This is a genomic window from Arthrobacter sp. 01T428, from assembly GCF_056398685.1.
Map to the genome: position 1 here is coordinate 1 of NZ_JBFTPW010000027.1, position 57047 is coordinate 57047.

General features: G+C 63.6%; 49 protein-coding genes, 5 tRNA genes, 1 pseudogene and 1 riboswitch. Of the genes and pseudogenes, 36 read left to right on the forward strand and 19 right to left on the reverse strand.

Features of this window, described 5'->3' with window-relative positions:
* Positions 1–146: 146 nt before the first annotated feature.
* A pseudogene (locus AC1DJB_RS20960) lies at positions 147–605 on the forward strand (HNH endonuclease family protein); the annotation flags it as partial.
* Positions 606–631: 26 nt separating this feature from the next.
* On the opposite strand, the gene AC1DJB_RS20965 reads toward AC1DJB_RS20960, so the two are convergent.
* From AC1DJB_RS20965 to orn, 4 genes are all read right to left on the reverse strand, one after another.
* Complete coding sequence (locus AC1DJB_RS20965; RefSeq protein ID WP_306959376.1) at positions 632–1483, reverse strand: acyltransferase domain-containing protein; 852 nt, start codon at positions 1481–1483, stop codon at positions 632–634.
* A 3-nt stretch (positions 1484–1486) separates the two neighbouring features.
* Entirely contained in the window at positions 1487–2059 is a 573-nt protein-coding gene (def, locus tag AC1DJB_RS20970; protein ID WP_059387769.1) for a peptide deformylase, read from the reverse strand.
* A gap of 124 nt (positions 2060–2183) precedes the next feature.
* Positions 2184–2256: transfer RNA gene (locus AC1DJB_RS20975), tRNA-His, on the reverse strand.
* A 130-nt stretch (positions 2257–2386) separates the two neighbouring features.
* Positions 2387–3013 carry an oligoribonuclease gene (gene orn, locus AC1DJB_RS20980; RefSeq protein WP_084784354.1) on the reverse strand — a complete coding sequence of 209 codons (627 nt, stop codon included), beginning with the start codon at positions 3011–3013 and terminating at the stop codon, positions 2387–2389.
* A 151-nt stretch (positions 3014–3164) separates the two neighbouring features.
* Between orn and mptB (AC1DJB_RS20985) the strand changes: the two genes are divergently transcribed.
* A complete protein-coding gene (mptB, locus tag AC1DJB_RS20985) occupies positions 3165–4790 on the forward strand; it encodes a polyprenol phosphomannose-dependent alpha 1,6 mannosyltransferase MptB (RefSeq protein ID WP_307055101.1) in 1626 nt (541 codons plus the stop codon).
* Here mptB (AC1DJB_RS20985) and AC1DJB_RS20990 read toward each other — a convergent pair.
* Positions 4774–6027 (reverse strand): glycosyltransferase 87 family protein, encoded by a 1254-nt coding sequence (locus AC1DJB_RS20990; RefSeq protein ID WP_476910790.1) that lies wholly within the window; start codon positions 6025–6027, stop codon positions 4774–4776. The genes mptB (AC1DJB_RS20985) and AC1DJB_RS20990 overlap by 17 nt on opposite strands.
* 34 nt (positions 6028–6061) lie before the next feature.
* Positions 6062–7375, reverse strand: coding sequence for a glycosyltransferase family 87 protein (locus tag AC1DJB_RS20995; RefSeq protein WP_332603596.1), 1314 nt, complete (start codon positions 7373–7375; stop codon positions 6062–6064).
* 228 nt (positions 7376–7603) lie between these two features.
* On the opposite strand from AC1DJB_RS20995, the gene mptB (AC1DJB_RS21000) reads away from it, so the two are divergent.
* The gene (gene mptB, locus AC1DJB_RS21000) at positions 7604–9217 is read left to right on the forward strand and encodes a polyprenol phosphomannose-dependent alpha 1,6 mannosyltransferase MptB (protein WP_476910791.1); all 1614 of its coding nucleotides are present in this window, start codon (positions 7604–7606) and stop codon (positions 9215–9217) included.
* A 7-nt stretch (positions 9218–9224) separates the two neighbouring features.
* Here the strand turns inward: mptB (AC1DJB_RS21000) and AC1DJB_RS21005 are convergent, their stop codons facing one another.
* Positions 9225–9902, reverse strand: a complete 678-nt coding sequence (locus AC1DJB_RS21005) for a DNA alkylation repair protein (protein WP_476910792.1) — start codon at positions 9900–9902, stop codon at positions 9225–9227.
* 137 nt (positions 9903–10039) lie between these two features.
* Between AC1DJB_RS21005 and map the strand changes: the two genes are divergently transcribed.
* Positions 10040–10807: a type I methionyl aminopeptidase gene (gene map / locus AC1DJB_RS21010; protein ID WP_306959387.1), complete on the forward strand. Its 768-nt coding sequence runs from the start codon at positions 10040–10042 to the stop codon at positions 10805–10807.
* A 31-nt stretch (positions 10808–10838) separates the two neighbouring features.
* Here the strand turns inward: map and AC1DJB_RS21015 are convergent, their stop codons facing one another.
* The 3 genes from AC1DJB_RS21015 to AC1DJB_RS21025 form a co-directional block, all read right to left on the reverse strand.
* Positions 10839–11423 carry a GNAT family N-acetyltransferase gene (locus AC1DJB_RS21015; protein ID WP_284991189.1) on the reverse strand — a complete coding sequence of 195 codons (585 nt, stop codon included), beginning with the start codon at positions 11421–11423 and terminating at the stop codon, positions 10839–10841.
* Positions 11424–11557: 134 nt separating this feature from the next.
* Positions 11558–11630, reverse strand: a tRNA-Arg gene (locus tag AC1DJB_RS21020).
* 45 nt (positions 11631–11675) lie between these two features.
* The gene (locus tag AC1DJB_RS21025; RefSeq protein ID WP_306959390.1) at positions 11676–12977 is read right to left on the reverse strand and encodes a hypothetical protein; all 1302 of its coding nucleotides are present in this window, start codon (positions 12975–12977) and stop codon (positions 11676–11678) included.
* A 245-nt stretch (positions 12978–13222) separates the two neighbouring features.
* Here AC1DJB_RS21025 and AC1DJB_RS21030 point away from each other — a divergent pair, with 245 nt between their 5' ends.
* From AC1DJB_RS21030 to ettA, 3 genes are all read left to right on the forward strand, one after another.
* Positions 13223–13789 (forward strand): single-stranded DNA-binding protein, encoded by a 567-nt coding sequence (locus AC1DJB_RS21030; protein ID WP_284991191.1) that lies wholly within the window; start codon positions 13223–13225, stop codon positions 13787–13789.
* A gap of 320 nt (positions 13790–14109) precedes the next feature.
* A complete protein-coding gene (locus AC1DJB_RS21035) occupies positions 14110–14421 on the forward strand; it encodes a DUF6993 domain-containing protein (RefSeq protein ID WP_476910793.1) in 312 nt (103 codons plus the stop codon).
* 47 nt (positions 14422–14468) lie between these two features.
* Entirely contained in the window at positions 14469–16151 is a 1683-nt protein-coding gene (ettA, locus tag AC1DJB_RS21040; protein ID WP_306959392.1) for an energy-dependent translational throttle protein EttA, read from the forward strand.
* 108 nt (positions 16152–16259) lie between these two features.
* Here ettA and tesB read toward each other — a convergent pair whose 3' ends face one another.
* Positions 16260–17165, reverse strand: a complete 906-nt coding sequence (gene tesB / locus AC1DJB_RS21045) for an acyl-CoA thioesterase II (RefSeq protein ID WP_059387778.1) — start codon at positions 17163–17165, stop codon at positions 16260–16262.
* Positions 17166–17228: 63 nt separating this feature from the next.
* On the opposite strand from tesB, the gene AC1DJB_RS21050 reads away from it, so the two are divergent.
* A complete protein-coding gene (locus AC1DJB_RS21050) occupies positions 17229–17903 on the forward strand; it encodes a DUF8185 domain-containing protein (RefSeq protein WP_059387779.1) in 675 nt (224 codons plus the stop codon).
* 45 nt (positions 17904–17948) lie between these two features.
* On the opposite strand, the gene AC1DJB_RS21055 is transcribed toward AC1DJB_RS21050, so the two are convergent.
* The 4 genes from AC1DJB_RS21055 to pepN all read right to left on the reverse strand — a co-directional run bounded on the left by AC1DJB_RS21055 (position 17949) and on the right by pepN (position 22440).
* Entirely contained in the window at positions 17949–18422 is a 474-nt protein-coding gene (locus AC1DJB_RS21055) for a globin (RefSeq protein ID WP_284991194.1), read from the reverse strand.
* 1 nt (position 18423) lies between these two features.
* The gene (locus AC1DJB_RS21060) at positions 18424–19152 is read right to left on the reverse strand and encodes a mechanosensitive ion channel family protein (RefSeq protein ID WP_059387781.1); all 729 of its coding nucleotides are present in this window, start codon (positions 19150–19152) and stop codon (positions 18424–18426) included.
* 147 nt (positions 19153–19299) lie between these two features.
* Positions 19300–19779, reverse strand: coding sequence for an OsmC family protein (locus AC1DJB_RS21065; RefSeq protein WP_059387782.1), 480 nt, complete (start codon positions 19777–19779; stop codon positions 19300–19302).
* A gap of 99 nt (positions 19780–19878) precedes the next feature.
* On the reverse strand, positions 19879–22440 hold the full coding sequence (gene pepN, locus AC1DJB_RS21070; RefSeq protein ID WP_441438305.1) for an aminopeptidase N: 2562 nt from the start codon (positions 22438–22440) through the stop codon (positions 19879–19881).
* Positions 22441–22577: 137 nt separating this feature from the next.
* On the opposite strand from pepN, the gene AC1DJB_RS21075 reads away from it, so the two are divergent.
* The 3 genes from AC1DJB_RS21075 (at position 22578) to AC1DJB_RS21085 (ending at position 25110) form a co-directional block, all read left to right on the forward strand.
* The gene (locus AC1DJB_RS21075) at positions 22578–23579 is read left to right on the forward strand and encodes a hypothetical protein (RefSeq protein ID WP_284991196.1); all 1002 of its coding nucleotides are present in this window, start codon (positions 22578–22580) and stop codon (positions 23577–23579) included.
* Between the two features lie 137 nt (positions 23580–23716).
* Entirely contained in the window at positions 23717–24199 is a 483-nt protein-coding gene (locus tag AC1DJB_RS21080; RefSeq protein WP_332603592.1) for a ribose-5-phosphate isomerase, read from the forward strand.
* Positions 24199–25110, forward strand: coding sequence for an Fpg/Nei family DNA glycosylase (locus tag AC1DJB_RS21085; RefSeq protein WP_332603593.1), 912 nt, complete (start codon positions 24199–24201; stop codon positions 25108–25110). The genes AC1DJB_RS21080 and AC1DJB_RS21085 overlap by 1 nt, the downstream gene beginning before the upstream one ends.
* Positions 25111–25179: 69 nt before the next feature.
* On the opposite strand, the gene AC1DJB_RS21090 is transcribed toward AC1DJB_RS21085, so the two are convergent.
* Positions 25180–25253: transfer RNA gene (locus tag AC1DJB_RS21090), tRNA-Gly, on the reverse strand.
* 154 nt (positions 25254–25407) lie between these two features.
* On the opposite strand from AC1DJB_RS21090, the gene AC1DJB_RS21095 reads away from it, so the two are divergent.
* The 6 genes from AC1DJB_RS21095 to AC1DJB_RS21120 all read left to right on the forward strand — a co-directional run bounded on the left by AC1DJB_RS21095 (position 25408) and on the right by AC1DJB_RS21120 (position 30635).
* A tRNA-Pro gene (locus tag AC1DJB_RS21095) sits at positions 25408–25482 on the forward strand.
* A gap of 68 nt (positions 25483–25550) precedes the next feature.
* Positions 25551–26918 carry a trigger factor gene (gene tig, locus AC1DJB_RS21100; RefSeq protein WP_441438304.1) on the forward strand — a complete coding sequence of 456 codons (1368 nt, stop codon included), beginning with the start codon at positions 25551–25553 and terminating at the stop codon, positions 26916–26918.
* Positions 26919–27160: 242 nt separating this feature from the next.
* Positions 27161–27772 (forward strand): ATP-dependent Clp protease proteolytic subunit, encoded by a 612-nt coding sequence (locus tag AC1DJB_RS21105; RefSeq protein WP_441438311.1) that lies wholly within the window; start codon positions 27161–27163, stop codon positions 27770–27772.
* Between the two features lie 37 nt (positions 27773–27809).
* Entirely contained in the window at positions 27810–28469 is a 660-nt protein-coding gene (locus AC1DJB_RS21110; RefSeq protein WP_476910794.1) for an ATP-dependent Clp protease proteolytic subunit, read from the forward strand.
* A 184-nt stretch (positions 28470–28653) separates the two neighbouring features.
* On the forward strand, positions 28654–29940 hold the full coding sequence (gene clpX / locus AC1DJB_RS21115; RefSeq protein ID WP_441438303.1) for an ATP-dependent Clp protease ATP-binding subunit ClpX: 1287 nt from the start codon (positions 28654–28656) through the stop codon (positions 29938–29940).
* An 80-nt stretch (positions 29941–30020) separates the two neighbouring features.
* Positions 30021–30635 carry a mycothiol-dependent nitroreductase Rv2466c family protein gene (locus AC1DJB_RS21120; RefSeq protein ID WP_059389364.1) on the forward strand — a complete coding sequence of 205 codons (615 nt, stop codon included), beginning with the start codon at positions 30021–30023 and terminating at the stop codon, positions 30633–30635.
* Positions 30636–30669: 34 nt separating this feature from the next.
* Here the strand turns inward: AC1DJB_RS21120 and AC1DJB_RS21125 are convergent, their stop codons facing one another.
* On the reverse strand, positions 30670–31545 hold the full coding sequence (locus tag AC1DJB_RS21125) for an Fpg/Nei family DNA glycosylase (protein ID WP_284991202.1): 876 nt from the start codon (positions 31543–31545) through the stop codon (positions 30670–30672).
* Positions 31546–31945: 400 nt separating this feature from the next.
* Positions 31946–34567 (reverse strand): valine--tRNA ligase, encoded by a 2622-nt coding sequence (valS, locus tag AC1DJB_RS21130; protein ID WP_476910795.1) that lies wholly within the window; start codon positions 34565–34567, stop codon positions 31946–31948.
* A 63-nt stretch (positions 34568–34630) separates the two neighbouring features.
* Here valS and AC1DJB_RS21135 point away from each other — a divergent pair, with 63 nt between their 5' ends.
* The 7 genes from AC1DJB_RS21135 to ndk all read left to right on the forward strand — a co-directional run bounded on the left by AC1DJB_RS21135 (position 34631) and on the right by ndk (position 42375).
* On the forward strand, positions 34631–35008 hold the full coding sequence (locus tag AC1DJB_RS21135; RefSeq protein ID WP_284991204.1) for a DUF488 domain-containing protein: 378 nt from the start codon (positions 34631–34633) through the stop codon (positions 35006–35008).
* A complete protein-coding gene (locus AC1DJB_RS21140; RefSeq protein ID WP_476910796.1) occupies positions 35005–35646 on the forward strand; it encodes a class I SAM-dependent methyltransferase in 642 nt (213 codons plus the stop codon). Before AC1DJB_RS21135 ends, AC1DJB_RS21140 begins: the two co-directional genes overlap by 4 nt.
* A 9-nt stretch (positions 35647–35655) precedes the next feature.
* Positions 35656–36414: an SDR family oxidoreductase gene (locus AC1DJB_RS21145; RefSeq protein ID WP_284991206.1), complete on the forward strand. Its 759-nt coding sequence runs from the start codon at positions 35656–35658 to the stop codon at positions 36412–36414.
* A 335-nt stretch (positions 36415–36749) separates the two neighbouring features.
* Entirely contained in the window at positions 36750–40079 is a 3330-nt protein-coding gene (gene ileS / locus AC1DJB_RS21150; protein WP_476910797.1) for an isoleucine--tRNA ligase, read from the forward strand.
* A 3-nt stretch (positions 40080–40082) separates the two neighbouring features.
* On the forward strand, positions 40083–41444 hold the full coding sequence (locus AC1DJB_RS21155) for a bifunctional folylpolyglutamate synthase/dihydrofolate synthase (RefSeq protein WP_306959420.1): 1362 nt from the start codon (positions 40083–40085) through the stop codon (positions 41442–41444).
* Between the two features lie 2 nt (positions 41445–41446).
* A complete protein-coding gene (locus AC1DJB_RS21160) occupies positions 41447–41902 on the forward strand; it encodes a DUF4233 domain-containing protein (RefSeq protein ID WP_307055087.1) in 456 nt (151 codons plus the stop codon).
* A 53-nt stretch (positions 41903–41955) separates the two neighbouring features.
* On the forward strand, positions 41956–42375 hold the full coding sequence (ndk, locus tag AC1DJB_RS21165; RefSeq protein WP_284991209.1) for a nucleoside-diphosphate kinase: 420 nt from the start codon (positions 41956–41958) through the stop codon (positions 42373–42375).
* A gap of 77 nt (positions 42376–42452) precedes the next feature.
* Here the strand turns inward: ndk and AC1DJB_RS21170 are convergent, their stop codons facing one another.
* Positions 42453–43136: a vitamin K epoxide reductase family protein gene (locus tag AC1DJB_RS21170; protein WP_307055089.1), complete on the reverse strand. Its 684-nt coding sequence runs from the start codon at positions 43134–43136 to the stop codon at positions 42453–42455.
* A gap of 469 nt (positions 43137–43605) precedes the next feature.
* Here AC1DJB_RS21170 and AC1DJB_RS21175 point away from each other — a divergent pair, with 469 nt between their 5' ends.
* From AC1DJB_RS21175 to AC1DJB_RS21230, 12 genes are all read left to right on the forward strand, one after another.
* On the forward strand, positions 43606–46749 hold the full coding sequence (locus AC1DJB_RS21175; RefSeq protein WP_476910798.1) for an Rne/Rng family ribonuclease: 3144 nt from the start codon (positions 43606–43608) through the stop codon (positions 46747–46749).
* Between the two features lie 144 nt (positions 46750–46893).
* A riboswitch (TPP riboswitch) is annotated at positions 46894–46990 on the forward strand.
* Positions 46982–48502, forward strand: coding sequence for a bifunctional hydroxymethylpyrimidine kinase/phosphomethylpyrimidine kinase (locus AC1DJB_RS21180; RefSeq protein WP_476910799.1), 1521 nt, complete (start codon positions 46982–46984; stop codon positions 48500–48502). Its footprint overlaps the riboswitch before it by 9 nt.
* Positions 48503–48922: 420 nt before the next feature.
* Positions 48923–49231, forward strand: coding sequence for a 50S ribosomal protein L21 (rplU, locus tag AC1DJB_RS21185; RefSeq protein ID WP_028267456.1), 309 nt, complete (start codon positions 48923–48925; stop codon positions 49229–49231).
* Between the two features lie 60 nt (positions 49232–49291).
* A complete protein-coding gene (rpmA, locus tag AC1DJB_RS21190) occupies positions 49292–49555 on the forward strand; it encodes a 50S ribosomal protein L27 (RefSeq protein ID WP_003803426.1) in 264 nt (87 codons plus the stop codon).
* Positions 49556–49700: 145 nt separating this feature from the next.
* Positions 49701–51290 (forward strand): GTPase ObgE, encoded by a 1590-nt coding sequence (obgE, locus tag AC1DJB_RS21195; protein WP_284991215.1) that lies wholly within the window; start codon positions 49701–49703, stop codon positions 51288–51290.
* Entirely contained in the window at positions 51280–52470 is a 1191-nt protein-coding gene (gene proB, locus AC1DJB_RS21200) for a glutamate 5-kinase (RefSeq protein ID WP_284991216.1), read from the forward strand. The genes obgE and proB overlap by 11 nt, the downstream gene beginning before the upstream one ends.
* On the forward strand, positions 52467–53837 hold the full coding sequence (locus AC1DJB_RS21205) for a glutamate-5-semialdehyde dehydrogenase (RefSeq protein WP_441438296.1): 1371 nt from the start codon (positions 52467–52469) through the stop codon (positions 53835–53837). Before proB ends, AC1DJB_RS21205 begins: the two co-directional genes overlap by 4 nt.
* A 79-nt stretch (positions 53838–53916) precedes the next feature.
* Positions 53917–54156 carry a hypothetical protein gene (locus AC1DJB_RS21210; RefSeq protein WP_059389357.1) on the forward strand — a complete coding sequence of 80 codons (240 nt, stop codon included), beginning with the start codon at positions 53917–53919 and terminating at the stop codon, positions 54154–54156.
* 55 nt (positions 54157–54211) lie between these two features.
* On the forward strand, positions 54212–54832 hold the full coding sequence (nadD, locus tag AC1DJB_RS21215) for a nicotinate-nucleotide adenylyltransferase (RefSeq protein WP_059389356.1): 621 nt from the start codon (positions 54212–54214) through the stop codon (positions 54830–54832).
* A gap of 7 nt (positions 54833–54839) precedes the next feature.
* A complete protein-coding gene (locus AC1DJB_RS21220) occupies positions 54840–56084 on the forward strand; it encodes a hypothetical protein (RefSeq protein ID WP_441438295.1) in 1245 nt (414 codons plus the stop codon).
* A 63-nt stretch (positions 56085–56147) separates the two neighbouring features.
* Positions 56148–56546 (forward strand): ribosome silencing factor, encoded by a 399-nt coding sequence (rsfS, locus tag AC1DJB_RS21225; RefSeq protein WP_059389355.1) that lies wholly within the window; start codon positions 56148–56150, stop codon positions 56544–56546.
* Positions 56547–56689: 143 nt separating this feature from the next.
* Positions 56690–56765, forward strand: a tRNA-Ala gene (locus tag AC1DJB_RS21230).
* Positions 56766–57047: the final 282 nt, after the last annotated feature.

Sequence of the window (57047 nt, forward strand, 5' to 3'; positions counted from 1 at the left end):
CCATCCTGAAGCAACGCCACCTCTACAATCCATGCCATGAAAGGGATCGTTGCTTACCGTCCCTTAGGAGTGTGGGATAACGAAGAGCTACGGCGTGTCGTCCTTTCGTCCCAACAGTGCCTCCTCACCTTCCAGGAGTGTAGATAACCAGGAACGACATCCTGAGGCGGGATCTTACGGCAGCGGAGTTCACGGCAGGCTCGAAATGCAGGATCGCGTCCGGGGAACTGCGTGAGCCGTACATCGGCGAAGACATCCATTTCCGCAGGGGCTCCGAAACCAGCTCAGCCGTACAGATCGACCATGTGGTGGCTCTCGGGGACGCCTGGCAGAAGGGGGCCCAGCAGCTCCCCGCCAAACAGCGCCAAAGCCTCGCCAATGACCCCCTCAACCTGATTGCCGTCGACGGGCCCGCCAACGTCAAGAAAGGCGCGAGCGACGCCGCAAGCTGGCTCCCTGCCAACAAGGGCTTTCGCTGCCATTACGTAGCCCGGCAGGTTTCCGTCAAAGCCGCCTACCGGCTCTGGGTCACCCAGGCGGAGAAGGACGCCATGAAGCGCGTCCTGGACTCGTGCCCCGGCCAGCGGACCATCAGGGCGACGTAGCCAACTGAGGCCGCGAGGTGGCCGCTTCAGGCCGGGGTGCTCCGTGCTGCGGGAAGCACCAGGTGGCCGTGTCCAAGTTGCCAGACCCCGCCGTCGTCGATCCTCTCCAGCACCACCCGCTGAAGCGAGGTCTCGCGGGGGAGCCGATCGAGGTTTTCCATGCCGCGCTGCCGGAAAGTGAAATAGACAGCGTCGCCCGGAGCGTCTGAGCAGCGGTCCAGGGTGAATCGGCGGGCAAAAGCGGCGATGTTGCTGTGCGGTAGTTTCCGGGCCAGGTAGGGGTCCAGCATCCAGGAGTCGCAGCTCGCCACGGAGACCGCTTTGTCCGGGAAGTAACGGTCGAAGAACTCCCTGGCCTGGCTGAAGCTCGTGTCCACGAGGGCAGGGGACAGGCCGCCATCCTCGGGGATGTGCACACCCAGCACCCAGGAGTCACTTGCGGCGGCGGAGCCCTCCTCGTCGCTGCGGACAAGGTGGAATTGCAGGCGGCCGATACGGAAGATGTTTCCGGCCATGTGGAGGGTCAGCCATGCCCACGTGTCCAAGCCGAAGCGACCATGGACCCTTCGGTTGATTCGAAGGTTCAGTCCCACATCGGCCAGGATCGCGGCGGACGATTCCGGCGGAATGCCAAGGGAAAGATGATGGCCGTGGACTACAGGCGCAAAGCGCAGGAACGCCTCGATCCAGTCCGTTTCCGTGCAGCCATCGGCGGAGGCGGACGTGCTCGGAAAGACGCCCAGACGGGCGTCAAGGCTGGCAAGGGCCCGTCGGGTGCCGTCTCCAGGAGGTGACGCCAGCAGCGAGGCACACTCAAGAGCGTCCTCGCCCTGGATGTCGAGAAGCGTGAACAATTCGTCCTGCGCGACGCCCGTCATCGCTCAGTGACCGAAGGGGTCCGGGTCGACACCTGGCATCCAGCTCAGCCCGGGCACTCCCCAGCCGTTCTTCTTGGCCTGCTTCATCGCCTTCTTGGCGTATCGGTCAACCAGGCGGTTCACATAGAGCTTGCCGTCGAGGTGGTCGAATTCGTGCTGCATGACCCTCGCGAACCAACCGGTCGCGACGAAATCCACCGGTTGGCCGTGGCCGTCGAAGCCCTGGACGCGGGCCCAATCGGCCCTCTGCAGGGGGTAGTGCTCCCCTGGGAAGGACAAACAGCCTTCGACGTCTTCCTCGGGATCGGGAAGGGCGCCAGGGATCTTGGAGAGGGTGAGGACCGGGTTCACCAGGACGCCTTCGTCCGGAGCGTCGTCGTCGTTTGCGTATTTGAAGATGAAGATGCGCTTGCCCACCCCCACCTGGGGTGCCGCCAGACCGACGCCGTTGGCCGCCTCGTTCGTTTCGAACATGTCGGCAATCAAGGTGCGCAGCTCGTCGTCGAACACTTCCACCTCGCTCGCCCGGCGGTGAAGCACGGGTTCGCCCCAGATGGTGACTGGCAGGACGGTCATGTCAGGTGTTCCTCTGGTTCTCGGGTCTGGAATGGCCGGAATCGGCCGGAACAAAGCAAAGGCCGCACTGGATAACCAGTACGGCCTTTGGCTGCGATCGATAAACTGCTACCGACCTCATGAGGGTGAGCGACGGGGGTTGAACCCGCGACCTCCTGGACCACAACCAGGCGCTCTGCCAACTGAGCTACGCCCACCATGAGCCTTTTGCGCTTTCGGAATGACCCGTTAGCTGCGAAGGCAACGACAAAAACTATACCCCGTCTTGAGGGGTGGTTTTGCCACTTTTGACCGTTTGGCTGAAATTTCCCGAAAAGGTGCCTCAGATCACGTGTCCTCCGGAGTCTCCGGGCCGGCTGCGATCTGCTTGGAAATCTTCTGCGCTGTGGCCGTATCGGGACCCGGAGCCGGGACGAACACTGCCTCCCGGTAATAGCGCAGTTCGTCGATGGAGTCCCTGATGTCGCCAAGCGCGCGGTGGCCGCCGTGTTTAGCGGGGGACTGGAAATAGGCGCGGGGGAACCATCGGCGCGAGAGTTCCTTGATGGTGCTCACATCGATGACCCGGTAGTGGAGGTGTTCAACGATGTTGGGCATGTCCCGTGCGAGGAACATCCGGTCGGTTCCGACTGAGTTGCCACCCAGCGGGGCCTTCTTCGGATCCGGTACCCACTTCTCGATGTACTCCAGGACGATCGCTTCGGCTTCGGCCATGGTCTTGCCGTGCGGGAGTTCATCCAGGAGTTTCGAGCGGGTGTGCATGTCGCGGACGAAGTCGTTCATCTGTTCAAGTGCGGCGTCTTCGGGTTTGATGACGACGTCGACGCCGTCACCCAGGATGTTCAGCTCCGAATCGGTGACCAAGGCCGCAACCTCGATCAGGGCGTCGTTCACCAGGTCGAGCCCGGTCATCTCACAGTCGATCCAGACGATGCGTTCATTAGTAATAGGCACCCGACCAGCCTACAGTTCAGGCGCATGGGAAGGGTGGCGGGGCGCTCCATTCCGCCCCTGCGGCGTACCGCGGCTGGTAAACTGGGCCGTTGTCGAGCGGTTGTTGCCTGCATCGATGAGCTGGACCAATGTACGTAGGGACTGGAATATCATGACGGCAGGCGGAACGGGCGTGGGCACCTCAAATAGCCGGGATGAGGCAAAGGAACCTGCGGTGCCGTCAGAGAAGGCCGCCGCCGGGCTCTACTCCCCGGATGCCGCGCACATCGGAGCCGGCACCCCCGGACAGATCAAGGCCTACGTGGCTGTCTGGCAAGGTTTTTTTGGATCCCTGATGATCTTCGTCGGCTCAATCGGAGCCGGCTGGATCGCCAACGGCTCGCCCATGTTCAGGCACCCCCTTGTCATCGCCCTGCGCACCGAAGGTTGGGGCGTGACGACCTCCACGATCCTGCTGACGGCGGGGGCCATGCTTTTGGTCAGGTCATGGTTGAGGCTCGGGCAAAGGCTCAAGGACTGGGGGCCGGGCTCGCTCAGGTCCGTGGTTGTCGCCGTTGCGGCGTGGGCGGCTCCCCTCATGTTTGCCGTGCCCATCTATTCGCGCGACGTATACGCCTACACCGGCCAGGGCAGGCTGGTGCTGGAAGGCCAGAACCCTTACACGGCCGGCATTTCCACGCTCAGCAACTGGTTTTCCCTGGGCGCCGATCCTGCCTGGGCTGAAGCCAAGACGCCGTACGGACCCTACTTCCTGTGGCTTGCCAGATGGGTTGTGGGCATCACCGACGCCCAGCCCGACTTTTCCGTTCTCCTCTTTCGGGTGCTTGCGACCGTGGGGGTGGTGCTCTGTGTGGTGTATGTTCCCAGGCTCGCCGAACTCCACGGGATCAACCCCGGCCGTGCGCTGTGGATCGCCGTGGCCAACCCGCTCTTTCTCATCAGCTTCGTCGCCAGTGCCCACAACGATGCCCTCATGGTGGGCCTGGCCGTGGCCGGAATGTACTTTGCAGCCACCGGTCGCCATATCACCGGGCTTCTGCTGGTGACCGCATCCATCGGCATCAAGCCGATCACCGTTCTCCTCTTGCCTTTCATAGGCCTCATGTGGGCTGGTCCTGCCGCGAGTTGGGCCCGCAAGTTCCTGTTCTGGGGCGCGACGGCGGGTATCAGCTTCGCCGTCCTCGCAGTGAGCGGAATTCCTTACAACCTTGGCTTTGGATGGGTCTGGGCCATCCTCGATCCCACACCGGGCTATACGGGATATTCGCCTTCGGGCTTCCTCGGCCAGCAGGTCGAGGTGATCGCCAATCTCCTGGGCCTGCCGGGCTCCACCGTGGCCACCGGGCTCCGGACCCTCATGAAGTGGGCCGGAATCGGGTTGGTGGTTGTCCTGATGTTCCGCGGCGACTATTCACGGCTGGTGCGGCGCGCCGCCCTCGCGTTTGCCGCCGTCGTCATGCTTTCGCCGATTATCCAGCCGTGGTACATCCTGTGGTTCATCCCGCTGCTCGCGGTCACGGGCATCAGGGACGACTGGCAGATCAAGTCCCTCTATGTCGCCGTCACGTTTTTCGTTGCCTTTGGCGCGCAGGACCAGATTTCGGTGTTGTCTTTCGTGGAATTGAACGTCAAAGTGTCCTCCCTGGCCTTCCTGGTGGCCGTGGGATTCACCGTCTACCTGATGGTGTTGGACGTTCACACACGCCGACTCTTGATCCGCTCCAGCCCAACGCAACTGCTTCGCAGGCTTGAACGGCGGCTCAGGCGCTCCGAATAGCGCTTCGTGCGCCGGACTTGCGGCCCAGCTCCACGGTCCGCTGCACGGACCACCAGAGCAGGACCACCAAAAGCACATTCCGTGTGGTGAGCACTGCCGCCATCACGGGGTTGGCATGGATCAGCGGCGTGTAGAACAGCGGGTAGATGACGAAAGTCGTCATGGCGATCCCCATCAGGAGGGCGGCAGGAACCCTCCAACGGTTCCAATCGTGGGTAAGCCCTGCGATAACCACCGGCGCAAGCCAGATGATGAATTGCGGCGAACCCACCTTGTTGAACACGATGAACGCGGTGGTCATCATGAGGGCGCCCTCGAGAAACAACTCTTCCGGCTCGGCACCCCGCCGAAGCGCCCAAAGCAAAAGGGCAGAGCCCGCGACGGCGGCAAGCACCAAGAGCGGCTGCATCAGGAACGCTGCCACGTTGGCTCCCGGCCCATACACCTCCGTGGAATTGATGGCGACGTTGTCGGCGATTTTGGAACCGCCGATATTGAGCACGCTCAACCAGACCCAGGGGGTTGAGAACGTGGCTTCCAGTTGCATGCCGCGTTCGCCCTGGTTGGTCAAGAAGTCGAGGATATGCGGCAGGCCGCCCGAAAGGTAGGTGCCCAGTGCGACGGCGGCAGTGACGCCGGCGCCGCAGGCGATGATCCGCAGTCTGCGGTGGCTTGCGATGACGATGGGTACCAGAACGGCGGCTGGCCAGACTTTGATCCATGTGGCGATGCTGAGGAGGATACCGGCTGCCACAGGTCGCGTGGCCGCATACAGCAGGGCGACCAACACGATGGGTGCCGTGATGCCCTCCACCCGGGCGAAGCTGAGATAGCCCATGAAGGCGGTGAAGAACAGCCACCACCAAGCAGGGGCAATTCCCGTTGTCCTGCGCGGGCCGCGGGTCAGGACGAACAAGCCGGCGGCGTTGAGCGCAGTGATGATCAACGTCCACACCAGCAGGTAAGGACCCGGGCCCGCGATGTTGGCCAGGAAGATCGGAATCTGGGCAAGCACCGGGTAAACCCAAGGGCTGATGGCTCCGTGGAGATCCGCGGGGTTGTAGCCGGCCATCGCCCATTGACGGTACTGCTCAGTATCGCTGAACGTGTTTCCGGCCAGGAAGAAGCTTGCCATCCAGCCGAGGAAATACACGTGGATCGCGGCGAAACCCCACCATACGCTGGATGGACGGCCGAACCAGGCGACGGCGGCAGGCGGCAGGGCGGCGTCGCGCACGCGGGCCAGCCCATCAAAGAATCGAACGGAAATCTCAGGACTCCTTGGCAGCGGCGGCCGGTTCGTTGGCCGGGATCTTCTTGCCCAAAAGGTACAGGCGGCGAACGGACCAGCAGAACAGGACCACCAGCAGGACATTTCGCACCGTCAAAACCAGCGCCATGAAGGGGTTGTTGTGGCTGAGCGCGTCGTAGAAGAGGGGATAGATGAAGTATGTGGCCACCCCGATGGCGATGAGCATCGCCGCAGGCACCCGCCATTCTTTCCAGCTGTGGGCAAGCCCGACGGCGACTGCAGGCGCGAGCCACACCATGAACTGGGGTGACCCGACCTTATTGAACACGACGAAAGCCGTGGCCATCGTCAGGGATCCAGCCAACAACAGTTCGGTGCGGTCCGCCCCGCCGGTTCGCTTGCCGTTGTGGAGTGCCCAGAAGGTCAGGGCCGCCACCAGGATCGCGGCCAGGGCGAGAAGCGGCTGCATGAGGAAGGACATGAAGGCGGTGCCGGGGCCATCCACTTGCATCGAGTTGATGTCCGTGTTCATGTACATCCTCGAGTCACCCACGTGGAGGACCGAGAGCCACAACCAAGGAGTGGTGAAGGTGGCTTCCAATTGCATGCCACGATCGCCTTGCTGGGTCAGGAAGTTGAGGAGCCGCGGCAGTTGACCCACTGCCGCCGTGAGGGCGATGACCAAAACGCTGGTCAGAATTCCGGCAGCGACCACTTTGGTTCGCTGCTTGACCACGGTGAACAACGAAAGCATGACGGCGGCCGGCCAAACCTTCATCCACGTGGCAATGCTCAGGAGGGTCGAGGCAATGAAAGGGTGTGATACGCCGTATGCCAAGGCGATCAGCACGATCGGGGCAGTCAATCCGTCCACCCGGGCGAATCCCAGCCAACCCATGATGAAGACGAAGACCAGCCACCACCATCCCGCCGGGATGGCCTCGTGACGGCGGCCCCGTCCGGTGAGCTTGGCTAGAGCGACGCCGTTGAGCACGGTGATCATGAGCACCCAGAGAAAGAAGAACGGACCGGGTCCGGCCAAGCCTGCGATCGCCATAGGCACCAAGGCGAGAACGGGGTAGACCCACGGGCTGGGGCCGCCGCTGAGGTTCTCATCCCGGAACCCGGCGGAGGTCCAGTCCCGGTAGATGAAAGTGTCGCTAAAGGCCTCGCCGCGGAGGGAAAGGATCAGCGCGAACACCAGGAAGACCAAGTGCACGACGCAGAAGCCTACAAGCAGGCCTTTGGGGGAATTGAGCCTTGCCTCCAGCGAAGGGGGAAGAACCCGATGACGGAACCGTGTGAGCGCGCTGAAGAATGAGTCCGTGGAAATGGGAGGATCCTTGTCAGGTAGTAATCGTCACAGGGTGCCGTAAGGCGCAGCGGCCCGGAGCCGCCAGAGCCCCATCCATTCTATCTCAGGCCACTTTCGCAGGCCGACCGATGGTCCGGTTGGCCCCGGGAAGCCAAGGGTGGCGATGCTACAGTTGCAATAATCCATGGCATCCGGAAGTGCCACTTTGGCCCGGATGCGGCAGGGAACCGGACAGGATTTTGTTTGATGGTGACGTCGAAGTTTCGTGAGCGTGAGGTGGGGAGTTCGTTGGCTCATCCAGAGGCGCTTGGCGATTCCAACGCCCCGGTACACGGCACCGTGATAGCCAAAGCGGCGAGGACGGCGATCCTCCAAGGGTTCGTCGGGTCGTTGCTCATGGTGGCAGGCTCGATCGGCGTCGGCTGGCTGGCCAGCAGCAGCGCCTTGATCCGTACTCCTATTTTCATCATGGCCAGGACATCTCCGGTTGGCGTGATCCTTTGCACCGTGATGCTCTGCCTCGGTGCACTCCTGCTCCTACGCTCTTGGCTGCGCATTGCCCAGCGGATCGGCGGATGGAACCCGTCCTCGCGTCCGGTGCTGCGGCGAGCACTGTGGATGTGGGCACTCCCGATGATGTTCAGTTTGCCGTTGTTCAGCAGGGACGCTTATGCCTACATCGGCCAAGGCCGGCTCATGGAGCAGGGCCTGAACCCATACACCAACGGCATCTCGGCCCTGAGCAACTACTTTTCACTCGGGCCCGACAAATTATGGACGGAAGCACCTACGCCTTACGGTCCGCTATGGCTCTGGATCGAACAAGGTGCCGTGTGGGTGAGCGCCAGCGTCCCCGAGCTTGCTTTGATTCCCTTCCGCCTGGCTGCCCTCGCCGGTGTCATCCTGCTCGCTGTCTACGTTCCCCGTCTGGCCGCGCTCCACGGCGTGAACCCGGACCGTGCGCTCTGGCTTGGCGTCCTCAACCCGGTCCTCCTGATCAACTTCATCGCCAGCGCGCACAATGACTCCTTGATGCTGGGACTGGTTGTTGCCGGACTGTACTTCGCCTCGGTAAAACGGCCTGTGTTGGGAATCGTGCTGATCACGGCCTCGATCGCCATCAAGCCGATTACCTTGATTGCCTTGCCTTTTGCGGGGCTGCTGTGGGCCGGTGCCCGTGCCGGTTGGGGCCGCAGAATGCTCTGTTGGACGGCCACCTTGGGTTTGTCCTTAGGCTTGCTGGCCGCCGCAGGACTGGTGAATGGCCTGGGGTTTGGCTGGCTTGGCGCCCTGCAGACTCCGGGCGCCGTCTGGATCTGGTACGCGCCGGTGGGTTTGCTGGCACACACGGTGGGATTCGTCGTCGGACTTTTCGGCGGTCCAGGCGTTCCGGTGACGGATGTTATCCAGACTGCCGGAACGGCGGTCTCGGCGCTTGCCATCGTCTGGCTCGCCGTTCGGACCCCCGGCCGCGGAATCGGCATGCCCGCGCCGCTCGACGACGAACCCGAGTTCAACAAGACTGTGCTTCGCCGGATGGCCTGGGCATTCGCCGCTGTCGTCGTCCTGGCGCCTGTGATTCAGCCTTGGTACATGGTGTGGCTGCTGGTGTTCTTCACCGTGACGGGAGTCGCGGACGGCGCCCAGCTCCGGACGGTCTTCTATTTGACGGCGTTCTTCACCCTTATTGCCCTGACAGACCAATTGAGTGTCTTCCAGTGGATCCCCATCGAGGTGGTACGCGGAGTGGCCATTGCCATTGCGGTTTCTTTCATCGCCTACTTGGTGTTCTTTGACAAGAAGACCCACGTGCTGTTCCGCCCGCGTCGCGGGATTTTGAAGCTCAAGCCGAAGTCCTGAACCGGATTCAGCCGAGGTGTTTCATGGCTTCACGCAGGGATAGCGGGCTGAGCCTGGTCCTCCGGCTTTCAACGTAGCTCCGCACCCATTGAGGATCGGTCTTGGCGTACTCCCGCAGGGTCCAGCCGATTGCCTTCCTGATGAAGAACTCATGGTCGGCAAGGTTGGCGTCAAGTGCCGCGGCCAGAAGTTCTTGGTCCGTGGCCGACTTTGCCTTGAGCTGGGAGGTGATGGCCGCCCGACGGATCCAGAAGTCCTCGTCGCTTGCCCATGTCCGCAAGAGCGGGGTCAGCGTGCTTCGGTGGTGTTGCAGAAGGGCGCAAATACGGTCGGAGACACCGTCAACGAAGTCCCACCATGCGCCGGTCCGGATGATTTCTTCGTACAGCGGCAGCATCTCCAGATCCTTGGCCACGGACTTGAGCGAGGTCAGATCGATGGCCGCGTAGCGTTCTTCCCGCCATGTGGCTTCCCGCCACAGCAGCCGGACATTGTCACGAAGTTCGGAAGGGGACCCGAAAGGGATTTCCTTCGCGGTCGCGAGGACAATGCGACGGACTACGGGGACCCTGACACCGAGGACAGGCATGGACGATTTCATGTAGGCCTGTGCCGCCTTCGCGCGGTCCGGGTCTGCCTCTGCCTGCAGGCGTTCACGGATGATGGCGATTCTTCGGTGTTCCATACGGCGACTTTAGGACACCCGTGGGCCGGCGCGGACGCGCAACCCTGTTGACCGGGCTGATGGTGCCCATAGAGTGGGTGGAAGGGTTTGTCCGGTGGCCGGTCCGGCCCCCTCTTCTTGATGCTTGGAGGCCTTTGATGTCCATGGTGAAGACGCCAGAAGAGATTGCGCTCATGCGCGAAGCCGGAAGGGTGGTTGCCAACACGCTTTCGGCGGTTCGTTCGCACGCCGGGGTTGGCGTGTCGCTCAAGGAACTGGACGAGGTTGCAGCCGCTTTCATGGAGGCCGCCGGAGCTAAGCCGGCGTTCCTGAACTACCGCCCGCGGTGGGCGTCCACGCCCTTTTCAGGGGTCATCTGCACGAGCGTCAACGACGCCGTGGTGCACGGCATCCCGGACGGGTATGTGTTGCAGGATGGCGATCTGTTGAGCGTCGATTGCGGGGCCTTCGTGGAGGGCTGGTGCGGGGACGCGGCAGTCAGTTTCATTGTGGGCACCTCGGATCCGGTGGACCAGGAATTGATCGATGCCACCGACGCCGCCCTCGCCCGCGGTATCGACGCTGCCCGGATTGGAAACAAGATGGGCGACCTTGCGTACGCCATTGGCGGAGAAGCCAAGCGCAGCGGCTACGGGATCCTCGCCGATCACGGCGGGCACGGCATTGGCCGGACCATGCATGCCGAGCCGAGCGTGCCGAACATGGGGCGGCCCGGCCGCGGCGTGAAGCTCGTGGACGGCTTGGTGATCGCCATCGAGCCGATGTTGATCCTGGGCGGCAGCGACGACTACTACCACGACGACGACCAGTGGACCTTGCGCTCGGCCAACGGCCGCCGTGCTGCGCACAGCGAACATACCGTGGCGATCACCGCGGATGGACCGCTTGTCTTGACGTTGCCCTAGCTGGGTAGTTTCGGCATACGGGACCGGGAAGTCAGCGCCGCAGGCGCATGACCGCCCTTCCGGGCACCGCCGTGGAAACCGTGGAGAAGCCGGCCGCCCCAAACAACTTCACAGTTCCCTGGTAGAGATCGGCCGGACCGGCCTTGGGCCGAAGCGACGGATCAACGGGGTAGCCTTCCACGATGTCGGCGCCATGCGCGAAGGCATGCCCGACGGCGGCCTCCAGCAATGCGCCGGCCACCCCGCTCCGGCGGTGGCCGGGAGAAACCACGAAACAGCTCACCGACCAAACTTCCGCGCCTTCCAGGCCGCCCGTTCCTGCGGCCTTGAGGACTTGGGATCGTTCGATGCGCGGATAGCACTGGCGCGGCTCCACCGCGCACCAGCCCACTGCTTCGCCGCCCCGGAAAGCGAGGACGCCAGGTTCGGGGCCGTCGTCGAATTTGGCTTTGAGCTGTTCCTTCCGTGCCTTGGGGGGAGTGTTCTTCCAATCCTGACCGGCGAGAGCGAACCACCGGCACCAACAGCGCGAAGGCTCGCCGCGGACGCCGAATAGCCTTTCGACATCCGGCCAGCTTGCGGGGCCCGTGATGATGGCTTCGGAAGTGTTTCTCATCCGACCAGCCTAGATACCGGACGCCCTGCCCGCCTCAGTTGGACGCAGAGAATGAAAAACACCCCGGTCCGAAGACCGGGGTGTAACCGATGGCCCAACTCATCCATGAAGGATGTCTCGACTCATCACACAAGTGCCCCAGGAGGGAATCGAACCCCCGACCGTCGGATTAGAAGGCCGCTGCTCTATCCTCTGAGCTACTGGGGCTGGAACCGCACCCAAGTGTATCGCTGGGTTTGGCTAGCCAACAATTCAGGAGGATTGCCGGGCCTTCAGGACCGGGCAGGGGATTCGTACTATGCCTTTGAAAAATACAGGAGAGGTCGGAATATCGTAGAAGTCGGTATCGGACGCGGGTGCACAGAGATTGCGCGCGGTGCGGACGTGCTCGGCCCAGACAGGACCATTGTTTCTGGACGTCGAGGGCGGGAAGTACATCGACGCCAAGAGAAGCGAGAAAGCCATGAGTGCCGCAATGGGTGCAGCACGCCCAAACCTTGCCAACGCGGAAGCAAGCAACGGAACCGTGGCGAGGACGAACATCGTAGGCACTACCGAGTACCTCCCAAACACGAACCTGGCGGGCCAATCCGCCGCCGAGAAGGTTGCGTAATCCAGGTACGGTGCCGGGTTCGAAGCGACGCAGGCAACCCAAATAACCATCGAGGCCGTGATGAAGAACGCGGCCAGCCATTTCTCCCGCGCAGAGCCCAAGATCAGGACAGCCACCGGGACGGCGAGGACGAGGAGGGAGGCCACGATCATCGGAGCAGCTCCGAAGTTCACGATTTGTTGCATGACACCGGACGCGGTGCCGTAGACGATGGGTCCTGCGGTGTTGATGAACCACCCGTAAACCGGGGACCAGGGGTCAAGCTGGTAGCTCGCGCCGCCGCTTGTTCGAGGATGCGTCACCGTCGCAATAACCTGGCAGGCAAGACCCAGGCTGAGACCCGCGCGGGCGGCCCACATGTTTTTGTCCCTCAGCCGGTGAAGGAAGAGCGGAACAAAGACAATCGAGATGATCTCGGTCAAGGAGGCGAGGGCCGCGACGACAAAAAGCATGCCTCCCTCGAGTTTGGACTTTGCCGGTTTCATCAATAGCCAGGGAGTGAGCCAGAGCAGGTACCAGTGCAGGTTCGCGAAGTTTCCAAGAGCTTCAAAAGCGCCGACGTTCACGAAAATGGGAACCGCGGCCCAAGCTACGCGGATCCAGGTGTTGCTGGTCAAGGCTTGGGCGCAGTGGTACGTCATGAGGGCGACGCCGGCCACAGCCGCGCAAGCCAATACAGTAAGCGCAATAGCGTAGTCCTCAAGTGCGAAGAACCGGACAACCACCTCGGCTGCGAGGCGGGGGACGACGTGGAGATAGCCTGCGTACGGCCGGATCGGCGTGAAAGACCGGGTCGGGTTCAAAGCGTCCGTGAGAAACACCGCGCCGTCTTCCGCCCAGACGACGCCTTGGGCCGTTGCTGGGATCCGCCAGAACGACACCAGCGTCAGCAAAATAAGGGCGCCCACATAGGACGCACTTCTAGCCAGAGTAATTTTCACGATCTGTCCCCCAAAGAGCAGGCCCGAGACTGGGCGATCGTACCCAATTTAGATGGCGGTTCCGCATTTTCAAAAACCCGGCCGGTCTTTGTGGGCGGCGCCCCATTCTGCGTCCAACTTGTCCTCCACAATCCGCGTAAGAACAGGGCTATCCACATACGTGGATTTGGTACTCCCGCGGGCGTTCGCGGCACGCGAAGCTGGGAGAGCCAGACAGGCAGCTCAACTCACGTTAGGACAAGACCATGAATGACATCATCACTGTCCGGGGATTCGTTGCCACGGAACCCAAAAGTTCGACGACCCCGGGCGGAACCCGGACGGCATCGTTCCGGCTCGGTTCAACGGAGCGCAGGTTCGACCGTGCCAATGATGTCTGGGTGGATGGCAACACAAATTGGTTCAGCGTCCAGGCGTTCAGGCATCTAGCGGGAAACATTGGCTGCAGCGTCAAGAAGGGCCAGCGGGTCATCGTCGTCGGGAAACTGAAGCTGAGGCAATGGGAACACGACGGCAAGATCTACCACGTCGCCGAAATCGTCGCCGAGTCGGTGGGTCACGACCTCATGTGGGGCTCGGCGAACTTCATCCGGACCACCGGCAGCAACAGCCCGCAGACCATGCCCGCCGCCCCCGAGGTGGAGCCAGAGAACCCATGGCCTTCGGCGGAGGAAGATGCGGAAGGCGACCCGCATGACGACGAGGATGGCAGTGCCGCAGCCGAGCGGGAAGTTATCCTTCCGGCAGGAGAAGGCGATGAGTCGGTTCTCGTTGATACTGAGACGGGAGAACTTGTGGACGCCAAGGTTTGAAATGGAACTGGCCTTGAAATGGAGCCGGTCTTGAAACAGGGGCCGCCGCGGATGCCATGCGGCGCGGCGCGTGGTGTACCGCATGGCAGAATAGCCGGGTGATGAGCAGGGGAAAGCCGCAAAAACCATCTGGACGCCGCCACGCTGCCGGAAGCCCGGGTTTGCTGCTTGCGGTGCCGTTACTTCTGGCCGGACTGGTGGCCGGCTGCACGGCGCCTGCACCAACGGTGTCAAGAAGCACTGGGGTTTCATCGCCCACCCCCTCGACTACAGCCAGCTCCACTCCCGCCGTCACACCCAGTGCTGGCAACCCCTCGGCATTGACTTCGCTCAGCGCGGGCACTGCCGCGCTGAAGCAGACCATGGAGTCCGTACTCAAGACCATTGCCGCGGCAACCCCCAAACCGGCACAAGACGCACTGCGATCACAGCTCGTTTCGGCCGGCATCGCCGACTCTGCCGTAGAGGTGTCCGCGAGCAAGACGCCGACGGGACTGGATGTCGACGCCATCGAGGCCGCGGCCAGGCAGGACAAGGACTGCGTCATGGGTGAGATCAGGGACGGGCAGGTTTCAGTGTCGGTCCTGCCCGTGTTGGCCAGCGGCAAATGCTTCGTCGGGGATTCCCGCTAGCAGGGCCGAATGTGAGTTATGCCTTGCCACCCATTAGATTTAACGGCATGGCGGAATTCATTTACACGATGACCAAGGCTCGCAAGGCCGTTGGCGAAAAACTAATCCTGGACGATGTCAGCATGTCGTTCTTCCCTGGCGCGAAGATCGGTGTCGTTGGCCCGAACGGAGCCGGTAAATCCACGATCCTGAAGATCATGGCTGGTATCGACACACCGTCGAACGGCGAAGCCCGCCTCAGCCCCGGCTACTCCGTGGGCATCCTCCTGCAGGAGCCGCCCCTGAACGAGGAAAAGACCGTCCTGGGCAACGTCCAGGAAGGCGTGGGCGAGATCTACTCGAAGATCCAGCGCTTTAACGCGATCTCCGAGGAAATGGCCAACCCGGATGCAGACTACGACACCCTGCTGGAGGAAATGGGCCACCTTCAGGAAGCCATCGACGCTGCGGATGCGTGGGACATCGATTCCCAGCTCGAGCAGGCCATGGACGCACTCCGCTGCCCGCCGGGCGACTCCGACGTGACGGTCCTGTCAGGTGGTGAGCGCCGCCGCGTGGCGCTCTGCAAGCTCCTGCTGCAGAAGCCTGACCTCCTGCTCCTTGACGAGCCCACCAACCACTTGGACGCCGAAAGTGTTCTGTGGCTCGAGCAGCACCTCTCTTCCTACCCCGGTGCCGTCCTCGCCATCACCCACGACCGCTACTTCCTCGACCACGTCGCCGAGTGGATCTGTGAAGTGGACCGCGGCCGTCTTTACCCCTACGAAGGCAACTACTCCACGTACTTGGAGAAGAAGCGCGCCCGCCTCGAAATCCAGGGCAAGAAGGACGCCAAGCAAGCCAAGCGCCTCAGCGAGGAACTTGAGTGGGTCCGCTCCAACGCCAAGGGTCGCCAGACCAAGTCGAAGGCCCGTCTGGCCCGGTACGAGGAAATGGCAGCCGAGGCTGACCGCACCAGGAAACTCGACTTCGAGGAAATCCAGATTCCGCCGGGACCGCGTCTGGGTGGCCTGGTCCTGGAAGCGAAGAACCTGCAGAAGGGCTTCGAGGACCGGACCCTGATCGACGGGCTTTCGTTCACACTGCCCAGGAACGGCATCGTCGGCGTCATCGGTCCTAACGGCGTGGGCAAGACCACCTTGTTCAAGACCATCGTCGGGCTGGAACCGCTGGACGGTGGCGACCTCAAGATCGGTGACTCGGTCAAGATCTCCTACGCCGACCAGAGCCGTGGCGGTATCGACCCCAACAAGACCCTGTGGGAGGTCGTCTCAGACGGCCTGGACTTCATTCAGGTCGGCCATGTTGAAATGCCGTCCCGAGCCTACGTCGCGGCCTTCGGCTTCAAGGGGCCGGACCAGCAGAAGAAGGCTGGTGTGCTCTCCGGTGGTGAGCGTAACCGCCTGAACCTGGCGCTTACCCTTAAGCAGGGTGGAAACCTCCTGCTTCTTGACGAGCCCACCAACGACCTCGACGTCGAAACCCTCAGCAGCCTTGAGAACGCGCTGCTCGAGTTCCCCGGCTGCGCCGTCGTGGTCTCGCACGACCGGTGGTTCCTCGACCGCGTTGCAACCCACATCCTGGCCTACGAAGGCGACGAGGAAAACCCCTCGAAGTGGTACTGGTTCGAGGGCAACTTCGAGTCCTACGAGGAGAACAAGGTGGAGCGACTCGGCCCGGACGCTGCCAAGCCACACCGTGTCACGCACCGCAAGCTGACCCGCGACTAAATCGGATCGCTCCGCAGAAGGCCGGCGCACTGGATATATCTTCCGGGGCGCCGGCCTTCTTTGCTGCACGGAATCTCGGCCGCGTTGTGGCAGCTACCTGAGCAGCGATTACGGGATCCGGAGCATGCCCTCTTGCGCCACCGTGGCGACATGCTGGCCATCGCGGCTGAAGATCTTGCCCGTGGCAAGTCCGCGGGCGCCTTGGGCGCTGGGGGACTCCTGCACGTAAAGCAGCCACTCGTCGACGCGGACGGGCCGGTGCCACCACATGGCGTGGTCAAGGCTAGCGACGCTCATGCCTGGCGTCATCCAGCTCAATCCGTTCTTGCGAAGCACCGATTCCAGGATGGTGTAGTCGCTCGCGTAGGCCAGGGCGGCCAAATGAAGGTTGGGGTCGTCCGGCATCGGGCCAAAGGTCTTCATCCAGACGGCATTGCTGGCTATCCGGTCTTTGGGCGCTTCGACATAGATTGCGGGATCGACGTGGCGGACATCGAAGGGCCGTTCGAAGGACATGTGGCGGGCGAGCGGGTGGTCGTACTTCTGCAGGAGTTCGGCGGTACTCGGCAGCGTTTCGGGGTCCGGGATTCCGGCCGGCATCAAGGACTGGTGTTCCACGCCCTCCGCCTCGGTCTGGAAGGACGCGATCATTGACAGGATCGGTTGGCCTTCCTGGTAGGCGTGCACCCGCCGGGCCGAGAACGAGCGTCCGTCGCGAAGCCGCTCCACACTGAAAGTGATCGGCTGGTTGGCGTCGCCCGGACGAAGAAAATAGCCGTGCATGGAATGGACCGTCCGATCCTCGTCCACCGTGCGCATTCCGGCCACGAGTGACTGGGCGAGCACCTGCCCGCCAAATACCCGGTGGCGCGGCTGTTTCTGGGAGGGTCCAAGGAAGATGTCCTCGGCTGTCCTCGCGCCGTCGAAGTCGGCCAGGGACAACAGTTCGATGAGGGTGGATGTGGGGTCCTCAAGGGCAACCTGATGTTCCAGGCCGGCGTGCGCGTCAGTCATGGTTCGACTCTAGACGCCACCCTGACCCCTCTCAACCGCGGACATGCCGGTAGAGTCGATGATGTGTCCGATGTATTGACCCAGTCCTTCCATTTCGTCGATCCCCGTGATCTGGCGGATCTCCGCACCTATGTCACGCGTGCCAAGAGCATCGATGATGGCGCCATCCGGCTGCAGGCCTCCGGCCGCGTCCTGGCTGCATATGTGTGCGTCTTGAGGCCGCGCCTCCTGGGCGAAGCGACCCCCACTATTCTCGGGCTACGGACTATCGCCCTTGCCGAAGACGCGCATGCGGACGTCACCGTGACTCTTTCCTCGGTCCTCGACCGCCTGGCGCGTTCCGGTGCCGACGACGTCGAGCTTCCCATCCCGCCGTCGACCGTTTCCGAATCGTGGGCGGGAGTCGGGGCGCCCCGCAGCGGCTGGGAGCCGCTGCGTTCAGTGCCCGACGCCGAACTCAAGTCTGTCGCGAATGCCGGCATTGCCGAGGTGGCCGGGATTGTTCCGGATCAGCCCGGCGCATTGATCGTCAACAACGCGAGGGCCGCGGTGTGGGGACGGGAGATCCCGGGACTCGACGGCGTGCCCGCAGGCGCTGCGTTCGCCGCCTTGGCGCTCGGTTTCCTGGGCGACGGCGAACACCGGCTCTTCCGCAACGGCCGTTGGTTCCGGCTCAGTGGGAGCCGGGGCCACATCCTGGCTCGATCCGGATCAGGCCTGGGCTTCCAGGCCCGCTGAACCCGAGCCTAGGCCCGGCCCGACACACAGCACCGTCCTACAAGCTCAGGGCTGCTGGACCGACGGGCTATTGACCATCGTGAGCGCAGCCCGCTCCATGTAATCCCACAACGTCCCTTCGTGAAGCGGCGACAAGTTGAGCGAATCGACTGCCGCGCGCATGTGGAAGAGCCAGCGGTCCTTGGCTTCGGGCGTCACTTGGAACGGCATGTGCCGCATCCTCAAGCGGGGGTGACCGCGTTCCTCGCTGTACGTGCCCGGACCGCCCCAATACTGCTCAAGAAACATGAGGAACCGCCGCTTTGCGGGGTCGAGGTCTTGTTCCGGGTACATCGGCCGGAGCAACGGGTCTCCCGCTACACCGTCGTAAAAGACATCGATCAGTTTCACGAAAGTCTCGTGGCCACCGATGGCCTCATAGAAACTGTCGGTGTACGCAGGCTGGCTGAACGGATCGTTTTGCATCAACTGACGCCGCTCTGCCGGCTGGGGTGCTGCGGATTCCGGCTGGCTGCCCATGTCACTCACCTGCTTTCTGCTCTCGAATCTTGAGGGCTTCCTTTGAAGTCGGAGGCGCACCGGAGGCGGCGGTTTCGGCAGGCGCCGTCCCTGGAGGTGCAGGCGGAACGTCGTCCGGGACGGTTGAGTCTTCAGGCACGTAATCGCCTTGCGAGCGGTTGCCCACCCGCAGGATTTCTCCGTTGCGCAGATACCAGATGGCCCCGTCTTCAGCCTTGAGCCGGGTGATCCGGAGTCCTACCGATTCAACGGTGCCGATCACTTCAGTGGTTACGATCACATCGCCGATCCCGAACTGGTCCTCGATGGTGATGAAGATGCCGGACAGGAAATCGCGAATGAGCTGTTGGGCGCCGAAGCCAATGGCCACACCCAAAATACCGACGCTCGTGAGCAGCGGGGCAATATCCACATTCAGGTATTTGAGGACGTAGATGATGACAATGACCACCACCACCACGCTGAGCACGCTTGTCAGCAGTGAGCCGATGGTGTGGGCGCGCTGGGCGCGGCGTTCATGGTCGAGCGCCCGGAAAGCCGGCTGGACCCACCTGAAATGCGGTTTCTTGAAGAAGCTGGTGCCCTCTGCCACCCGGCGGGTTATGCGCAGAATGATGAACCGGGCCACAACCCAGACCACCAACCCGATGCCTAGCGTCACGAAGATGGACGCGTAATCGATCTTGGCTGCATCGGCCACGATGTTGTCGGTCGACGAGGCGACGTTCATATGCGGGAATGCTCCTCACGGGATCCAATTGTTCGCCTGGCCCCTGATTGCCGGGCGCTGAACACTCTGTCCACGGTCAACCCTATCGCCGTAGCGTGGCCGGATCCGCATCGTGGTTCTTGGCCGGACGGCCTTCTTGACACCTGATTAGCTGGCGGCCGCCGTCGTGCTCGGCTCATGCAGAACGGGAAAATTGACGCTCCGGGCAATAAAGCACACCTGGTTGGCCTCATGGTGCAGTTTGTCCACGAGGGAAAGATGCGCCGGGTCGGCAACCGTGACGTGCGGCTTCAAGGTGACGTTCTCGAACTGGCCGCTGCCATCGCGATTGAGCCTCATCATGCCCTCGGCGTGATCCACGTAATCGGTCACTACCACCCCGTGCTTGACGGCGACATGCAGGAAAGACAGCATGTGGCACTGCGAGAGGGCGGTGAGGAGCAGTTGTTCGGGGTTGTATCGGCTGCGGTCGCCATGGAAGGTGGGGTCCGAGGAGCCCTTCAGGACGGGCAGGCCGGGGATCTCGACGTCGTGGTCCCGGGTGTAGCCACGGTAGGTGGATGTCCCGGTGCCCAGGTTTCCGGTCCAGCGCACGGTCAGCGAGTAGTGGTGTTCGTCCAGGCTCATGCGGAAAGTCTAGCGGCGGTGCACTCGCGGGCGGCACACGGAAAGGCCCCGGTTCCAGTGAAGCGGAACCGGGGCCTTTCCGTGTGCTATCCGACCGTTTTAGATGTCTGCCGCGCGGGCCTTCAAAGCACGGGCTACGCCGTCGCGGTTTTCTAGCATCATGCGGCGCAGGGCACTGCTATCCGCCGGCAGTTCGGCGAGGAACTTGTCCGTGCGGTCAACCGTGGCCTGCGTTGTCAGTTGCGCAGGGTAGAGCCCGACGACGATTTGCTGGGCCAGCGCATGGGTGCGGTTGGCAACAATCTCCGGAACCGCCTCGAAATACTGTTCCGCGTACGGCTCCAACAGGGAGGTGTCCAGCACCCGGGTGAAGCCCGTGACGGCGGAGCTTTGAATGGCGTTGGAGAGCTCGCCCGTGACCACGATCTTCTTCCACGCGGCGGCCTTGGCCTCGGGTGTGGGAAGGGCCGCCGTCGCCAAGGCGGCGGCGTTCTGGCCATTGGCCGTGTGGTCGCGCTCGAGTTCCGCGTCGATCCGGTCCTGGCCCTGGCGCCCGCCAACCACCAATGCGGTGAGAAGTTCCCAGCGCAAGTCCTGGTCGACCGTCAGGCCATCCAGGACCATGCTGCCGTCCAGGACAGACTGGACTGCGTCGAATTGGGAGCTGCTTGCGGCGAGCAGCGCGAAGGACTTGACGAATTGGAGTTGCGCGTCCGATCCCGCAGCCGCCGTGCTCGAAAGCTCCCAGAGAGCGTCCACCGCGGCCACCGTAGCGGCATCCTTGTGCTCGGCTGCGACGTAGTACGTCAGGGTGGTGGCCAGCTGTCGGAGCTGGGTCTGGATCACTGAGGAATCGGTCTCGGACGCGATGTTCGCCAGGATCAACTCGGCGTAGCCGCGGGCCGGGGTTTCGCCGTCGCGCGCCGCATCCCAGGCCGAGCCCCACACGAGGGTGCGTGGCAGGCTGCCGGCGAAGTCCTTCAGGTGGGCTTTCGCAGTGGCCAAGGATGCGGGGTCGAGGCGCACCTTCGCGTAGGCGAGATCGTCGTCGTTGAGCAGGACCAGGTCCGGACGCGCCTGTCCGGCAAGGGCAGGGACGTCGGTCCGGGCGCCGTCGACGTCGAGCTCCTCCCTGTGGGTCCTCTCAAGCTTGCCTTCGGCTGAGAGGTCGTAGAAGCCGACCGCGAGGCGGTGCGGGCGCAGCGTGGGCTGCTCGTCGATAGCGGTCTGCACGATCGCAAAGGACGTGATGGTGCCGTCGGCGTCGACCTCGATCTCGGGGGAGAGGGTGTTGACGCCGGCAGTCTCGAGCCAGAGCTTGCCCCACTGGTCCAGGTCGCGGCCGCTGGCAGCTTCGAGTTCCTTCATGAGGTCCACAAGCTCGGTGTTCTGCCAGGCATGCTTCTGGAAGTATTCGCGGACGCCGGCCATGAACTGTTCCGGCCCAACCCAGGCGACCAACTGCCGCAGCACGGAAGCTCCCTTGGCGTATGTGATGCCGTCGAAGTTGACCTCGACGTCCTGGAGATCGTTGATCTCGGCAAAAATCGGGTGTGTCGTGGGCAATTGGTCCTGCCGGTACGCCCAGGATTTCTCCACCGAGGCAAAGGTGGTCCAGGCCCGGTCGAATTCGGTGTTTTCGACCGCGGCCAGGTGGGACATGTACTCGGCAAAGGACTCGTTGAGCCAAAGGTCGTTCCACCAGCGCATCGTGACGAGGTCCCCGAACCACATGTGGGCCAGTTCGTGCAGCACGGTGATGGCGCGGCGTTCGATCTGGGCGTCGGTGACCTTTCCGCGGAAGACGTAGCCCTCGAGGATGGTCACCGCGCCGGCGTTTTCCATGGCACCGGCATTGAACTCGGGAACGAAGAGCTGATCGTACTTCTCGAAGGGGTACGGGAATCCGAACTGGGCCTCGAAGAACTCAAAACCCTGGCGGGTCAGTTCGAAGATGTTGTCGGCGTCCAGGTACTGCATGAGGGACTTGCGGGCGAACACTCCAAGCGGAATGACCCGGCCATCGGAGCTCGTGACCTTGCTGCGGACCGATTGGTACGGTCCCGCGATCAAGGCGGTGACGTAGGAAGAGATGCGGGGAGTGGGGGCGAAATGCCAAACCGAGCGCGCCCCGCCGTCGTCCCCGGGAGTGGTTTCCAGCGGTACGGGAGTGGGCGAGTTGGAGATGAGGTCCCAATGCGACGGTGCGGTGACCGTGAAGGTGAATGCGGCCTTCAGGTCCGGCTGCTCGAACACAGCGAACATGCGGCGCGAATCCGGCACCTCGAATTGCGTGTACAGGTAGGCCTCGTTGTCCACCGGGTCCACGAATCGGTGCAGGCCCTCACCGGTGTTCATGTACGGGGCATCGGCGACTACCTTCAGCTCGTTTTCGGCGGCGAGCCCGGGCAGTTGGATGCGCACGCCGTCGGACACCACCGCCGGATCGAGTTCGGTGCCGTTCAGCGTCACGCTGTGCACGGTTTCCGTGATCGCGTCGATGAAGCTCGAGGAACCCTCGACGGCGGAGAACTTCACCACGGTCGTGGAGCCGAAGACCGTGGCGCCCTTGGTCAAGTCGAGGGTGACGTCGTACGAGGTCACGGTGAGCAATTCTGCGCGCTGTCCGGCTTCGGCGCGCGTCAGGTTCAGGCCTGGCAAGGTTTGCCTCCAAGAATGGTTTCGAGAAGCCGGTTGGTTTCAGCCAGCGCCGGCGCTGTGAAGTCATTCTTTCACTTGATTCCGCCTTGGCAAGGAAGCTCGATCACAGTGTCGCCGGCGCGGGGTAGCGTTGGAATATGGGAAAGATGCGCGACTCGCTGGACCTCCGGGCACTCCGCTTTGCAGTGGCATTTCCGCTGCTGCTGGCCGCCGCATTTGCCGTGTGCGCCCTCATGTTGCGCAACAACCTCCCGGATCCCGTGGCCATCGCTTGGAATGCCGACGGCGGAATCAGCTTTGCGCCGTTCCTCGCCTACGTACTCGGCGGAGGAGGGTTTCTGGTCGTCGCGGGTTGGCTGGTGTTCATCCAGGCTGTTCCCCTTGCCCGGCCGGTGATTATGCGCAGGGTCATGATGGGCATGGGCCTCATGGTGACCCTCTTCATTACCTCCGTGCTGGCCGCGGGCCTTGTGGGGCAAACAGGCCTCGCCGACGCCCGAAGCTCGCACGTTGATGCCACGGTCCTTGCCCTCGGCGCGGGTGCCGCACTTCCCTTGGGCGTGGTCATGATGATGGCTTTCAAACCGGACCCGCATTGGACTCCGGAAGACGACGCCGCCCTCGAGGCCGAGCGGATCCGGACGGAAGACCCGGGCCTGGCGGAAGATTCCATGTTGCTGTGGGTCCATGCGCGGAGTTCGGTGTTCGTCATGATCTGTGTGGCCACCTTGTTCCCGGCCATGCTGATCGCGATTGCGCTCCCGTGGTTGGGCGCATTGTTGGCAGTAGTCGCGGTCATCGGAGCGTGTTTCCTGTTTGTCCGGGTGAGGGCGGACAGGAGAGGGGTGCAGGTCTTTGTTGCGGGGGTCCTGCGGGTCCTCACGGTGCCGGCCGTTGACATCGCGGGCGCAGCCGCTCAGGAAGTCAGGGCCGCGGACTTTGGCGGCTGGGGACTCCGGCACCACGGAGGCGCGACGGCCATGCTCGTGAGCAGCGGTCCCGCCGTCGTCGTCCGCCAGGTCAGCGGCCGCAGGGTGGCGTTCAGCGCCGGGACCTCGGCCACTGCGGACCGGCTCGCCGGGATCCTGAACCGCGTCGCGGCACGTGCCCAGCGCGGCGAGCAGCCTCCAGCCCCGTGAGCGCCGGAAGGTCGTCCGGTCTGCCGGCTTCGTCTTAAGAGGTGGGCCGGGGCACGATCCTAGTAACCTAGGAACCGCATCCCTCAACGCCGCGCCCGGCTTTGCCGCGTTCGCGCGCCAGACTGAATGGACTTCCTGTGACCACACCCCGCGTCCACATTGCCACGGACCACGCCGGCATGGAGCTCAGCGCCCACCTCGTAAGCCACTTGACCGCCAAAGGCTACGACGTCGTTGACCACGGCCCCAAGGTGTACGACGCCCTCGATGACTACCCTTCGTTCTGCATCAACGCTGCCACCGCGGTGGTCGCCGACCAAGAGGGCGGCGTTCACGCATTGGGCATCGTCCTGGGCGGATCCGGCAACGGCGAACAAATCGCCGCGAACAAGGTCAAGGGTGTCCGGGCCGCGCTCGCCTGGAACCTTTCGACCGCAAAGCTTGCCCGGGAGCACAACGACGCCAACGTGGTTGCCGTCGGCGGCCGCCAGCACACCGTCGAGGAAGCCACCGAACTGATCGAGGCCTTCCTGGAAGAACCGTTCAGCAACGACGAACGCCACGTGCGCCGCATCGGAAAAATCGCTACCTATGAGAACACCGGCGAAATCGTTGCCTAATGCCTGAAGGGCATTCCATCCATCGCCTGGCGCGCCAGTTCCAGGATGTTTTCGCCGGCCACGTGCTGGAAGTCTCCAGCCCCCAGGGCCGTTTCACCGCGGGTGCGGCGCTTTTGGACCGCCACGAACTGCTCGAAGCGACGGCGCACGGCAAGCAGCTCTTCCTCCGTTTTGACCACGGGGTGCTCCTGCATGTCCATCTGGGTCTCTACGGTGCGTGGAGCTTCGGTGGCGATGAATCCTTCACTGGGGCCTCGAGCATCGGGGCTCCGCGGCGGATCGGCGAACGGGAGAGTTTCTCGCAGGAAGCAGAGCAAGGTGCCGGCGAAGGGGGCGCCAGAAGCTACGCGGGTCCGCCTGAGCCCGTGGGTGCCGTCCGCGTTCGCCTCATTTCAGCGAACGGCTGGGCGGATCTCAGGGGCGCTACGACGTGCGCAGCGATCACCGATGCGGAGGCCGCTGCCGTCCTGGCGCGCCTGGGTCCCGATCCTCTCCACAACCGGCCCGACGATCGCGACGAGTTCGTCCGCCGCTTGCTGCGCCGCAAGACCGCCGTCGGGCTCCTCCTCATGGACCAGGCAATCGTGGCCGGAATCGGCAATATCTATCGCGCGGAGGTGCTGTTCCGCCAGCGCGTTGATCCGTGGACCCCGGGCAGCTCTCTGGGCGCCGAAACCGCCGGACGACTGTGGGATGACACCGTGGCGGCGATGTCCGACGGCGTCCGTGACGGGCGGATTGTTACGACCCCATCGGCTTTGTGGAGCGGCGGGAACGCCGGAGCGCTCGACGGCGAGGCGCACTTTGTCTACAAGCGGCACGGACAGCCGTGCCGGCGATGCGGCGAAACAGTGGGACTGGCCGAGATCGGTGCGCGCAAACTCTATTGGTGCCCCGGCTGCCAGAACTGAAGTGCGCCTTTGGCGGGCGCAAACAGGCGGAAACACGAAGGGCCCCTCATGGAGGGGCCCTTCGTTCTGTGGAGGGGACGACGGGAATCGAACCCGCGTAATCAGTTTGGAAGACTGAGGCTTTACCATTAAGCTACGTCCCCGGGCAAGGCTGCATGGGTCTCTACGAATCCATCAGAGGGTTCCGTGCATCTTTCCGGCGGCTGTTGAAGCCGGATATAACTAAACCTAATTCAGGGGCCAAGTGTCAAATGTGCATTCTCCGGCGAGATGCCCGTAGACTGTCCTGTGCATTCACGGGGTGTAGCTCAGCTTGGCTAGAGCGCCTGCTTTGGGAGCAGGAAGTCGCAGGTTCAAATCCTGTCACCCCGACTCTGTGTGCCTGTTCCGATCCGGAACGCGGCAGAACCCCATCCCACAAAACCAGGAGTACTTAGACTGTGAAGAGCGCTGTCGAGAACCTCACCGCCACGCGGGTCAAGCTCAACGTTGAGGTTCCCTTTGAGGAACTGAAGCCGAGCATCGATGCCGCTTACAAGACCGTTGCTTCGCAGATCCAGGTTCCCGGGTTCCGCAAGGGCAAGGTTCCCTCCAAGCTGGTTGACCAGCGCGTTGGCCGCGGCTACGTCCTGGAGACCGCCATCAACGATGGCCTCAACGGCTGGTACCAGGCTGCCGTCCAGGAAGCCGGCCTCCGTCCGCTGAGCCGTCCCGAGGTTGAGATCACCGAGGTTCCGGACCCGTCCTCGACCGACGGTGAACTGAAGTTCCAGGTTGAGATCGACGTCCGTCCCGAGGTTGAGCTCCCCGACTACGCCGGCATCAAGGTAGAGGTTGCCGCAGCCGATTCCTCCGACGCCGACGTCGACAAGGCCCTCGACGAGCTCCGCGGCCGCTTCGGCACGCTGAAGTCCGTTGACCGCCCGGCCGCCGATGGTGACTTCCTGACCATCGACATCACCGCCACGATCGACGGCGCTGAGATCGACTCCGCCACCGGCCTGTCCTACCAGGTTGGCGCAGGCACCATGCTTGAAGGCCTCGATGAGGCCGTCACCGGCCTTTCTGCCGAAGAAGAAGCAATCTTCGACACCACCCTGGTTGGCGGCGAGCACGCCGGCGAAGCAGCCCAGGTCAAAGTTGTTGTCAAGACCGTCAAGGAGCGCGAGCTTCCTGAGGCCAACGACGACTTCGCCCAGTTGGCATCCGAGTTCGACACCCTCGCCGAACTGCGTGAAGACCTTGCCAAGCAGGCCGCTGAGTCCAAGGTCGTCGGCCAGGGCGTCGAAGCCCGTGACAAGGTCCTGGACAAGCTCGTGGAGCTCATCGAGGTTCCGGTTCCGGACTCTGTAGTCGAAGAGCAGCTCGAAGCGCACTTCAACCCGGAGAACGCCCACGGTGAAGGCGATCACGACACCGAGGAACACCGCGCCGAGGTCAAGGCCAACACCGCCCGCGCCTTCCAGAACGAGATCATCCTTGACGCCATTGCCGACAAGGAAGAAGTGAGCGTCAGCCAGAACGAGCTGATCGACTACATCGTCACCACGGCAAGCCAGTACGGCATGGACCCGAACCAGTTCGCCCAGATCATCGATCAGAGCGGCCAGGTTCCCATGATGGTTTCCGAGGTCCGCCGCCGTAAGGCTCTCGCAGTTGTCCTCGGCCAGGCCGAGGTTGTCGACTCCGAGGGCAACAAGGTCGACCTCAGCGACTTCGTGCGCCCCGCGGGCGAAGAGGCCTCCGGCGAGGAAGCCGAAGAGGCGGCTGTTGTTCCGAGCGACGACCCCGCCGCAGTGAAGTTCTAGTTTCAACTCAAGCCGCCCCCGGATCATGGATCCGGGGGCGGCTTGGTTTAAGCCCCGGAACCGTGCAAAGTACGCCCTTCCGCAATCGTGCGCCGTCAGCGAACAGCGCGATTTGGGAGAACAAATCGCCGTGGAAAACGGTTAGTGTCCAAGTAGTGAAGATCAGGGATGGCAAGTTCAGCAATGGCCCTGTCACCAGCGAGAGGTAAGTACTTATGTCACAGCACGCAGAGGCCCCCAGGATGGCAACCGTCGATCCAGCGGCCCAGGACAACTACATCTACAACCGCCTGCTGAAAGAGCGCATCATCTGGCTCGGATCCGAAGTCCGTGACGAAAACGCCAACGCGATCTGCTCCCAGCTCCTCCTCCTCTCGGCTGAAGACCCTGAGAAGGACATCTACCTCTACATCAACTCGCCTGGCGGCTCCGTGACCGCCGGCATGGCTATCTACGACACCATGCAGTTCATCCCGAACGACGTCGTGACGGTTGCCACCGGCCTCGCGGCCTCCATGGGCCAGTTTCTCCTTTCCTCGGGCACCAAGGGCAAGCGCTACGCCACGCCCAACGCCCGCATCCTGATGCACCAGCCTTCCGGCGGCATCGGTGGCACGGCGTCGGACATCAAGATCCAGGCGGAGCTGATCCTTCACATGAAGAAGGTCATGGCCGAGCTGACAGCCGAACAGACCGGACAGACCGTGGAGACCATCCTCAAGGACAACGACCGCGACAAGTGGTTCACGGCCACCGAAGCGCTCTCGTACGGCTTCTTCGACAAGATCTCCGCCCACGCAGGCTCTGTGGCCGGTGGCGGCGGAACGGCCAACTCGTCGAATTCCGAGAAGTAACCGGCACCAAGAAACATTCAGATCAGGAGCAATGAAAATGAACTACAACTTTGGATGGTCTGCCGGTAATCTCCCGTCCAGCCGCTACGTCCTCCCGCAGTTCGAGGAGCGCACGCCCTACGGCTTCAAGCGCCAGGACCCGTACACGAAACTCTTCGAGGACCGCATCATCTTTCTCGGTGTGCAGGTTGACGACGCTTCTGCCGACGACATCATGGCCCAGCTGCTGGTGCTCGAGTCCACGGACCCGGACCGCGACATCACGTTGTACATCAACTCCCCGGGTGGCTCGTTCACGGCCATGACGGCGATCTACGACACGATGACGTACATTCGTCCGGAGATCCAGACCGTGTGYCTCGGCCAGGCGGCCAGCGCGGCGGYTGTGCTGCTCGCGGCAGGTACGGCGGGCAAACGCCTCGCCCTGCCCAACGCCCGGGTCCTGATCCACCAGCCGTCGCTGTCCGGCGGCCAGGGGGGCCAGGCTTCCGACCTCGAGATCCAGGCCGCAGAAGTCATGCGCATGCGCTCATGGCTTGAGGACACGCTGGCCAAGCACTCCGGTCGGACGCCGGAACAGGTCAACAACGATATCGAGCGCGACAAGATCCTCACCGCTGCCGAGGCAATGAACTACGGATTGATCGACCAGGTGCTCGATTCCCGCAAGATCAAGCCCCAGGCTATCGCCAGGTAACTGGCCAAAACTCGACGCCGGTGCGGTTCAGGAAATATGGACCGCATCGGCGTTCTGTTTCAACCCAAGCAGCCCATTGTGTCCTACAGTGGAAGTTGTCATGGTGGCGCCCCCGCTGCGATCGGCGCGAAATCGCGGATAGGTACGGGGCTGCACCACCCGCATGAAACGAAGGGATTCCCACATGGCTCGGATTGGCGAGAGCACGGATCTGCTGAAGTGTTCTTTCTGCGGAAAGAGCCAAAAGCAGGTTCGGAAGCTGATTGCCGGGCCCGGCGTGTACATCTGCGACGAGTGCATCGAACTCTGCAACGAGATCATCGAAGAGGAGCTCGCCGAAGTATCGGATCTCGGTAGCTTCGAGTTGCCCAAGCCGCGGGAGATCTTCGACTTCCTCCAGGAATACGTCGTTGGGCAGGAGCCCGCGAAACGCTCCCTCGCCGTCGCGGTCTACAACCACTACAAGCGCATCCAGGCGGGCCACGCACCGAAGACCGGCCTCGGTGAAGGTGGACACCATGAGGACGTGGAGATCGCCAAGTCCAACATCCTGCTGATCGGTCCCACCGGCTGCGGCAAGACCTACTTGGCACAAACCCTTGCCCGCCGCCTGAACGTACCCTTCGCCGTTGCCGACGCCACGGCCCTGACGGAGGCCGGATACGTTGGCGAAGACGTCGAAAACATCCTCCTGAAGCTCATCCAGGCCGCCGACTACGACGTCAAGAAGGCCGAACAAGGCATCATCTACATCGACGAGATCGACAAGATTTCGCGCAAGAGCGAGAATCCGTCCATCACGCGCGATGTGTCCGGCGAGGGTGTGCAGCAGGCGCTTCTTAAGATCCTCGAAGGCACAGTGGCCTCGGTTCCGCCCCAGGGCGGACGCAAACACCCGCATCAGGAATTCATCCAGATCGACACCACCAACGTGCTGTTCATTGTGGCCGGTGCGTTCGCCGGGCTCGAGGACATCATTGGATCGCGGTCCGGCCGCAAAGGCATAGGCTTCGGGGCCCCGCTCAACGAGGTCAAGGACAACGTGGACAGCTACGGCGAGGTGATGCCGGAGGATCTGCTCAAGTTCGGGCTGATTCCCGAATTCATCGGGCGCCTGCCCGTGATCACCACTGTGTCCAACCTTGACCGTTCCGCGCTCATCCAGATTCTCTCCAAGCCCAAGAACGCCCTGATCAAGCAGTACCAGAAGATGTTCCAGCTGGACGGCGTGGAGCTTTTGTTCGACGACGACGCCCTGGACTCGATCGCGGACCAAGCCCTTGAACGTGGCACCGGAGCCCGCGGCCTGCGTGCCATCATGGAGGAAGTGCTGCTACCGGTCATGTTCGACCTGCCAAGCAGGGACGACATCGCCAGCGTCGTCATCACTGCCGATGCCGTGAACAAGAAGGGCCAGCCCACCATGATCGCGCACGAGGTCATTGCGAAGCGTCGGAATAAGTCCGCCTAGCCAGAGGTTGGCATGATTGGTGCCGGACACCGTTTTCGTCCGCCTACCCGCGCCCCTTACGCCTATCGAAGGAGTTCCCTGTGCCCGAGCAGACCGCCAACAAGGTCGATTTCTGGTTCGATCCCATGTGCCCATTTGCCTGGGTGACATCCCGCTGGATCGGTGAAGTGGAAGACGTCCGCGGCATCGAGACCAACTGGAACGTCATGAGTCTCTCGGTCCTCAACGAAGGCCGCGAACTGCCTGCCGAATACACCGAGAAGATGAAGCAGGGCTGGGGACCTGTCCGGGTCATCATTGCCGCCCGCGAGCTGCACGGAGACGAATACGTCAAGCCGTTGTACGACGCGATGGGGTCCCTCATCCACCACGAAGGCATCAAGGATTTCGCCGAGGTCATCTCGAAGGCCCTGGCTGAAACCGGCCTTCCCGCCGAGTTGGCACGCTTCGCCGATTCCGAGGAATACGACGTCCAGCTGCGTGCAAGCCATGAATCGGGGATCTCCTTGGTGGGCCAGGATGTTGGCACCCCCGTGGTCGCCGTCAACGGCACGGCCTTCTTCGGTCCTGTCCTCACCCGTATTCCCCGTGGCGAGGAAGCCGGCCGGATCTGGGACGCCACCGTCACCTTGGCCGGGTACCCGCACTTCTTCGAACTCAAGCGCAGCCGCACGGAAAGCCCGGAATTCAACTAGCCCGGAATTCAACCAGCTTGAGCCGTGGGCCAGGCTATTTCAGGAACCGCGACGTTCGACGGTCTGCGAGGATCTTTCCGTTTGTCTGGCAGCCAGGGCAATACTGCAATGACGTGTCGGCAAAGGACACCTCGCGGATCGTGGTCCCGCACACGGGGCAAGGCTGGCCCGCCCTGCCGTGGACCCGCATGGTGTTCCGCTTGGTGTCCTTGAGTTCGCTTGACGCTTTCCCGACGGCGGCGGCCACAGCCGCACCCAGGACGCTTTCGATGGACTCATAGAGGACACGGGTGGTGTCCTTGTCCAGCGACTTGGCGATCGCGAACGGTGAAATCCTGGCTGCGTGAAGGATCTCGTCGCTATAGGCGTTCCCGATGCCCGCGATGACGCCTTGGCTCCGAAGGACTCCCTTGATCTGGTGCGCGTTTGTGGAAAGGATTCCGGCCAAGGTCTCCTCCGTGAAGGCCGGGCTCAGCGGGTCCGGGCCAAGCGTCGCTATTCCCGGAACGTCCAGGGGCCTGCGCACCACGTATACGGCCAGGCTTTTCTTCGTCCCGGCCTCCGTCAGGTCCACTCCGACGTGGGTTGAACCGTCGCTCTTGGTGAAGCCAATCCTTGCCGCGATATTGCTGCCGCCCATCCGAAGCTGGGTCTGCGATGGCTGCTCCGTGTAGCGGAGCCACCCGGCCTTGGCGAGGTGGAAGATGAAATGGATGCCTTCGGCGTCGAGGCTGACGAACTTTCCGAAGCGTTCCACACCGACGATCTTGCGACCCTCCAGCGCTGAGTAAGGGGGATCGGCTGTCTTCAGCACGGCAAAAGAGGTGATCTGGATCTTCGTCAGTTCGGCACCGAGAAGATTCCTGCCCAGAAAGGCAGTCAGCCCGGCCACCTCGGGAAGTTCTGGCATAGCAACACTGTGCCACAAAGCACCGGCACCCAGAACCCCGGAGGCCCGCAGCGAGGCCTCCGAATTACATGCCAGTAGTTCCTGAAGGGGGCTTGTGCTGGCCGGGGAGCGGGTCAAGAATAGAACTTACCCACTTCGAAAGAAGAGGGACACGGAAACCAGAGATTCAGTGATATGCATCTGACGCAGCCTTCGGCAAAGTTGGATGCAAGCTACCAGTGACGAGGTAGGAAGACCTGAAAGTCCGAGGATTCCGCCAGACTGCCAAGACGTCACCGGGCAGCCGAAAAGTCGAAGCCCCACCAACGGCTAAACGCTGATGGGGCTTCCCCTTTGCCCTGAAATCCCAAGTGCCTGGAACTTCCCGGGCGGCCCGGAAAAACTCCCGGGCTCTTCCAAACTACGCCTGGGCGGGTTCCTCGGCAGGCGCCAGGACTACGTCGCTCACCGTGAGTTCGCCGTCCCCGGCTACCAGTGAAATCTCCTGGGCGTTGGCCGCGGCCTTCAGGTCTCCCAGTCCGGCTTCCAGCTGTGCCACAAACGACTCGGTAGCGGTGATCGTGGCTGACAGGACCTCGGTGCGCTGCTTGACCTTGGCCTCGGACTTGGCCTTGCGGATGCCGCTCAGCGCGATGCCGACGGTGCCCAGCATGGTGGTGTCGCCGTCGACGATTTCCACTGCTGCCGGCCACGCCGCGCGGTGGACCGAACCCGTGCGCCACCAGCTCCAGACCTCTTCGGTGGCGAAGGGCAGGAACGGCGCGAACAGCCGCAACAGCGCATCCAGCGTGGTGGCAAGTGCAGCAAGCACGGATGCCTGCTCGGTCTCGCCGGCCGCACCGTAGGCGCGGTCCTTGATGAGCTCCACGTAGTCGTCCGTGAACTGCCAGAAGAACGATTCCGTGATCTGCAGGGCGCGGGCGTAGTCGTAGTTGTCGAACGCCTTGGTGGACTGTGCCACGACATCGGCCAGCTGCGCGAGCAATGCCCGGTCTAAGGGGTTGCTCAGGACGGAAAGGTCCGCGCCGACCACCGAGTTCTCCGTGGCGCCCAGGTTCAACACGAACTTGGAGGCATTGAGCAGCTTGATGGCCAGGCGGCGCCCGATCTTCATCTGGGCGATCTCGTAGGCGGTGTCCGCGCCGAGCTTGGCCGAGGCGGCCCAGTAACGGACGGCGTCGGAGCCGAATTCGTTCAGGACGTCGGTGGGAACAACCACGTTGCCCTTGGACTTGGACATCTTCTTGCGGTCCGGGTCCAGGATCCAGCCCGAGATGGCGGCGTGCTTCCACGGCGCGCTGTCCTGCAGGGCATCTGCCCGCACGGCCGAGGAGAAGAGCCAGGTGCGGATGATGTCGTGGCCCTGCGGCCGGAGGTCGAAGGGGTAGACCTTGCCGAACAGTTCCTCGTCACGGCTCCAGCCGCCCACGATCTGCGGGGTCAGCGAAGACGTGGCCCAGGTGTCCAGGACATCCGCGTCGCCGATGAAGCCATTGGGCTGCTCGCGCTGGGACTCGTCGAAGCCGGGGGCCGCGTCCGCCGCAGGGTCCACGGGAAGGGACTCGTCGGATGGCAGGATCGGGTTCTCGTAGTCCGGGTTGCCCTGGGCATCCAGCGGGTACCAGACGGGGATCGGCACACCGAAGAAGCGCTGGCGTGAAACGAGCCAGTCACCGTTCAGCCCGGAAATCCAGTTCTCGTAGCGGGAACGCATGAACGACGGGTGGAACTCGATCTCGTGTCCGCGCGCGATCAACCGCTCGCGGCGGTCCTCGTCCCGTCCGCCATTGCGGATGTACCACTGGCGCGAGGTGACAACTTCAAGGGGCTTGTCGCCCTTTTCGAAGAAGTTCACGGGGTGCGTGATCTTCTTGGGCTCGCCATCCAGCAAATCGGCGGCGGCGAGAAGCTCGACCACCGCCTCCTTGGCAGAGAACGCAGTCTTGCCGGCAATCGCCGCGTAGGCTTCCTTGCCGGCGTCGGTGGTGATCCACTCGGGTGTCTCGGCGATGATGCGGCCGTCGCGGCCCATGATGGCGCGGGTGGGCAACTGCAGCTCGCGCCACCAGGTGACGTCGGTCAGGTCGCCGAAGGTACAGACCATGGCGATGCCGGAACCCTTGTCCGCCTTGGCGAGCGGATGGGCTTTGACCTCGAGTTCGACGTCGAACAGGGGAGACGTGACGGTCTTGCCGAACAGCGGCTGGTAGCGCTCGTCGTCGGGGTTCGCCACCAACGCGGCGCACGCGGCGAGGAGTTCCGGACGTGTTGTCTCGATGTAGATCTTCTCGCCGTCAGCGGTGAAGAAAGGGTAGCGGTAGTACGCGCCGGCAACCTCGCGGTCCTCGAGTTCGGCCTGCGCGACGGCGGTACGGAACGTCACGTCCCACAGGGTGGGGGCCTCGGCCATGTAGGCGTCACCGGCGTTCAGGTTCGCGAGGAAGGCACGCTGGGACACCGCACGGGAGGTGTCGTCGATGGTGCGGTAGGTGAGGTCCCAGTCAACGGACAGGCCGAGTGTCTGGAACAGGTTCTCGAAGACCTTTTCGTCTTCGACGGCGAGTTCCTCGCAGAGTTCGATGAAGTTCTGGCGCGAGACGACGTCGAAATCGCGCTGGTTCTTGGCCGGCTGTGCCGGCGGGCGGTAGTCGGCGTTGTAGGGAATGGCGGGATCGCAGCGGACGCCGTAGTAGTTCTGGACGCGGCGCTCGGTAGGCAGCCCGTTGTCGTCCCAGCCCATCGGGTAGAAGACGTTCTTGCCGGTCATGCGCATGTAGCGGGCCTGGACATCCGTCTGCGTGAACGAGAACATGTGGCCCACGTGGAGCGAACCGGATGCGGTGGGCGGGGGAGTGTCGATCGAGTAGACCTGCTCCCGGGTGGTGTCCGGGTTGAACTTGTAGGTTCCTTCGTCCAGCCAGCGCTGCGTCAGGGCAGCCTCGAGGCCTTCAAGGGCCGGCTTGTCGGGAACGTTGATGGGGGCGGTGGCGGGCGTGTCTGTACCCTGCGTTGATTCAGCCATGGGCCAATTGTTTCATGGCGCCCTTTGTTCCGTGGCACGCAGGGGTGCAGTAGCATGCGGGCCATGACGGAACTCAAGGACGTTTTGGTTATCAAGCGCATCTATGACGAAGCAGCGGACGACGACGGCTACCGGGTTCTGGTCGACAGGCTGTGGCCGCGAGGGGTATCCAAGGAACGCGCCCACCTGGATCTCTGGCTCAAGGAGATCGCTCCCTCGCCGCCCCTCCGTACCGAGTTTGCCCATATGCAGGAGCGATTCGAGGACTTCCGCCGCTCGTACCAGGCTGAGCTGGAACAGAATCCCGCCGTGGAGCAGCTGCTGGAGCTGGCGGCCGCGGAAAAGCGCGTCACGCTGCTCTACGGCGCCAGGGACCCTGAAATCAATCACGCCCGCGTCCTGGTGGAGTTTCTGCTGGGCGCCGCCAAGACGGACACATGACCACGCCGCAGCATCCGCGCTTCGCGCGGGCCTACGCCCGGGCGGTTCCGGCGATAAACCTGCGCGGCGGCACCGAACACCGGCGCACCCTGCTGGCTGGCCTGCGAGGCCGCGTCATCGAGGTCGGCGCCGGCGAGGGCTCGTCGTTCGGCCTGTACCCGGCCACCGTGGAAAGTGTCCTCGCGGTTGAACCTGATGACTACCTCAGGGAACTTGCTGGATCCAAGGCAGGGCTTGCCGCAGTGCCGGTCACGGTTGTTCCCGGAACCGCCGAAAATATTCCAGCGGCCGACGGCGAGGCGGACGCCGTCGTAGTCAGCCTTGTCCTCTGTAGCGTCGCGGACCAGGCGGACGCGCTGGCGGAAATCCGCCGGGTGCTTCGGCCCGGCGGAACCCTGGCGTTCTACGAGCACGTGCGCTCGGACAAGCGGTTTCTCGCTGCCGTCGAAGATCTTCTCACTCCGGCCTGGCGGCACATGGCCGGAGGCTGCCATCCCAACCGCAACACCCTGCACGCGATCGGCGCAGCCGGCTTCCAGGTGCTGCACAGTGAGCGTTTCGGCTTCTCCGCCGGCCCGCTGTCTCCGTCGATCGCCCACATCCTTGGGCGTGCGGTTTCTCCCGGTGAACCGCGTTAGGGTGGTGCCATGACTGAGGAAGTACAGACGAAGACCGCAGTAGTGACCGGCGCCAGCACGGGAATCGGCGAAGCCACGGTGAGGGCCCTCACCGCCGAGGGTTGGAAGGTATTCGCCGTCGCCCGCCGTGCCGAGCGGCTTGAGGCACTCGGCGCCGAGAGCGGCGCCGTGCCGTTCGCCGCGGACATCACCAACGACGACGACGTCGCGGCCTTGCTCTCAGCCGTCACCGAGGCAGGGGGAGCGGACACGCTCATCAACATTGCCGGCGGTGCGCGGGGCGCCGACACCCTGGCCAATGCCCAGACCGAGGACTGGGACTGGATGTACCAAGTCAACGTGCTCGGCACCCTGAAGCTGACCCGGGCCTTCCTCCCGATGCTGCGGGCCAACGGCGAGGGCACCGTTTTGAACCTGACGTCGACGGCGGGATTCACGGCCTACGAAGGCGGCGGCGGGTACAACGCGGCCAAGTTCGCCCAGCACGCCATGACCGGCGCCCTGCGCCTGGAGGAAGCCGAGAACAACATCCGCGTCATCGAGGTGGCACCCGGCCTCGTCCGCACGGAGGAATTCGCTCTCAACCGCCTCGGCGATGCCACCGCGGCAGCCAAGGTATACGCCGGCGTCGAGAAGCCGCTCACCCCGGAGGACGTCGCCGACGTCGTCAAGTACGCGGTCTCATTGCCGCACCACATCAACCTGGACGAGATCATCGTCCGCCCTGTGGCGCAGGCCGCTACCCACAAGTTGATCCGCAAGGGCTAGGGTCCCGGCGTCGCCGACGCCCGCGCGGCAGCCCAAGTGGAGCTCGCAGTGCCGCTGCCGCTAGACTTGTGGCACAAGCTTTGACCCGGACATCACCGGTGAGCTTCCGGAAGAACGCCCCCGCCACCCCGGGGGTCAGTAGAACCGGACGGGTAAGCCCGTCACAGCAGCAATGAGCGGCCGACGCCGGAACAGCTCCTCTTCGAAGGGGCCGCGCCAGCGGCGGTAAGTGAGGTGGTACCGCGGTACCGGCGCTGTTGGAAACAACGCAGCTGGCGCCGTCCTCGCATCCTGAATGAAACTTTGTGTTCACCGGCTCAACCCAGGATGAAGAGATGACGTATTACCCCAAGGCCTCCACAGCTCTCTCCGGCACCCCACGAGGGGTGTCCGCCTCCGTGAAGTTCCCGGAGATCGAAGAGCGCATCCTCAAGTACTGGGATGAAGACGGCACCTTCCAAGCCAGCATCGACAACCGCAGCGCGGACCTGCCCGGAGGGCACCCCGGCAGTAACGAGTTCGTCTTCTATGACGGTCCTCCCTTCGCCAATGGACTGCCCCACTACGGCCACCTCCTGACCGGCTACGCCAAGGACCTGGTGGGCCGCTACCAGACCCAGCGCGGCAAGCGCGTCGAACGGCGCTTCGGCTGGGACACCCACGGCTTGCCCGCCGAACTCGAGGCCATGAAGCAACTGGGCATGACGGACAAGACCCAGATCGAAGCGATGGGCATAGACAAATTCAACGACGCCTGCCGTGCCTCGGTCATGAAGTACGCGGACGAATGGAAGAGCTACGTCACGCGGCAGGCACGCTGGGTGGACTTCGACAACGACTACAAGACCCTCAACGTCGAGTACATGGAGTCTGTCCTTTGGGCCTTCAAGCAGCTCCACGAGAAGGGCCTCACCTACAACGGGTACCGCGTCCTGCCGTACTGCTGGAAGGACGAGACGCCGCTGTCCAACCATGAGTTGCGCATGGATGACGATGTCTACAAGAACCGCCAGGACCAGACCGTCACCGTGACCTTCCCCATCAAGGCAGGGGAGTCGGAACTCTCCAAGTCCCTTGAAGGCGTGCAGGCGCTCGCGTGGACCACGACCCCCTGGACGCTGCCCACCAACCTGGCGCTCGCCGTCGGGCCCGACATTTCTTACGCGGTGGTTCCGGCCGGTCCCAACGGGATCAAGGCCGCCTCCGCGGAGGCTCCGGTGACGGGCGGCTTCCTGCTGGCCGCCGATCTTCTCGGCACCTACGCCAAGGATCTGGGGTACGACGACGGCGCTGCCGCTACCGCCGCCGTCACGGCAAGCTACACGGGCACCGAGTTGGCCGGCCTGGAGTACGAGCCGCTCTGGGACTACTTCTCCGATACCGAGAAGTACGGCACCCAGAACGCCTGGCGTTTCCTCGTGGCGGACTACGTCACCACCACCGACGGTACGGGCATCGTCCACCAGGCTCCGGCCTACGGCGAGGACGACCAGAAAGTCTGTGAGGACGCGGGCATCCCCGTGGTCCTTTCCGTCGACGAGGGCGCCAAGTTCCTCCACCTGTTCGCGCACGGACCGCTCGCCGAAATCTCCGGGCTGCAGGTGTTCGATGCCAACAAGCCGATCACCCAGGCACTGCGTTCCGGCGGTCGCTTGGTTCGCCAGGCCAGTTACGAGCACAGCTACCCGCACTGCTGGCGCTGCCGCAACCCCCTGATCTACCGTGCCGTGTCCTCCTGGTACGTGGAGGTCACCAAGTTCAAGGACCGGATGTCCGAACTGAACCAGGAGATCAACTGGATCCCGGGCAACGTCAAGGACGGACAGTTCGGCAAGTGGCTGGCCAACGCCCGCGACTGGTCCATCAGCCGCAACCGCTACTGGGGCTCGCCCATCCCGGTGTGGCAGTCCGACGACCCCGAGTACCCGCGCACGGACGTTTACGGCTCCCTCGCCGAGATGGAGGCCGATTTCGGCCGCCTTCCGATGAACAACGACGGCCAGGTCGACCTGCACCGCCCGTTCATCGACGAACTGACCCGGCCCAACCCGGACGACCCGCGCTCGCCTGAAGAGGGCCAGTCCACCATGCGCCGGGTGGAGGACGTCCTGGATGTCTGGTTCGACTCGGGCTCCATGCCCTACGGGCAGGTGCACTATCCGTTCCAGAACGAGGAATGGTTCGACACCCACAACCCTGCCGACTTCATCGTCGAGTACATCGGGCAGACCCGCGGCTGGTTCTACATGCTGCACATCCTGTCCACGGCACTCTTCGACCGGCCGGCCTTCCGGAATGTGATCAGCCATGGCATCGTGCTGGGTTCGGACGGGCAAAAGATGTCCAAAAGCCTGCGCAACTACCCGGACGTCTCCGAGGTCCTGGACCGCGACGGCTCCGACGCCATGCGCTGGTTCCTGATGTCCAGCCCCATCCTGCGGGGCGGCAACCTCGTGGTCACCGAACAGGGAATCCGCGAGGGCGTCCGCCAAGTCATCCTGCCGCTGTGGAACGTGTACAGCTTCTTCACGCTGTACACGAACGCCTCCCACACAGTGGATGGGACAGCCGCCGGCTATGACGCCAAGCTGCGCTACGACGGCTACACGGACACCATGGACCAGTACTTGCTGGCAAACACCGGTGACCTCGTCCGCAACGTCACCTCCAGCCTGGACGAATACGACATTTCCGGGGCTTGCGATGAACTGCGCAGCTACCTGGATATGCTCACCAACTGGTATGTCCGCCGCAGCCGCCAGCGCTTCTTCGATGAGAACACCGACGCCTTCGACGCCCTCTACACGGCGCTCGAAGCGGTCTGCCGAGTCTCGGCGTCGCTCCTTCCTTTGGTTTCCGAGGAGATCTGGCGCGGCCTGACCGGCGGGCGCTCCGTGCACTTGGCTGACTGGCCCGAGGCGTCGCTGTTCCCGGCGAACCCGGAACTCGTCGAGGCGATGGACCGGGTCCAGCAGATCTGCTCCACCGGTTCCAGCCTGCGCAAGGCCGCCAACCTCCGCGTTCGCTTGCCGCTGCAGGAACTCACTGTGGTGGCACCCGGTGCTGATGCGCTGGCAGGTTTCGCCGCCGTCGTTGCGGATGAACTGAACCTGCGTTCCGTGCGCCTCCTCGACGCCGCCACGGCGTCGCCGGAGGAATTCGGCATCGAGCAGAAACTCGTGGTCAATGCCCGCGCGGCAGGTCCGCGACTGGGCAAGAACGTCCAGCAGGCCATCAAGGGTTCCAAGTCCGGCGACTGGTCTGTTTCCGATGCAGGAGTGGTCACGGCGGGCGGCCTCGAGCTGGAACCGCAGGAGTACACGCTCGAGACTGTCGTCGCGGAATCTGCTGACGGCTCGTCCGCGGCCGTCGCTGTCCTTCCGGGCGGCGGCTTCGTGGTCCTGAACACCGAAGTCACCCCGGAACTGGCAGCCGAAGGCCTGGCTCGCGACATGGTCCGCGCCATCCAGCAGGCCCGCAAGGACGCAGGACTCAACGTGAGCGACCGCATCCACACCACGGTCTTGGCCGTCCACGACGTCGTTGACGCCTTGCGCGCCAACGAAGAGCTGGTCAAGACCGAAACCCTGTCCCTCAAGCTCGACCCCGTCGTCTCCGGCGACGCCGCCGAGCCGCAGATCACCGTTACCAAGATCGAGGCCTAGTACATGAGCGACGAATTCTCCGTAGAAAGCGTCTACGCCGAACTCCTGGGCCGCGCCCCGGAAAACAAAATGGAGCCGCGGCTCGCGCCCCTGTACCGGGCGATGGATGTGCTGGGGGAGCCCAACAAGGCGTTCCCGATCATTCACATCACGGGCACCAACGGCAAGACCTCAACAGCCCGGATGATCGAGGCCGGGCTTCGTGCCCACGGATTGAGCACAGGCCGCTATACGAGTCCGCACCTGTCGAAGGTCACCGAGCGCATCAGCATCGACGGCGAGCCGGTTTCGGACGAGACCTTTGTCCGGATCTGGGACGAGATCCGTCCGTACCTCGAAATCGTGGACAAGGAGCTCGAGGCGGATGGCCAGCCCAGGCTCACGTACTTCGAGTGCCTGACCATCCTGGGCTTCGCGATCTTCGCGGACCAACCCGTGAACGTCGCCGTGATTGAAGTGGGGCTCGGCGGCATCACCGACGCCACGAATGTGGGCGATGGACAGGTTTCCGTGGTGACGCCGATTTCGCTTGACCACACGGATCTCCTCGGCGATACCACCGAGGACATTGCCCGCGAGAAGGCCGGAATCATCAAGCCCGGCGGCTTCCTGATCAGCGCGGCCCAGCCGGTGGACGCCGCGCAGGTGCTCCTTGAGAAGGCGCGGGAGGTTGGGGTGCCGTTCCGCTTCGAAGGCGTCGAATTCGGCGTCGAGACCCGCAGCGTTGCCGTCGGAGGCCAAGTCCTGACCATCCAGGGGCTCGCGGGCCGCTATGAGGACCTGCTGCTTCCCTTGCACGGCGCCCACCAGGCCGAGAACGCGGCCGTCGCGGTCGCGGCCCTGGAAGCGTTCTTCGGTGGCGGTGAAAAAGAGCTCGACGGCGACCTCCTGCGCGAAGCGTTCGGCAGCGTCACGTCGCCTGGCCGTCTTGAAGTGGTGCGCACCGCTCCGACGATCATCGTGGATGCGGCCCACAACCCTGACGGCATCCGCGTCTCGGCCGAGGCAATTGAAGAGGCCTTCAGCTTCAGCAAGCTGGTGGTGGTCCTCGGGGTCCTCAAGGAAAAGGACGCGGAGGAAATCCTGCGGCAGCTCAAGGAATCGCTGGGTGGACTGGCAGAGGAGTTCTGCTTCACACAGTCCAGCTCGCCGAGGGCCATCCCGGCGGCGCAACTGGCCGATCTCGCCGTCGACCTTGGCTTCGGTGCGGACAATGTCCACATTGCCGAGAAGCTGGATGACGCGATCGAGTGGGCCGTGGAGCGTGCCGAAGCGAACGATGACCTGGCCGGCGGCGTACTCGTCACGGGTTCCATCACCGTGGTGGCCGAGGCCCGCATGCTCCTGGGGAAGGTTGGTTCCTGAGCATGGCCAAACTCACCAAAGCCCAGCGCGAATGGCGGCCCGGGATGCCCAAGAAGCGCCGCTCCACCAAGGTGATGTTCGCTTCGACCGTCCTGCTTTTGGAGGCCTTCGTCGCGTTCTTCGCCACCTTGGCAGTCTTCGGACTGAAGCGCGGAGAGGTGCAGCCGGCCCTGATCCTGACCTTCGGCATCAGCCTGAGCGTCATCCTGATCCTGGCCTGTGCCGTGCTTAGCAAGCCGTGGGGCATCGGGGTCGGCTGGGTAATGCAGCTGGTCTTGATTCTTTCCGGCTTCGTCGAGCCCACGATGTTCGTGGTGGGAGTCCTGTTCGCGGCCTGCTGGTGGTACGGCATCCGTGCCGGCATCAGAATCGACCGCGAGAACGCCCAGCGTGATCGTGAGCAAGCCGAATGGAACGCTTCGCACGGGGACTCTGGGGGCAGCGCGGGCGTCGCCTGAGCTAAACCCCGTAAACTGGCTGGGAAACCCACACATCCAACATTGGAGCAACCGTGAGCATTGAGCGCACCCTTGTACTGATCAAGCCCGACGGCGTCGCCCGCAACTTGAGCGGCAGCATCCTCGCCCGCATCGAGTCCAAGGGATACTCCTTGGTCGAATTGAAGAAGGTCAACGCAACCCGCGATCTCCTTGAGCAGCACTACGAAGAGCACCTGGGCAAGCCGTTCTACGAGCCGCTGGTCGAGTTCATGCTCAGCGGCCCGGTTGTCGCTGCCATCTTCGAGGGCCACCGCGTGATCGAAGGCTTCCGTTCCCTTGCTGGAACCACGGACCCGACGACGGCGGCGCCCGGCACCATCCGCGGTGACTTCGGCCGTGACTGGGGCCTGGCTGTGCAGCAGAACCTGGTGCACGGTTCCGATTCGGTGGATTCCGCCGAGCGCGAGATCAAGATCTGGTTCGGCGCGTAGTTTTCAGACACACCAAAAGCGGAAGGGGTCCATGTTCACGCGAACATGGGCCCCTTCCGCTGTTGACGGCTTGGTGCTTAGTAACCCGACGTGCCGATGAAGACGTTGATGAAGGCAAAGAAGATACTGGCGATCACGCCAACGTAGAGCAGCGCGGAAATGATCCAACCGGATTCGCTCAGGATCTTGGCCAGGCCTGCGGGCGCTGGAATGACTCCGTGCGCCACGTTCCTGATGGTCACGAAGACGAAGAGCGGGATCATGCAGGCCCACACCACCATGCAGAACGGGCACAGGATATGGATGACATACAGGGCCTGGGACCAGAGCCAGACGATGAAGATGAACCCCAGTGTGACGCCCGTCTGCAGTCCGATCCAATACCAGCGGGCGAACTTGGCCCCGGCAAAGATCGCCATGGCGGTGGTGATGATCACGGCGAAGGCGACAATCCCGATGAACATGTTGGGGAAACCGAAAACCGAACTCTGCGGTGTTTTCATGACGCTGCCACAGGACACCCACGGATTGAGGTCGCAGGCCGTTATGTGGTTGGGGTCCATGAGAACCTGCAGCTTTTCCAGCACGAGTGCGCCGGACGCAAGCCACGCGATCGCGCCGGTGGCGAGCAAGAGCCAGGCAAAGGGGCGGTCGCGGACCATGCGCGGCATGGCTGCGTCGTCGGTGTGCTTGCCGGTTCCCTCCTGCCTGAGGGAGCGGGCATCGTTATTGGCCAGGTTCGGGCTGGCGGGGCTCGGCATGGTTGGCTGTCCTTTTCTGGATGGCCCGGCGCAGGACCGGGGACTGCTCTTGGGAGGATTCTAGCCGCGGAGGCTGGAGGACGCGTCCAGCAAAGGCGGCGGCACGGAAGCTTTCAGGGCATGCTTCCTGCCGGGAGTGCGGGCGTGTGAGAGAATGAACATGGCCGGAAGCCGATCCACATGCGGAATCCGGTCCGGTATCTTGTTCCCAAGACCGCCAATCATTTGCAGGGCATGCCCAGGATCCAATGATCCCCGGCAGGGCCGCAGTGACCATGGACGGCACCTGGTTGTGGCATTAGAACAACGGGTTTGGAGCGAAGCCGGCTTTCCGTGGATGCCGCACCCCCATGCTGGTGCGAACCGGAAAGACTACTACTGACTTCTGTCAACGCCTGCGGGTTTTGACAATATTGCCCCTCTGGGCACCGGATGTGGCGGTTGCGCAAGGGCAGGAGTGTTGCCACATATGGATAATGAGCAAGTTGTAGCCGCCGCCGAAGATGCGGCGTCCACCGAGACCACCGAAGCACCCAAAAAGGTCACCCGCACCCGCCGCAAGGCTGCACCGAAGACGGTCGCCGCGGATGAAGCCCCCGACGCCGGAGCTGCCGCAACCGCCGCCGAGCCTGTCGCCGAAGCGAGCGACACGGAAACGCCCAAGGCTCCCGTCCGGCGCACCAGGGCTCGAAAGAAGGTCGAAACCTCCGAGCCGCTGCCGGGTTTCGCTGAAGAAGCGTCCACGGAAGGTGGCGAGGCACCGGAGGCTGCTGCCGCCGTCGTACCTGAAATAGCACCAGAGGCCGAAGCCGCCCCCGAAAAACCGGTCCGCCGGCGTCGTACGACGAGGGCAAAGAGCGCCGAGCCCGTTGCCGAAGAAGCCCCGGTTGAAACACCGGCTGCCGACGTTGCGTCGCCCGGGGAAACCACTGTGGAGCCGCCGGCCGCGGAGCCCGCGCCCGAGGAAACCACCGGGGAGCCGGCCGTCGACGCCGAAGCCGCAAGTCCGATCGCGTCGCTGTTCCTGGAACCTGCCTCCGTCACGTCCATGATCTTCCAGGCACCTGACTTGAGCGCCGTTGTCCGTCCGGCCGTCGTCGACGAGGAACCGCGGGCCGAAGCTGAGGAAGGTTCCGAGGAGAACGAACTGGACGAAGCCGGCAGCCGCCGTCGGCGTCGCAGCCGTGGCCGTCGCGGACGCCGGGGCACCGAGCGTGATGACGCGGGAGAAGAAACCTCTGCGGAATCCGAGGACGAGGCAGAAGCCGGTACCGAGGAGGCCCTCGAAGAAGGCGTGACCTCCCGCCGTCGCCGGCGCCGTCGTCGCGGCGATCAGGACCTGGAACTGACGGGCGGCGGAGACGACGATCCCCCCAACACGGTGACCCGCGTCCGCGCTCCCCGCGCGCACGTTGAGTCCACCAGCGGCTCCGACCGAGTCACGAGCGTCAAGGGCTCCACCCGCCTTGAAGCAAAGAAGCAGCGCCGCCGCGAATCCCGCGAGACCGGCCGCCGCCGCCAGGTCATCACCGAAGCCGAATTCCTGGCCCGCCGTGAGTCCGTCGACCGCCAGATGATCGTTCGCCAGCGCGACGACAGGATCCAGATCGGTGTCCTCGAAGACGGCGTGCTCGCGGAGCACTTCGTGTCCAAGACACAGCAGGATTCCCTCATCGGCAACGTCTACCTGGGCAAGGTCCAGAACGTGCTGCCGTCGATGGAAGCCGCGTTCGTAGACATCGGACGCGGCCGCAACGCCGTACTGTACGCCGGTGAAGTCAACTGGGATGCCGTCACCCTGGAAGGCAAACCGCGCCGCATCGAGAACGCCCTGAAGTCAGGCGACTCCGTGCTGGTCCAGGTCACCAAGGACCCGGTGGGCCACAAGGGCGCACGCCTGACGAGCCAGATTTCACTTCCCGGCCGCTACCTTGTGTACGTACCGGGCGGGTCAATGACGGGAATTTCCCGCAAGCTGCCCGACGTCGAGCGCAACCGCCTGAAGAAAATCCTCAAGGACCGCCTCCCGGAGAACGCGGGCGTTATTGTCCGTACCGCCGCCGAGGGTGCTTCCGAGGAAGAGCTGACACACGATATCAACCGCTTGCGGGCCCAGTGGGAAGGCATCGAAAGCCAGTCCACGTCCACCAAGATCCTGGCTCCGGAACTGCTGTACGGCGAACCGGACCTCACCATCAAGGTTGTCCGTGACGTCTTCAACGAGGACTTCTCCAAGCTCATCGTCTCCGGCGATGAAGCCTGGGACACCATCGAGGCCTACGTCACGTACGTGGCGCCGGACCTGGTGGGACGCCTCGAGAAGTGGACCTCGGATCAGGACATTTTCTCGGCATGGCGCGTGGACGAACAGATCCACAAGGCCTTGGAGCGCAAGGTCTTCCTGCCCTCCGGTGGTTCGCTCGTGATCGACCGCACGGAGGCCATGACGGTTGTCGACGTCAACACCGGGAAGTTCACCGGCAGCGGCGGCAACCTCGAGGAGACCGTCACCAAGAACAACCTTGAGGCTGCCGAGGAAGTGGTCCGCCAGCTCCGCTTGCGCGACATCGGTGGAATCATCGTCATCGACTTCATCGACATGGTCCTGGAATCCAACCGCGATCTCGTGTTGCGCCGCCTGGTCGAGTGCCTCGGCCGGGACCGTACAAAGCACCAGGTCGCCGAGGTGACCTCGCTTGGATTGGTCCAGATGACCCGCAAGCGCATGGGCACCGGCCTGCTGGAGGTCTTCGGCGAGCAGTGCGAGACGTGCGCAGGGCGCGGAATCGTCACGCACGACGAGCCCGTGGAGCACCGTCGGGCCAACGTGGTGGCAGCTGAACACCACCACCCGCGCACGGAGTCACAGCCAGCCGTCCGCCCCGAGCAGCGCAAGCGTCGCCGCGGCCGCGGCACGGGGCCGGGGACCACTGAACTGCCCGTCACCCCTTCGGTGCCGGTCCACACTGTGGAATCCACCGACCCGAACCGTCAGGCAGCCACCCGCGCAGCCCTTGCCACCATCGCGGCTGCAGCCCACGCTGCCCACCTGCACGACGACGAGCTCCACCACGCGGCGGAATTGCTCGCCGACGGGCACGCAGCGGAAGTAACCCCGGTCCAGGCACCAGCGGCCCCGGTCCAGGCTCCGGCCGCTGCTTCGAGTGGCGAGGAACGTTCGAAGCCTGTGCTGCGATTCGGCGGCGAGGAAGTTGCGTTGCCTTTCGTCCACCACGAAGAGGAGCCTGCAAGTGGCACACCTGCCATGAGCCTGGACCTATTGGCACAGGCATTCGCAGGGCTCGGAGAAGCTCCGGACACCGCCACGACGTCAACGTCAGCCAAAGAAACCCCCGCAGGGGCCCCCGCAGCCGTTGCAAGCGGTGAATCCCCGGACTCGGGTTCGCGTGGACGCCGAGGCCGACGCAACCGTAGCGCCAGCCGGGCCCAGGGTGCCGCCAACGCCACCAACGTGGAGCACCACGAGGTTGCCGCGGCTGCTTCCGGTGGGGCCGCGCACGAGGCCAAGGCAGCAGACGCCGCCCCGACGAAGCCGACGGCGGCAGCGGAACCGATCATCCTCGGCGTCGGTGTGCCGAAGTCCGAACTCTGAACGCAGTACCGTGCCTAAGCCCCGGCCGTTTCCGCTCCTGTGGAAACCGCCGGGGTTTCGGCGTTGTGGGCCAATCCGCCGACCCTGGCAGTCCGGTTGCAATGGGCGATTTCAGCGGGCGAGGCGTGATCAGGGTTAAGCTAGGGGACTGACACGGGGTGCCGCGCACCGAGCCGGCTGAGACCAGACCCGTTGAACCTGTCCGGTTAGCACCGGCGAAGGGATGTCTCGCATGACTGTTTCGGCGCAATCATCTGTCTACCCGCTCAAGGCCATCCAGCGCCCCATCCCCAGGGTCCTCAGCATCGCCGGCTCGGACCCCTCAGGTGGTGCTGGGATCCAGGCAGACCTGAAGAGCATTGCGGCCAATGGCGGCTACGGCATGGCCGTCATCACGGCGCTCACTGTACAAAACACACAGGGCGTCACTGGCGTCCATGTGCCTCCCGTGGAGTTCCTGCGCCAGCAATTGGACGCCATTAGCGACGACATCACGGTTGATGCCGTCAAGATCGGCATGCTCGGGGACGCGGCGGTCATCCACGAAGTCCGCCGCTGGCTCGGCGAGGCGCGCCCCGCCGTCGTCGTCCTGGATCCAGTGATGATCGCGACCAGTGGCGACAGGCTCCTCGCGGAGTCCGCTGAAACCGCACTGCGGGAACTGCTGCCCCTCGCAGACCTGGTGACCCCCAACCTTCCGGAATTGGCCATGCTGCTTGGCGAGCCTGTTGCCACTGATTGGGCATCGGCGTTGGAGCAAGGCAAGCGCCTGGCCGCTAGCTGCGGAAACACCGTCCTGGTGAAGGGGGGCCATCTGCAGGGAGCCGGCTGCCCCGATGCCCTGGTCAATACCGGGGGAGTCCTGAGCCAGGACGTGGTGGAATTCGCCGGCCAACGGGTGGAGACCCGCAATAGCCATGGGACGGGATGTTCCCTGTCGTCGGCGATGGCGACGGCCAAGGCGCGGCTCGGCGATTGGGAGTCTGCTTTGCGTGTCGTCAAGCCCTGGCTCCAGGAGGCGCTGACCCGGTCCGAGGTGCTGGAAGTAGGGAAGGGCAACGGGCCGATCCATCATTTCCACGCGCTCCAGCAGGCCCTTCAACCGGGGGACTTCGCCGTCCGGATGTGGGACGCCGCCCAAACGGAACTGGCAGCCATTTATGGCTTGGACTTCATCCAGCACTTGCAATCCGGTGGTCTCAGCGAAGCGCAGTTCAGCTACTACCTGTCCCAGGATGCCATCTATCTCAACGGCTATTCCAGGGTCCTGGCACGGGCAAGCGCCCTCGCTCCGAGTGAAACCGAACAGCTGTTCTGGGCCCGCGGCTCGCAGATGTGCCTTGAAGTCGAATCCGAGCTGCACCGGAATTGGCTCAGTGGACGCCAGGTGAGCGGAGAGCTGGGCCCGGTCACCAAGGCCTACGTGGACCACTTGCTGGCGGCATCGGCGTCGGGAAGCTATGCGGTGCTGGTTGCTGCCGTGTTGCCTTGCTACTGGTTGTACGCCGAGGTGGGACAGCGGCTCCACCATGGGTTTGTCGAGGCCGGAGTATCGGACGAGCACCCCTATGCGGATTGGCTGCGCACCTACGCGGAAGAGGCGTTCGCGGAGGCCACCCGCAAGGCGATCGACATCACGGATGCCGCCGCGCAGGTTGCGTCGCCCGCGGAGTGCACAGCGATGATGGAGGCGTTTGCCCAATCCTGCCGCTATGAAACGGCGTTCTTCGATGCTCCAAGGTTGCACGGCTGAGCCGGTCTTCCGGGGAGGAGGCACCGGAACGCGGCTTGCCCCCGCAGGCGTTGCAGCGTGTCGGCGTGAGGATCCGAGCTTTTCGCGGCCGGCAGGGTAAGGTGGACGGGCACGGTACCGGATGGCGGCATAGCCAGTCTGTGGCAGCCATCACGTGGCAGCCTCCGGACCTGGCCTCATTTGCAGCCGAAGGCGAAACTAGCGTAATCTAGATCTTCGGTGCTTACGCCAACACTTGGGTTATGCCCCTAGAAACCGTTCATTTGGAACTGACCTTTCATTTAGAACTATTCGAGGGATGACTCATGGATTCCGTACCGGAGTCCACGGCGTTGAGGCACAGCGTGAACCAGGCCCGTTTTTGGATCGGGGTTCCGCACGCAAATTTAGTAATAAACGTCGAGAGAAGTGAGTGCCCAAGTGGTGTACGCGATTGTCCGCGCAGGCGGCCGCCAAGAAAAGGTTTCCGTTGGAGACTACGTAACCCTGAACCGCGTCCCCGGTGGAGCCGGCAGCACCCTTGAGCTGCCCGCACTGCTCCTGGTGGACGGTGACAAGGTCACCTCCGCAGCTGCGGATCTGGCCAAGGTCAAGGTTACGGCTGAGATCCTCGAAGACCTCCGTGGTCCGAAGATCGTCATCCAGAAGTTCAAGAACAAGACCGGCTACAAGAAGCGCCAGGGTCACCGTCAAGAACTGACCAAGATCAAGATCACCGGTATCAAGTAACCACTGGTTGCTGTTCAGGTTTTCAACAGATTCCCCAGAATTTAAAGGCAGGCATTTCAAATGGCACATAAAAAAGGCGCGAGCTCCACTCGCAACGGTCGTGACTCCAACGCCCAGTACCTCGGCGTAAAGCGCTTCGGTGGCCAGGTCGTTTCCGCAGGCGAGATCATCGTCCGCCAGCGCGGCACCCACTTCCACCCGGGCGCCGGTGTCGGCCGCGGTGGCGACGACACCCTGTTCGCCCTGCAGGCAGGCGCGGTTGAGTTCGGTACTCGCCGTGGCCGTCGCGTAGTGAACATCGTTGCTGCTGCAGCTGCAGAGTAATAACACGTTCTGAACGGGTGGAGCGGGCCGTATGGCCCGCTCCATCTGTCTTTTTAACCGCACTAGAATTTACTAGGGCGGGCGGCCGCGCAACAGCGGCGCAACACGCACTTCAAGCAGTAATTTCCACATAGAGGAGAAACACGTGGCGACCTTCGTAGACCGGGTAGTACTTCACGTATCCGGCGGAACAGGCGGCCACGGCTGTGTTTCTGTTAAGCGCGAGAAGTTCAAGCCCCTCGGTGGACCCGACGGCGGCAACGGCGGCAATGGCGGCGACGTCATCCTGCGCGTCGATGCCCAAACCACCACCCTGCTTGATTACCACCACGCACCGCACCGCCACGCAACCAACGGCGGCCCGGGCATGGGCGACTGGCGGGGCGGCAAGAACGGTGAAACCCTCGTCCTTCCCGTCCCGGACGGCACGGTGGTCAAGACCAAGGACGGCGTCGTCCTTGCTGACCTCGTCGGCGAAGGCACCGAGTTCGTCGCCGCCGCAGGCGGCATGGGCGGCCTTGGTAACTCTTCGTTGTCTTCGCAGAAGCGCAGGGCGCCCGGTTTCGCCCTCCTCGGTATTGAAGGCGAGTCCAGCGACATCGTCCTGGAACTGAAGTCCATCGCAGACATCGCGCTGGTTGGCTTCCCCTCCGCGGGCAAGTCGAGCCTTGTCGCGGCGATGTCCGCGGCGCGGCCCAAGATCGCCGACTACCCGTTTACCACCCTGATCCCCAACCTTGGCGTGGTCCAGGCCGGTGACGTCCGGTTCACCATCGCCGACGTTCCCGGGCTGATCGAGGGCGCCAGCGAGGGCAAGGGCCTCGGCCACAACTTCCTGCGCCACGTAGAGCGTTGCGCCGCGCTGGTGCACGTGCTGGACTGCGGAACCTTGGAAGCGGACAGGGACCCGCTCACCGATCTTGCGATCATCGAGCAAGAGCTGGACAAGTACGCGGTGGACATGAGCTACGCCGGCGTTGACGGCGAAGTGGTCCCCTTGAACGAGCGCCCCAAGCTTGTGGTCCTGAACAAGGTGGACTTGCCTGACGGTCGGGATATGGCCGAGTTCGTCCGCCCAGAACTGGAACAGCGCGGCTACCGCGTCTTCGAAGTCTCTGCCACGAGCCATGAAGGCCTGCGCCAATTGAGCTTCGCCATGGGCGAGATCGTCATGGCCGCCCGCAAGGCCGTTGCGATTGCGCCTCCCAAGGTCGCAGCGCCTGTCCTGCGCCCCCGGGCCGTCAACGAGTCCGGCTTCAAGATCCGCCGCGAGGAGAAGAACCTCGAGCCGCTCTTCCGCGTGCTCGGGGAAAAGCCGGTCCGCTGGGTCAAGCAGACCGATTTCACCAACGAAGAAGCCATTGGCTACCTCGCCGATCGACTGGCCAAGCTCGGCATCGAGAACGAGTTGTTCAAGATGGGTGCCGTTCCGGGCGACACCGTGGTGATCGGCGAGGAAGACGGCGTGGTGTTCGACTGGGAGCCCACCATGATGGCGGGCGCCGAACTCCTGGCGACGCCTCGAGGAACCGACATTCGCGTTGCCGACATCGGCGACCGTCCCACCCGTTCGCAGAAGCGCGACGAGCAGCTCGAGCGCCGCGAGGCCAAGGCTGCAGCACGTGCCGAGCTCGAAGCCGAGCGGAAGGCGGGCATCTGGACCGAGTCTGTCAGCGGCCGCCGTCTCCCCAAGCCCCTGAAGGAAAGCGGCCTGGAAGCCGGAAATGACGACTAGCACGGCCCGCATCGCTGAAGTCACCGAAGGCGACGACGCCGCGGAACGCCAGGCGTTGGCCGGCGCCAAGCGGATTGTGGTCAAAGTAGGTTCGTCCTCGTTGACCAGCATCAAAGGCGGCATCTCGGAGAAAGCGCTGACGGCCCTGGTCCACGCCCTGGCCGAGAAGCGCAATTCCGGGACGGAGATCATCCTGGTCTCCTCCGGTGCCATCGCGGCGGGTCTCGCACCGCTCGGGCTCGCCAAGCGTCCCAAGGACCTCGCCACGCAGCAGGCTGCGGCCAGTGTGGGCCAAGGGCTTTTGATGGCGCGCTATTCGCAGGCTTTTGCTGCGCACGGGGTCACGGTCAGCCAAGTCCTGTTGACTGCCGATGACCTGATGCGGCGCACCCAGCACAGCAACGCATACCGGGCGCTCGACCGCTTGCTGAACCTCGGCGTCGTGCCGGTCGTGAACGAAAACGACACCGTGGCAACCCACGAAATCCGTTTCGGTGACAACGACCGGCTGGCCGCCTTGGTGGCGCACCTTGTCCGGGCCGACGCGCTGGTCCTGCTGTCCGACGTCGACGCCCTGTATGACGGTCCGCCGTCGTTGGGTGCAAAGCGCATTCCGCTCGTTACCGGTCCCGCCGACCTCGTCGGCGTGACCATCGGCAAGGCGGGCAAAGCCGGCGTCGGTACCGGCGGCATGACCACCAAGGTGGAGGCGGCCTCGATCGCCGCGGGCTCCGGCATCCACGCCCTCGTCACGTCCACGGCCAATGCCGCCGCTGCACTGGCCGGCGAGGACGTGGGCACTTGGTTCGCCATCAACGGCAACCGCAAACCGGTTCGCCTGCTGTGGCTGGCCCACCTCGCTTCGGTTCGGGGCCGTTTGATGCTCGACGACGGCGCCGTCAAGGCGGTGCGCGACCGTCACACCTCGCTGCTGCCCGCCGGAATATCGTCGGTGCAGGGGGACTTCGAGCCCGGCGATCCCGTGGAGATGGTTTCCGCCGACGGCACCGTGATTGCGAGGGGACTGGTGAACTACTCCGCGGAAGAGCTTCCCCGCATGCTTGGCCGTTCAACCAAGGAGCTCGCCAAGGACCTTGGCCGTGGATATGACCGCGTAGTTGTTCATGTTGACGACCTCGTACTGGTCCAGCCGTCCCGCTCCACTAAACTTGGAGAATGACTGAGGCCCTTACCCCTGATTCTCCTGTGATAACCGACGCCCTGGCTTCCGGCAATGCCACCCGGGTGCCGGAAACTCCGGAGCTGGGAACTGCGCCGCTCACGCCCGGGCAAGTGGAGGCGGCCGTGCATTCGATCGCGGACCGCTCCCGGCAGGCAGCGCGGCACATGGCCCAGGCGAACCGTGCCTGGAAGGACCGCGCCCTGCGCGCTATCGGCGCGGCCCTCCGGGAACAGCAGGATTCAATCCTCGCCGCCAACGCGAAGGATGTTGAGTCCGGCCGCAACAGCGGAACCTCCGTTGCCATGCTGGACCGCCTGACCTTGACTCCTGCCCGCATCGGCGGCCTTGTGGCCGCCCTTGAAAACCTGGCGGGTCTGCCGGATCCCGTGGGCAACGTCGTCCGTGGCCAGACCCTCCCCAACGGCCTGCGCTTGCGCCAGGTCAACGTGCCCATGGGAGTAGTCGCTGCGATCTACGAGGCCCGCCCCAACGTCACGGTCGATATCGCCGGACTTGCCTTGAAGAGCGGCAATGCCGTGATCCTGCGCGGCGGATCGGCTGCCGCCCACACCAACGCAGCCCTTGTGACCATCCTCCGCGATGCGCTGGAATCCGTAGGGCTGCCGGCTGACGCCGTCCAGAGCGTGGACGAGTTCGGCCGCGAGGGCGCGAATGTCCTGATGCGTGCCCGTGGCCGCGTGGACGTGCTGATTCCCCGCGGTGGACGGGACCTGATTCAGACTGTGGTGAACAACTCGTCTGTGCCCGTCATTGAGACCGGCGAAGGCAACGTGCACATCTTCATCGATGAGTCCGCCAGCGAAGAGATGGCCGTCGACATCCTGCTCAACGCCAAGACCCAGCGCCCCAGTGTGTGCAACACCGTGGAAACCCTCCTGGTCCACTCGAAATCCACCGTGCTGCCCGCGGTCGCCGCCGCACTTCGTTCCGCCGGGGTCACCCTGCATGTCGACTCCCGGATTGAAGCGGCGCTGTCCGGCTCCGTGGACACGGTCCCCGCCGACGACGTCGATTGGGCTACGGAATACATGGACCTTGACCTCGCTGTTGCGATGGTGGACAACCTTGACGAGGCCGTCTCGCATATCCGCAAATGGTCGACCGGCCACACGGAGGCCATCCTGACGAACAATCTGGCGAACGCTGAGAAGTTCATTGCGGACATCGACTCGGCGGCGGTCATCGTGAACGCTTCCACGCGCTTCACCGATGGCGGCGAACTCGGGCTGGGCGCCGAGGTGGGAATCTCCACCCAGAAGCTGCACGCACGCGGTCCCATGGGCCTGACCGAGCTGACCACCACGAAGTGGATCGTCCAGGGTGAAGGCCAGGTCCGCGCCTAGCAACGCTGTAGCATAGAACAGAAGTCCTGAACGGCGGGAGGATCCGCCGTCGAAATCCTTTGAACCGCTAGGGGAGAAAATGCAGTTTCAGCAGATCGCCATTTCAATTCTCACGCAAGGGGGCGAGAGCGGAGCCGAAGCGCCGGCACCGTTGTGGGCTGAACCTTGGGTTTTCGGTGTCTCCATGTTCTGCATCCTGCTGGTCCTGATGTTTGTGGCAGTCTCCTACACGAACCTTGGCAACCGTCACGACGCCGTCGAAGAACACTCGGATCCGCACCGCCAGCACCCGGCCAAGCACCCAGGGCTGGGTCACTAACATTTCCGCCGCAAAACCCTTCGAGGAAACGGGGCGCCGACTTCGCTTGGGCGTGATGGGTGGGACGTTCGATCCCATTCACCACGGCCACTTGGTTGCTGCCAGTGAGGTTGCTGCCAAGTTCCGCTTGGACGAGGTGGTCTTCGTGCCCACCGGACAGCCCTGGCAGAAATCGCACAAGCAAGTCAGCGAAGCCGAGCACCGGTACTTGATGACGGTCATTGCCACGGCTTCCAACCCCAATTTCACGGTGAGCCGTGTGGACGTGGACCGCCCCGGTCCCACCTTCACGATCGATACCCTGCGGGATCTGCGGACGCAGCGGCCGGATGCGGACTTGTTCTTCATCACGGGTGCGGACGCCCTGGCACAGATCCTCTCCTGGAAAGATGTCGACGAGCTTTGGTCCTTGGCGCATTTTGTCGGTGTCACCAGGCCCGGTCATGTTCTTGACGGCATGGGCAGGGAAGACGTCAGTCTGTTGGAAGTGCCCGCCATGGCGATTTCGTCGACGGATTGCCGCGCCCGCGTGGGTGCAGGCAATCCGGTCTGGTACCTCGTACCTGACGGAGTAGTGCAGTACATCGCCAAATACAAGCTGTACTCGGGCAAACCCGGCATGGGGGAGCCCCTGCATGCTATGACCGGAACAGAACACCAAGCCCGTACCGAGTGAGTTTTGAATGAGCCAGGAACAGCCCCCCATCCCTAGCCGGCGCGAGCTTCGACGAGCCCGGGACGCACGCCTGGAAGAAACAGGCGCACGTCCCGCGGTAGCCGAGGCCGTTACCTCCGACGACGCCAACCACGCGTCCGGCGGCGCCTCGGCCAATCGGGTGCGCCGGGTGGCAGATGCTCCCTTGGACGCCAAACCCGTCTCGGAACGTTCCTCCCAGGCGCGTGCACGCGACCGCGCCGCCCTCCGTGCCATCAAGGAACTCGCGGACAAGGAGCAGCAGCTTTCCCGCGGCGGTCCGCCCACGCGCCGTCAGCTGCGCCTCCAGCAATTGCAGGAAGAAGTTGCACCGGGCACCTCGGCGATCCCCGTTGTCCCGGCACCGGGCTCAGGGCCAAGGACGTCCAGCGTCCCGGTCCAGGCTCCCGGCAGGCAGCAGTCCGGTCCTGATCGCCCGGGCGTTTTGCCCGGCGGCGGCGTCCGCGTCACGGCAGGACCTCCTCCCGGTGCGCCGGAAATGACCGTGGAGCAGGCCTTGATGGCCCGCGAGCTTTTGGCCGCCCAAGCGAACAACCAGTCCAACAAGCTTGAGCACATCGCTGCAATGGAATCTGCGGTGCAGAAAGTCCCCGCCGCCGAATCCGCGGTTTCCGGTGCCGACGTCGAGCCGGCGGACCCGGAGGCCCTGGCCGAACAGATCGCCCAGGCTGAACGCGAGGCCATCCTCAACAAGAGGGCCATGGCCAAGCAGAAGCTCGCCGAACAGAACAGCCGTCCTTCCGGGCCTGTCCGTGCTGAACCTTCCGTAGCCAGCAACCTGGCCATGGTGACGCCCCTGGAATTCGTGAAGGTTCCGGGACTCGATCGTCCCGTCATGAAGCCGCCCGGCACCACATTCGTTCCCCTTGTGACCTCCCCGGCGCCGAAACTGAAGCCGGGGCAGTCGGCGTCGGGCAAGCCACGCAACCTGCGCGGCCGCGCAGGCGTGCTGGCGCGCGCAGAGGCCGCTGCGAAAGCGGCCGGTCGACGCCCGACGTCGGGCTCCGAACCCGATGGCGAAGCGCTGGCCGAGGCGGCAGAACATCCGCCTATTTCGGCAAGTTCGGCCTATGGACTTGAACCGCTCGACGCCGCGACGGCGGGACTTGGGCGCGCCCAGCGTACCCGGCTCCTGGTCCTGGGGCTGGTTGGCATCGGAGCCATCGCCCTGATTGCGGGCATCATCATGATCACCAGCGGACTTTCCCGCTGACCATAACGGCTTTTGCCACCAAACAGGCTTCGTCTATTCTCGAAGCCGCATACAAGGAGTCCCGTGACTGCACATGAACAATCCGTCCTCTTGGCCCGCCACGCCGCCCGCGCGGCAGCGGACAAGCTGGCCGAGGACATCATCGCCCTCGACGTCAGCGAACGTCTGGCCCTGACTGACGTCTTCCTGATCGCCTCGGCTCCGACCGAGCGCCAGGTCAACGCCATCGTCGACGGTATCGAGGAAGAGCTGCTCAAGCAGGATCTCCGCCCGGTCCGCCGCGAAGGACGTTCCGAGGGCCGCTGGGTCCTCTTGGACTACGCAGACATCGTGGTGCACGTCCAGCACTCCGAGGACAGGGTCTTCTACGCCCTGGAACGCCTCTGGAAAGACTGCCCCGTAGTGGACCTGGAACTCGGTGACGACGCCTCCGCGAAGGCTCCCGCCGTCGAGGAATCCTAGGCTTTAAGGCACCGACCAACTGAATATGCCCGATTTGGAATTTTCGGAAATGCTGTTCTAAGATATTTGAGTTGCTTCGGAGGAATCCGAAAACTGGACGGGGTTTTCCGGCCAGTTCACGGTTCGTGAAGCAGCGAAAATATGGGGCTGTGGCGCAGCTGGTAGCGCACCTGCATGGCATGCAGGGGGTCAGGGGTTCGAGTCCCCTCAGCTCCACCATGGAGGCCTTGCTTGGAACGTGGGTTTTATGTTCCGGGCAGGGCCTCAGATTTTGTGGAAATTGAAAGAGCCACCCCGCCGGGGTGGCTCTTTCGTTTCTCCGGCATTTTCAGCGGTGTCTTGGGTTATAGGCAAGAACGCGTAAATCCCGGCACCCTCGCTTAGCCGCCGCGTGTATGCAACAGTGGGCTCAGCATGCCTCCACCACTTTCCCAACCGATTACGGTTTACTATGAGGCATTACCGTCTGGAGGCTCGCGGTCTTTCGCGGGCCCATCGCAA

What these genes read in the sequence shown, in the direction of transcription:
- AC1DJB_RS20965 (WP_306959376.1), bottom strand. Translation starts at nt 1,483, where the DNA reads ATGACGGGCGTCGCGCAGGACGAATTGTTCACGCTTCTCGACATCCAG.
- def (WP_059387769.1), bottom strand. Translation starts at nt 2,059, where the DNA reads ATGACCGTCCTGCCAGTCACCATCTGGGGCGAACCCGTGCTTCACCGC.
- mptB (WP_307055101.1), top strand. Translation starts at nt 3,165, where the DNA reads ATGACGGCAGGCGGAACGGGCGTGGGCACCTCAAATAGCCGGGATGAG.
- mptB (WP_476910791.1), top strand. Translation starts at nt 7,604, where the DNA reads ATGGTGACGTCGAAGTTTCGTGAGCGTGAGGTGGGGAGTTCGTTGGCT.
- AC1DJB_RS21005 (WP_476910792.1), bottom strand. Translation starts at nt 9,902, where the DNA reads ATGGAACACCGAAGAATCGCCATCATCCGTGAACGCCTGCAGGCAGAG.
- map (WP_306959387.1), top strand. Translation starts at nt 10,040, where the DNA reads ATGTCCATGGTGAAGACGCCAGAAGAGATTGCGCTCATGCGCGAAGCC.
- AC1DJB_RS21015 (WP_284991189.1), bottom strand. Translation starts at nt 11,423, where the DNA reads ATGAGAAACACTTCCGAAGCCATCATCACGGGCCCCGCAAGCTGGCCG.
- AC1DJB_RS21030 (WP_284991191.1), top strand. Translation starts at nt 13,223, where the DNA reads ATGAATGACATCATCACTGTCCGGGGATTCGTTGCCACGGAACCCAAA.
- ettA (WP_306959392.1), top strand. Translation starts at nt 14,469, where the DNA reads ATGGCGGAATTCATTTACACGATGACCAAGGCTCGCAAGGCCGTTGGC.
- tesB (WP_059387778.1), bottom strand. Translation starts at nt 17,165, where the DNA reads ATGACTGACGCGCACGCCGGCCTGGAACATCAGGTTGCCCTTGAGGAC.
- AC1DJB_RS21055 (WP_284991194.1), bottom strand. Translation starts at nt 18,422, where the DNA reads ATGGGCAGCCAGCCGGAATCCGCAGCACCCCAGCCGGCAGAGCGGCGT.
- AC1DJB_RS21060 (WP_059387781.1), bottom strand. Translation starts at nt 19,152, where the DNA reads ATGAACGTCGCCTCGTCGACCGACAACATCGTGGCCGATGCAGCCAAG.
- AC1DJB_RS21065 (WP_059387782.1), bottom strand. Translation starts at nt 19,779, where the DNA reads ATGAGCCTGGACGAACACCACTACTCGCTGACCGTGCGCTGGACCGGA.
- AC1DJB_RS21075 (WP_284991196.1), top strand. Translation starts at nt 22,578, where the DNA reads ATGGGAAAGATGCGCGACTCGCTGGACCTCCGGGCACTCCGCTTTGCA.
- AC1DJB_RS21085 (WP_332603593.1), top strand. Translation starts at nt 24,199, where the DNA reads ATGCCTGAAGGGCATTCCATCCATCGCCTGGCGCGCCAGTTCCAGGAT.
- AC1DJB_RS21105 (WP_441438311.1), top strand. Translation starts at nt 27,161, where the DNA reads ATGGCAACCGTCGATCCAGCGGCCCAGGACAACTACATCTACAACCGC.
- clpX (WP_441438303.1), top strand. Translation starts at nt 28,654, where the DNA reads ATGGCTCGGATTGGCGAGAGCACGGATCTGCTGAAGTGTTCTTTCTGC.
- AC1DJB_RS21125 (WP_284991202.1), bottom strand. Translation starts at nt 31,545, where the DNA reads ATGCCAGAACTTCCCGAGGTGGCCGGGCTGACTGCCTTTCTGGGCAGG.
- valS (WP_476910795.1), bottom strand. Translation starts at nt 34,567, where the DNA reads ATGGCTGAATCAACGCAGGGTACAGACACGCCCGCCACCGCCCCCATC.
- AC1DJB_RS21135 (WP_284991204.1), top strand. Translation starts at nt 34,631, where the DNA reads ATGACGGAACTCAAGGACGTTTTGGTTATCAAGCGCATCTATGACGAA.
- AC1DJB_RS21140 (WP_476910796.1), top strand. Translation starts at nt 35,005, where the DNA reads ATGACCACGCCGCAGCATCCGCGCTTCGCGCGGGCCTACGCCCGGGCG.
- AC1DJB_RS21145 (WP_284991206.1), top strand. Translation starts at nt 35,656, where the DNA reads ATGACTGAGGAAGTACAGACGAAGACCGCAGTAGTGACCGGCGCCAGC.
- ileS (WP_476910797.1), top strand. Translation starts at nt 36,750, where the DNA reads ATGACGTATTACCCCAAGGCCTCCACAGCTCTCTCCGGCACCCCACGA.
- AC1DJB_RS21155 (WP_306959420.1), top strand. Translation starts at nt 40,083, where the DNA reads ATGAGCGACGAATTCTCCGTAGAAAGCGTCTACGCCGAACTCCTGGGC.
- AC1DJB_RS21160 (WP_307055087.1), top strand. Translation starts at nt 41,447, where the DNA reads ATGGCCAAACTCACCAAAGCCCAGCGCGAATGGCGGCCCGGGATGCCC.
- AC1DJB_RS21170 (WP_307055089.1), bottom strand. Translation starts at nt 43,136, where the DNA reads ATGCCGAGCCCCGCCAGCCCGAACCTGGCCAATAACGATGCCCGCTCC.
- AC1DJB_RS21175 (WP_476910798.1), top strand. Translation starts at nt 43,606, where the DNA reads ATGGATAATGAGCAAGTTGTAGCCGCCGCCGAAGATGCGGCGTCCACC.
- AC1DJB_RS21180 (WP_476910799.1), top strand. Translation starts at nt 46,982, where the DNA reads ATGACTGTTTCGGCGCAATCATCTGTCTACCCGCTCAAGGCCATCCAG.
- rpmA (WP_003803426.1), top strand. Translation starts at nt 49,292, where the DNA reads ATGGCACATAAAAAAGGCGCGAGCTCCACTCGCAACGGTCGTGACTCC.
- proB (WP_284991216.1), top strand. Translation starts at nt 51,280, where the DNA reads ATGACGACTAGCACGGCCCGCATCGCTGAAGTCACCGAAGGCGACGAC.
- AC1DJB_RS21205 (WP_441438296.1), top strand. Translation starts at nt 52,467, where the DNA reads ATGACTGAGGCCCTTACCCCTGATTCTCCTGTGATAACCGACGCCCTG.
- AC1DJB_RS21210 (WP_059389357.1), top strand. Translation starts at nt 53,917, where the DNA reads ATGCAGTTTCAGCAGATCGCCATTTCAATTCTCACGCAAGGGGGCGAG.
- nadD (WP_059389356.1), top strand. Translation starts at nt 54,212, where the DNA reads ATGGGTGGGACGTTCGATCCCATTCACCACGGCCACTTGGTTGCTGCC.
- AC1DJB_RS21220 (WP_441438295.1), top strand. Translation starts at nt 54,840, where the DNA reads ATGAGCCAGGAACAGCCCCCCATCCCTAGCCGGCGCGAGCTTCGACGA.